Consider the following 48,561-nt stretch of genomic DNA (forward strand, 5'->3'; position numbering starts at 1 on the left):
TATTCTTTCTTTTGAATTAGGAAGTCTGCTAAATCCTCTTCTACTTTTGAAGAGTCTTCTTTCTTTTCAATTAGTTTTTGGATTTTTATAATCTGCGTTAAGCAGTCTATCTTTTCATTTTCATTTAAAACTTCAGAGTTAAACGACTCTTTGAAGTACTCTATAGCAGTTTTAAATTTACTTTCTGAATACAGCTGTTTTGCCGTTTTATATTTTTCCATAGTACATAGCCCTAAAGGTAAAAATCCTTTATTTTTAATGAGTTATATACCTATAATTTTACTTTATTTTTTCGTGAGAAAATTAGTCGAGTAATTATTTCCCCTAAAGCTTGAGTCCCTCAGGATCCTTAAATGGAGATTTTTATTGGTTTTAATTCCTTCAATAATTGTTTCGTCTAGAGCCCTTTCCATTCTAACCAAGCAAGCTTCTCGGTCTTGTCCATGAACAATAACTTTTGCCAACATGGAGTCGTAAAACGGAGGGACAACATAGCCTGAATAGATGAAATCATCGACTCTAATACCTATTCCGCCCGGTCTATGATAGTGGACTATTTCTCCCGGACATGGAGCTGAAGTTTCTGGATCCTCAGCATTAATTCTACATTCTATTGAATGGCCGTGGAAAACTATATCTTTTTGCTCAATTGTTAACTCAAGCCCCGAAGCAACCCTAATCTGCTGACTAATAAGATCAATACCCGTTCTTAGTTCTGATACAGGATGCTCAACTTGAATACGAGTATTCATTTCCATAAAGTAGAATTGTTCACTGTCTTGATCGTAGAGATATTCTACTGTTCCAACTGAATCATACTTTACATGTTTAGCTAAGTGGACTGCTGATTCACAAACTTCTTTTCTTTTTTCTTCTGTAATCACAGGGCATGGGGATTCTTCAATTACTTTTTGAAATCTTCTTTGAACAGTGCAATCCCTTTCACCGAGGTGAACGACATTACCATGCTTATCCGCCAAGATTTGAACTTCAACATGTCTTGGATTCGTAATAAATTTTTCAATAAACAAGGTGTCATCACCAAAACCAATCTTTGCTTCAGTTTTTAATCGTGAAATAGAAGGTAGAAGATCATCATGACTGTCTATTCGCTTCATTCCTCGTCCACCACCACCAGCAGATGCTTTGATAAGAACAGGGAATTTCATTTTATCTACTTCTTCAATAATTTCTTTATCACTTAGATCATTCACTCGAATAGGTTCTAAAACCGGAAGGCCGGCGGCCTTTGCAATTTCCTTAGAGAGAATTTTATCTCCCATACTTTTTATGCATTCTATTGAGGGACCTACAAACTCAACATTCCACTTTTTACACATTGCTGCAAAGTCAGCATTTTCAGATAAGAATCCAAAGCCGGGATGAATCGCTTCAGCACCAGTAATTTCCGCTGCAGACAGGATGGCCGGGATGTTTAAGTAACTTAAACCTGGTTTAGCAGGACCGATACAAACCGATTCATCTGCTAACTTTACGTGCAAGCTACTTTCATCAGCTGTCGAGTGAACACAAACTGTTTGAATACCCAGTTCTTTACAAGATCTAAGGATTCTAACGGCAATCTCACCACGGTTAGCAATTAAGATTTTTTTAAACATAAAAAGAGTAAATATTTAATTTTATATAAATATATTTTTACGTCTGAAAAAATCATCTAAACAATATTATTCAGATACACAATTTAGCGATGCATGTAATATGTCTAAAGATCTTGTAAATAATGGTTTAATTGAATACTTTGATTGGCATGATGTTAAGAGTTGGTATCCTAATGGACGAGATATTTCAGCAACCTCTCAAGTAATGTTGCATGTAACTGCTGCAGTTACATATCAAATTTTTGGTAGTAGTATGGAATTATATGATTTTACAATTTTATTTCCTGGTATAGTTGGTGCATTAACTGCCTTTGTAATTTTTGCACTTGTTAGAATTATAGGTGGAACAACTGCTGGACTAATTGCATCTTTACTTTTTGCAATATCTGTACCAATTATAATTAGAGGATCTATGGGATGGTTCAAATCTGAACCATTGGGATTATTTTATGGATTATTTGGATTATACTTATTTTTAAGTGGAATTAAATCTGATAATAAAAAAATTACAATACCTAAATTAATTGGAGGTGGAATACTAATGGCATTTGGTCTTGCATCTTGGGGAGGAATTCAATTTTTTATTATTCCTATTGGAATATTCATTTTTGCACTTCCTTTTCTTAGAAAAGATATTGGATTTTTAATTTGGAGTGTTCCTGTATTTGTTATTTCATTACTAATAACTACAGCAATTTTTGAGAGACCTGGAATGGGATTTGTATTGGGAATGGGTGGATTTTCTTTAATTATACCTACAATCTTTTTAATTATTTGTTCATTTATTCACAAATTCAATAATTCTAAAAATCAAACTCGAAATTATTTAATTTTGTTGGCAAGTATACTATTGATTAGTTCATCTGTATTGATAATTAATGTAGAAAATGATTTTTTACCCTCTCCAAGCTTTCGTTATCTAAATGCAATAAATCCATTTTTGACAACTACTAATCCATTAGTTGATTCAGTTTCTGAACATGCAACAACAACAATTCATGAGTCATTTTTTATGCATTCCATATTCATGATTTTTGCAGGCTTAGGAGCTTGGATAATTTTTAATAAACTAAAATCAGAATCATCTCAAATTTTTCCAAAACATTTGATAGCATTTTGGATAATTTTTAATAAACTAAAATCAGAATCATCTAAAGATTTTCCAAGAGATTTGATGGTATTTACACTAATTTTAGGCTTGACAGGAGTCTATGTTGGTTCTGCATTTGTTAGATTAGAATTATTTACATCAATATCTGTGATATTTTTATCTTCAATTGGTTTATCTATAATTACAAAAGAAATTTTTAACTACAAAAAACAATTACATTCAATTCAAAATAAGATCATTAAAGTTTCTTACGTGGGAGGAATTTTAATTCTAATGATTCTTCCACTGACATTTCCTGCATCAAACTGGGTTTCAATATTAGATGCACCCGCTACAATTCTAAATGGAGGAACTGGATATAAAGTAGTAACAAATGATTGGAAAGAATCTTTAGAGTGGATTAAACTAAACACTCCGTCTGACTCTATAATTTTATCTTGGTGGGATTATGGATATTGGATTACTACAATGTCTGAAAGAACTACTGTTGTAGATAATTCTACAATAGATTCAAAACAAATTCAGAAAGTTGCAAATATTCTTCTTAGTTCTCCTGATGATGCATGGAATATGCTTCAAGAAACAGGGAGTGATTATGTATTGATCTTTGTGGCTGGACAAAAATTTATGAGTTATGATGGCAATTTATTATATTTGATTGAAGGTGGAGGGGATGAGTCAAAAATATTCTGGTTTACAAAAATAGCTGGTGTACCAACTGAAAAATATCTTTATCTTGATGGAATTAGTGGCACTGATTATTTGTGGAATGAAACTCTATTAGGTAAAATGATTCCATTTTCTTTAATTGCATATTCAGGTCCAAATAATCAAATTATGCCAATATATGTTCCAGGATTTACAGGAATTTTTGTGGATAATATTAAATATTCTGAAAATAGTAATGATCCATTAAAATTAGTTTATGCCTCACCATCATTTACTGAACAAAAACCTGGTGTAATGACTGGTATTTTTATTTATGAAGTAAATAAAAATTATATTTCAATAGAAAATTTATCTAATTCAAAAATTAGTGAATAATTTTTAATTTTTAAATTTATCAAATAGTTGTTTTGGGTGATTAATCAAATCTATCCATGAATATTTTAAATTATTTTTACACTGTTCACAAATTTTTTTATTATAACGAATCTTGTGATTTGAAAAGAAACCTAATGAAAACATCAAACCGTTATACATTCCAAATTTTTTTGTTATAGTTAAACTTCGACCAATGCCATAAAATGAAGTATATCCTAAAGCTTTGTAAGAAAAACCCATATGATAAAATTTTTTACTATTATAATTAGTTCCAGTTGGTCTTTGAGTTTTTGTTAGGATTGGATATACTGAAGTTTTCATACCTTCTGATTGTATTTTAAATAATGCATAAGTTTCATAACCCCAATTTGGTTGATATTTCCATTCAATACAATCCATGGCCTTTTTTGTAAAAATTCTTCCTGAACCTCTAGGAGAAATTGTAATTTCATTTTCTATAATTCCTGATGCTAAATCAACATTGTCTGTTTTCATATTTTTAATTATTTCTTCCACATAATTTTCAGGTAAAACGTGATCTGCTCCTAAAATTACAAAATGAGAATTACTCCTATTAAAAAAATTCATACCAAATGAAAATACAATTCCTAATTTCCCATTAATTACCCAGTTTTTATGCTGATATGGAAAATTTACTACTTTTACACCCGTTGATATCGCAATTTTTTCTGTGTTATCTACTGAATTATCATTTACAACAATTACTGAATTAGGTTTGATAGTCTGATTGTTTATAGATTCTAATGTTTTTTTGATATTGTTTTCTTCATTCCTTGCAGGAATTAATACATCATAATTTATTACTTCCATTTTCCATTTTTTCTAATTCTTTAATCCATGCTTCTGTTTCTGGAGTTTTATTTGGTTGTGATTCTAACATTAATCGAATTGATTTGATTAAACTTGTCTGTTTGCTAAAATTCATGTTAAAATCAGTTGACTGTTGTTTATTACGGAAAATATTTCCAATTATCATTAGTATTGAAATTAAAATTATGGCAAAAATTGGAATGTACACATAGATTGGAATTACATCTTTTATTGTAGTTAACGAATATGAGATAATCAGAAAATTTATCATTGATAACACTGGGAAAATAACAGACTGACCTAATCTCATTTTATGATATAATTCTTTTATCATTTTTTCTACCAATATTCTATTCACAATTTATCAATAAAACTATTGTTTGAATAACGTGCCTATTTTCATTAATAATCCATTTTTTGAGCGAATTATTACATTTAGAAATTTTTTTGTAAATTATTTTAGGCAATTTTTTAATTGTTTATTTTTATTTTAATTAATTATTTTAAATATGGCAGATTTTTTTTTAATTTATGGTTGGAAATATCACTATTGATTCCTCATTAAGAACAGTTGAATGGAAAAATAACAAAGTAATAATGATTGAACAAACAAAACTTCCAAATGAATTGATATTTGTAGAATATGATGATTTTAACCAAGTTGCAAATGCTATCAAAACTTTGATAGTTAGAGGTGCACCTGCAATTGGAGTATCTGGAGCATTTGGATTGGGATTAGCTGCTTTACAAAGTAAAGCAACAACAAAAGAAGAATTATTATCCGATTTGGAAGAAGCAAGAAAAATTCTTTTTGCAACAAGACCAACTGCAGTGAATTTAGGTTGGGGATTAGAAAAAATTATGAATATTGCAAAAACTGGAGAAACTGCAGACCAAATTCGTGAGTTAGTTATTTCAACTGCTAAAAAAATGGCAGATGAAGACATTGAAATCAATAAATCCATGGGAAAAAATGGCTCTGCTTTATTTGATGATAATGATACTATAATGACTCATTGTAATGCAGGTGCTCTAGCTACTGTAGCATATGGAACTGCATTAGGTGTGATTCGTGCAACAAGAGAAAGCGGAAAAAATGTTAAAGTAATTGCAACTGAAACAAGACCGATTCAACAAGGTTCACGATTAACTGCATTTGAATTAAAACATGATGGATTTGATGTTAGTTTAGTTCCTGACACTGCCGTTGGTTATTCTATGGCAAATGGATTAGTTAACAAAGTTGTTGTAGGCGCTGATAGAATTGTTAAAACTGGCCATGTTTTTAATAAAATTGGAACATATCAAGTAGCAACAATGGCCAAACAACATGGAATTCCATTTTATGTTGCAGCACCATTATCTACAATTGATATGGAAACAAAAGCTGAAGATGTAATTATTGAAATGAGAAAAGGAAGTGAAGTTACAGGAATTGGTGAAAAAAAAACTGCTCCTGACGATATTGGTGTGATCAATCCTGCATTTGATATGACTCCACCTGAACTAATTGCAGGAATTATTACTGAAAAAGGTGTGGCTACAGCACCATTTGAAGAATCTCTTACAAAATTATTCCAAGCTAATTAATACAAAGTTTTTATTGTTTTTCTAATTTTAGTATAAAATATGAGTACTGTTTCCCCACAAGCAATTGAAGAATCTTTGAAACAATGTATGGATCCTGAAGTTCCTCTGAATATTGTAGAAATGGGATTAATTTATGGAATTGATGTTAAACAAAATAATGATGTTGATATTAAAATGACAATGACTACTCAAGGATGTCCATTACATGAGACTTTAGTTGCAGATGCAACTAGATTTGCTAAAAAAGTTCCAGGTGTAAATAATGTCAATATTGAAATTGTTTGGGAACCGGCCTGGACAATGGATAAAATGACTGAAGAAGGTAAACTGAAAATTAAAGAAATGGGTGCAAATGGACTAAACACTCCTGCTCCAATAAATTATGAAACTGCATTACCTCAAGGTGTTGGAAAATTAGTACAACAAGAAGATGGGTCTATGGTTTTAGCTAATGAACACGAACAAGGATTTATGGTAAATCAAGCAATTGTTGATTTTTGGAAATCATGTAATGGTCAACGTAAGGTAACTGATTTGGTAGAAGTATTTGCAAATCAAACAGGATTACAAAGAAATCAAGTTGAAAAAGAAGTGATGCAGTTGTTACAACAATTACGTGATGGTGGACTAATTGCAATTGCAGGTCAACCAGATCAACCAAATGTTGAATTTAAAAAATAATCTTTAGAAAATAGAATTAGAATTTGCGCCATCAAAGTTTATTGTAACTCCTGATAGATATTTGACATTGTTTTCAACTATTCCCTTTACAAAATTTCCAATCTCTTCTGGTTTTCCAAGTCTTTTCATAGGTAATGTTTTCTCAAACTCTTCTATATTTACAATCAATTCTTGCGTTCTATCTGTGTTAATTGGACCAGGTGCAATATTGATACAGCTAATATTTTTCTGAGCATATTCTTTGCTCAAAACTTTGAAAACTTCTGAAAATGCTGCTCTGTATGCTGATGATATAATCAGTTTTGAATTTGGTTCTTTAATTACACTTGAACTAATCAAAAATATGTATCCTTCATCATTTATTCTGATATTTTGTAATATGATACAAAATCCTAAAAATAATTGATTGTGATATTTATTCCAATCCTCTTCAGTAATGGTTGAAAATGGTTTTGGTTCTGGACCTCCTGTATTGAGAATTAAAATATCTGTTTCATTATTATTTTTTAAAAATTCTTTTACACTATCAAGATTTGATGTATCAATGTCTTTTTGAGAAGTTGCTAAAACATCTATATCAATTGCTTTTAAAGAATCTGAAATTGCTTTTCCAATTCCACGAGAACCACCTAAAACAATTGCTTTAGTCATACATTTACAAAAACTCAGTCATAATTAAATTTCATTATCCACTTAAATTAGAATTTTGAGGCTTTAGAAAAAGTTGGAGCATATTTTTCATCTTTATTTACAAATATTTTCAAATGTTTTTTACATAAATTTCTATTTTCTTTAAAACTAATTTTGACAGTTTGTATGGCTTTTTCTTTACATTCTGAAATACTACATTGCAATATTGAAAATTAATAGTATTTGTTAATAAAACTTTGAAATAATGTAATTACCTCACTAACTTTTTTATCGCTGTAATTTATTGCAAAATTATGAATGATGATGAAAAAGGAAAAGAATTTTTAAAATTAATAGATGAACAAAATACTTTACAATGGAATATTGTTGCTAAATTATCTTCATTAATTAAATCTGAATGGAATTCTCCAGAATTAAAAACTGAAGTTGAAAATCTGGTAAAAGATCATTATAAAATTACAAAGGATCTTAATAGTTTGGATGATAATAATAGTATCTTATAATGCAGAATCTACCATTAATGCAATAAATAATACTGCCAGGTAAGGACTGGAAAATTTAAACAATGTCCATGCAGCTTTTTCCATTGGTTTTACTGTAACCCAAATTGATAATCCCACCATTAGTGCTCCTGATGCAACTGCAGTCCACAAGTAAACATCACCTACCATATCTTCTCCATTTTCAGTTGTAATGAAAAATGGTGCAATAGAAAATAACACCATTACAACAGTTGATAATGCAATAGCTCTTGCAGATGTCTTTTCAGACTGTACTGCTGTTAGCATTGGAACATCTACTTTGTTGTAATCTTCTTTGAAATGTAGTGTTAAAGCCCAAATATGCATTGGAATCCAAATAAACACTAATCCTGCCATTGCAAGACCCATTGTCCATAAATCTGACATAGTTACTGCTACCCAACCAATCATTGGAGGTGAACCACCACATAATCCACCTAAAATAATATTTGTTCTAGAGTTTCGTTTTAGTACATATGAATAAACAACAACGTTGTTTACTAATCCAAATGCAATGAATACTGTTGCCCAAATTCCTTGTTCTATTGTTGTTGTAAATGAAATTGCAAATGCCAGAACTAGTGAAATTCCAGCTAATGCTAGTCCAAAATTTCTTGCTTTAACTGCTGGATAAATTCTCTTTGATGGAAGAGGTCTGTCTTTTGTTCTTTCCATTATTGCATCAATGTCTTTATCGTGATAATTTGTCAAAGTATTTGCTGCTGCAGAACCTGCTGCAACTGAAAACAACATTAATGCCCACGTTTCTATCGAAATTGGAATATTGTAAATATTTGATGCTGTTAATGCTGCACCAAATGCAGTAAATACAAGTAAATACCAAATTTTTGGTTTTGTTAATTCATAATAAACTGCGACTCTTGAACTAGTTGTCTGTTTTTGCAATATGCTACTCACCAGTATTTGATGGCATATATGGCATTGCTTTCGTTCGTGACTTCATCTCAATAAATGACTCTGATGATTGAATTCCTTCAACTTTACCAATTTTTTCTGAAACCATTTTGTGCATTTGATCCAATGATCTTGAATACATTGTTACTAAAATATCGAATCTGCCTGTAACTTCTGCAACTTCTCTTACTCCATCAATTTTGAATAATTGTTCAATTACATTATCTCTTTGTTTAGTATCAATGTTAATTCCAGTTAATGCTTTTACTTCATAACCTAACTCTGAATCGTTTACTTCTATAGTAAATCGCTCAATTAATTTTCTTTTAACTAATCTTTTGATTCTTGAATATACTACTGATGAATTCACATCTATTTTTTTTGATAATCGTGGAACTGAAATTGATGCATCATTAGATAATTCTGACAATATCTGTAAGTCCAAATCATCAACTTTTGTCGTCTAAAACACCTAAACCGATGTAGATTTCAGGTTCTTATAAAGTTATTATTGTAAAAATTACAATTAATTTCTAAATTTTACCTTTTTTGTATAACATTTCTGCTAAAAGAACAGCTCCTTTTGCTGAACCCATTTTCTTATTATGAGAAAATAGCATGTATTTCAAACCATTATCAAACAATTCTTCTTTTTCAACTCTTCCAATTGTTGTAGTCATTCCATCACCAACTGTTCTTTCCATTCTAGGTTGTGGTCTTGTTGGATCTTCATGAAATGCATAGTAATCTTTTGGAGCAGAAGGTAATCCTGCAACTGAGATGTCTTTGTTACTTTGATTGTAAGTTTCCTTTGCTTTAGAAGGATCAATTTCTTCTGTTGTCTCTACAAAAACTGATTCAGTATGACCATCAATTACGGGAACTCTAGTACAGGTACAACTAATTTTAATATCTGCATCTTGGATTTTACCATCAATTAGTTTTCCTAAAATTTTTCTTGTTTCTAATCTAACTTTCCCTTCTTCTTTTGGGATGTATGGTAATATGTTATCTGTAATTCCCATTGCAGAAACACCTGATTTTCCTCCACCTGAAATTGCTTGCATTGAAGTCATCATGACTTTTTTTGCACCATATTTCTCAAGTAATGGTTTTAGTGTAATTGCCAAACCTGTAGTTGTACAGTTTGGTAGTGGTGCCACAAATCCTTTCCAGTTACGGTTTTTCTTTTGAGTTTCAATCAATTCAGTTTGTTCATCATTTATTCCTGGAATGAGAATTGGAACATCATCTTCATATCTATAAGCAGAACTAGTTGAGACTACTGGTAATTCTGCTGCCATCTTAGTTTCAATATCTATTGCAGCCTGTGATTCTACTGCTGAAAATACTAAGTCTAATTGTGATGTATCAAGATCGTCAACTTTCTTTACAGTCATTGATTTGATATATTCTGGGATTTCGCCACCTACATCCCACATGATAATTCCTCCTTCATTTCTAATAGCATCAAGATATTTTTTACCTGCAGAGCGCTCAGAAGCTGCAATTTGAGTTACCTCAAACCATGGGTGATCATTCAATGATTGGACAAATTCTTGACCTACTGAACCTGTAACCCCAATAATTGCAACTTTTTTCTTCTCCATAATGAGAAATTAGATCTGTTTCAATTAATAATCGTTTTCAGAATTACCAAAACATACTAAATTAGCCAACTCCATTTTGAACTGTGATAATTAACACAAAATCATCTATTCGTAGACATTCTCCGGTAATTCATGGGGGAAAAATTCCTTTCAAAAACAGCGATCAGAATATTATTGATTTTAGCTCAAATATCACTCCTTTAGGAGTTCCTAGTTCTGTAAAATCAATAATCAAAAAAAATTTTGATAAAGTCCAATTTTATCCTGATCCAAGTTCTGAGAATGTAACTCTAAATTTAGAGAAATATACTCATTTACCAAAATCAAATATTATTGTTGGAAATGGTGCAATTGAAATTTTATACAATTTTTGCTATGCCTTTTTATCTAAAACCACTAAAGTGTTAATTCATATTCCGACATTTCAAGAATATGAGACTGCAGTAAAATTAAATGATTGTAAAATATCTTATTTTAAATCATTAAATCTCTCAACAGAAATGGATTCATTTCTGTCACAAATCCCAAAAAATGGATGTGTTTTTCTTTGTAATCCTAATAATCCAACTGGAGAATTATTGTCAAAAAAAGAATTGTTGTCAATAATTATCAAGGCAAAAAAATTAAAAACTTTAGTTTTCATTGATGAATGTTTTATTGAATTAGTACCTGATGGTGATGAATCTGTTATATCCTTTGTAAAAAAATATGACAATCTTTTCATTTTAAGATCTTTAACAAAATCCTTTGGTTTACCTGGAATACGAATTGGATATGCATGTGGTTCTAAAAAAATAATAAAAATTTTACAAAAAATCAAAATTCCATGGAGTGTAAACTCTATTGCACAAGACGCAGCAAATGAAGTAATTAAAAACAAATCTCATATCAAAAAATCTAATTTAATAATTAAGAAGGAATTAAAATTTTTGAACAAGAATGTTTCTTCAATTGATGGATTTGAATGTATTTCTTCTTCAACTAATTTTATTTTAATTAAAACAAAATATAATTCAACAAAACTACAAAAAAAATTATTAAAAAACAAAATTTTAATTCGTGATTGTAAAAATTTTAGAGGATTAAACAACCATTATTTTCGAATTGCTGTTAAATCTCATAAAGATAATGTCAAATTGGTATCTGCATTGGAGACAATAAAATGAAATCTTTGATGATTCAAGGAACCTCTTCAGGTTCTGGAAAAACAACATTAGTTGCTGCCTTATGTAGAATTTTTTCAGACAAAGGTTACAGTGTGGCTCCATTCAAGTCTCAAAATATGTCCAATTTTGGATATATTACACCTGATTTTGAAATTTCTCGTGCTCAAGCAATTCAGGCTTTTGGTGCAAGGTGTGAAATTATGCCAGATTTGAATCCTATTTTATTAAAACCAGTTGGGAACTATTCTAGTGTTGTTTATTTGAATGGTAAGCGATTTAAAAAAATGCATGCAAAAGAATACTATGAAAAATTTGTAAACACTGAAGGTATGAAATTGGCCTCAAAATCTTTGAAAACTTTACAAAAGAATTTTGATTTAGTAATTATGGAAGGTGCAGGTTCTCCTGCAGAAATTAATTTACAGAAATATGATATTGCAAATATGAAAATTGCAAAAAAAGCAAACGCAAATGTATTATTAGTTACGGATATTGATAAGGGGGGTTCATTTGCTAGTTTAGCTGGAACTATGGCTTTAATAGAAAAACATTATCAAAAATTAGTTAAAGGATTTATTTTTAATAAATTTCGTGGAGATATTGATGTTTTAAAGCCAGGATTCAAAAAATTAAAAAATCTTACAAATGTACCTGTGATTGGAACAATTCCATTAATTTCATTAAATTTACCTGAAGAGGATTCTCTTAATTCTAATCCTAAAGATATTGTTTGGAATAAAAAAAATATTAAAAAAATTGATAATGAATTAAACAAATTATCAAAAATTGTTAAATCAAATATGGATATTACATCAATTGAGAAAATGTTGCAATGATTATTGAGTCTATTACTGTAATTGGTTTTGCAATTTTAATTGATTTAATTTTTGGAGATCCAAAAAATCGTTATCATCCAACAGCTTGGATAGGAATATTCATTGCAAAATTTACAACTCTTACAAAAAATCAAAATCCAATACTTGAAAAAATTGGTGGTACAATAATGATAATCACTATCTCTAGTGTAGTTATTTTGTTATTATTTGGTCTAAATTTTGGAATCTCTTTGATTTCTATTGATTATATTTCATTAATTTTATCTGTAGTTGTGGGTGCATTATTACTTAAAACAACTATTGCAATTCGTGGAATGGAAAAACATGCAATTAGCGTACTTGATTCTTTAGAGAGTAATGATCTTGATTTGGCAAGAAATTATTTATCAATGATTGTCAAGCGAAATACTACAAAATTAGACAAAAATCACGTACTTTCAGGCGTGCTTGAAAGTATTAGTGAAAATACTGTTGATGGTATTACTGGACCAATGTTTTATTATGCATTTTTTGGTTTATTTGGTGCATTTGTATATCGAATCATCAATACAGCTGATTCAATGGTTGGATACAAAAATGAACTTTTTAAAAATTTAGGATGGTTTACAGCTAAATGTGATACAATCTTAAATTATATCCCATCTAGACTGACAGGATTAATGATGGTTCTTTCAGCAGCTATTTTACAAAATGATTGGAAAAATTCTTACAAAGTAATGATTCGTGATGGTAAAAAAACTGAAAGTCCTAATGCTGGATATCCAATGGCGGCATTAGCCGGAGCATTAGAAACAAAATTTGAAAAAATTAATCATTACAAATTAGGTGATGGAGAAATAATTCTTACAAAACAACATGTTACATCTGCAATTAAAATCATGAAATTAACATCAATTCTTTTCTTTGGAATTATTACTATCCCAATAATTATTATTTTATCTATGGTTGGATGGTGGCTTTATGTTTAAAGAAATTGGTTCTGTTTTTTCTTTTTTAACCATTTTACCATCATCAAATTCAACCTTAAATGAAACTGCAAAATACATGTATCTCTTTCCTGTTGTGGGAATAATACTTGGCATTTTAGTTGGTGGTTTTGGTTTTGGTTTATCATTTCTTTTGGATCCCCTATTGGTTAGTTTTCTTGTTGTTACATCAATTGCAATTTTGACAGGAATTCATCATGCTGATGGTTTAGCTGATTTTGCTGATGGTTTAATGGTAAAAGGAAATAAAGAAAAAAAACTTAATGCAATGAAAGATCTCTCTACTGGTTCTGCAGGAGTTGTAGCACTTGTGTTGTATCTTATTGGATTAGTTGTTACAATTTCACTAACTACTGGTTTTGATTTGTTTAAGGCAATTTTGATTAGTGAAATTTTAGCAAAATTTTCCATGGTTTTAATGGCAAGCCTGGGAAACTCTGCATCATTAGGCTCAAACTCATCATTTGTTCAGACTATGAAAGATAAAAGAAAATTAATGCTAGCATTTGTAATTATGATAATTCCTGTTGCTTTACTTGGTGAAACAACTGGTCTTGTAATGCTTGCAGTCACTTTTGTTGTTACAATGATCATTTTAGGAATATCTACGCGTAGTTTTGGTGGTATTACTGGAGACGTACTCGGTTCTACTAATGAAATAACTCGTTTAGCATCTTTGATGGTGTTTGTATCGTTATGATTGGTTTGATCATGGCTGGTGGTAAGGGTACAAGAATGAATTTAGATAATGAAAAATTATTACTTGAATATAAAAAACCTGTAATTTTTCATGTAGTTGATTCTTTAAAAGAGTCAAATTGTTTTTCAAAAATTTTAGCTTTGACTAGTTCGAATTCTCCAAAAACAAAAAAACTATTACAAGAAAATAATATTGATATTGTCAATACAAATGGAATTGGATATGCTGAAGACTTAACATCAGTGCTTCAATCTATTAATGATTCTGTATTAGTAACTTCAGGTGACTTGCCTCTTTTAGATAAAGAAATAATAAAAAAAATTGTTAACTGTTACAATCCTGAAAAAACTTGGACTAGCATTTTAGTAACTAACAAATTTTTAACTTCTCTTGGATTACAATCTGATTATTTTGTTACTTGTGATAACCAAAAATGTAATTACACTGGAATTTCCTTAATTAATGCAAATAAAATTAATTCATCTGAAAATTTGAATGAACACTATATCATTATAGATGATAAAAGAATTGCATTGAATCTAAACACAAAAGAAGATTATGAATTACTCGGCACTGCCTGAAACTTTACCGTTTATTTTTGCTTTTGAACCTGTTGGTTCTGAAATTGTATTACCGCATGAGTTACATGCAATATTTGTAGATGCATGAGAATATACTATTTGTAATTCACCACATTCATCACAATTAACTTTCTGAAACTTACTTGATGGTTTTGGAACTCCGATGTGATCTTTCTTCATGCTGCTACCAACTCAAATTTCTTAATTCTTACCCCTGTTTTATTGTATTTCTTTTTACAAACAGTACATGTCATAATAGGAGTAACTTTCTTAGTAACTTTGGCTGGTTTTGCGAGTTTTGGGAACTTTTGTCCACCATATCCTTGTTTACGTTCAGCGTGTCGACGTTCGCCTCTAGCAGAACCTCTTCTTTTTCCAGCCTTGTAAATGGAGATCTTTTGATCAGTATGTGTTTTACATTTTGCACAATACTTTCTGACCACCTTTGGAATGTTCATATCAACAAAACCTCTTCACCCGTAATTTAAGCATTGAACCTATAATAGTCATAAATTTTATCCAATATTATGAATTCAAGCCTATCTGTCTCAATCAACTCTCTAAATTCTGTAGCTATGGGTGAAAAGAAAGCAAATCTAGTTTTAAAAAATTGTAACTTATTGTCAGTATACACTCGAGAAATTATTCCAAATACTCAGATCGCAATAATTAATGATCGCATTGCATATGTTGGTCCAGATGCAACTCATGCTATAGGACCAAAAACCAAGATCATTGACATCAAAAATAAATTTGTCAGTCCTGGATTTGCAGATCCTCATTTACATATTGATCAATTTGTATTGCCTTCTGAATTTGCAAAACAAGCTCTTCTTTGTGGCGTAACTTCTCTTTTTTCAGATCCTATTGATATTGTAAGTGTAGCTGGCAACAAAGGTTTTCAAGAATTTCTTAAACTAGGAGAAAATTTACCTATTCGAATATTTCAAACAGTTCCAGGTGGACTACCTGTTGATGCAAAATTTAGTAATAGTAAATCATTAACTCCATCACAAGAAAAAACTGCAATTAAACACCCTCATGTACTTGGAATGGGAGAAGTTTTTTCATGGACTAAAGTAACTTCACGTGAACCAAAAACAATGAAATCACTTTCAACAATGTTGGAACATGATTGTATCATTAATGGACATACTGCAGGTGCAAGTGACAAAAAACTTAATGCGTATATTTCATCAGGAATTCTTTCTTGTCATGAACCAATTAATTTTGAACAAGTGTTAGAAAGACTACGATTAGGAATGTGGGTAATGATTAGAGAAGGTTCTATCCGTCGTGATCTAAAAGAAATTATTCCACATATTTTATCTCATGGAACATATCGTGATCGATTAATGTTTTGTTCTGATGGTCTTGATCCATTAGATATTTCTAAATTTGGTCACATTGATTATTGTATTAGAGAATCTATCAAACTTGGTTTAGATCCTATTGATGCAGTTACAATGGCATCAAAAAATAATTTTGATTATTATAATATGGGAAAAGACCTTGGGGGAATAGCTCCTGGAAAATTAGCTGATATTTTGGTTTTTGATAATCTAAAATCATTCAAACCAAAACATGTTTTTGTTGGAGGAAAATTAATTGTTTCCAACGGTTCTTTTGTATCTCGTATTAGAAAAAATATAATTTCTCCATGGATTAAAAATACTGTTAAACTAAAAAAATTCTCAAAAAATGACTTTCTAATTAAATCTAAAAAAGATAATGTTAAAGCAAATACTATTTTCATGTTAAATGAAATCATTACTAAATTAGGCGAAACAGAACTTAGTACTAAAGATGGTTATGTTTCTGCATCAATAGACAAAGATATTTGGAAAATTGCGGCATTTGACAGAATTCATGGTACAAATAAACACTCTGTAGGATTTCTTGAAAATTTTGGTGCTGAAATAGGTGCATTTGCTTCAACTTGGAGTTTTCATGAAAATGATTTGATTGTACTTGGTTCAAATGATTCTGATATGGCAATTGCATCAAATCATTTAATTAAAAATCAAGGTGGAATAGTTGTCGTTAAATCTGGAAAAATTCTTGCTTCACTGCCATTACAATTTGGAGGAATTGTTTCAACCGATTCTTTTGAGACTGTTTCATCTAATTTTGAACAGATCAATAATTCAATAGTGGATTTGGGTTGTAAATTTAAAAGACCACATTTAATGCCCTTGTTTTTGCCATTTTTAGCACTGCCTTCTGTAAGAATTCTTGCAGGTGGAATTGTAGATGTTAAAAAGCGATCTTACATATCGCCTATTAATTAGGCAATGTTAAAAAGGGGGATTTTGAGAATCGAAAATGAAACTAAATGGCATCAATTCAACAAGGACCAAATGGACCTGTATTAGTTCTTAAAGAAAGTGCATTACAACAAAAAGGCAAAGATGCACAACAAAACAACATTGCTGCAGCCAAACTCGTTGCAGAATTAGTGAAAAGTAGTCTTGGACCTCGTGGTCTTGATAAAATGTTAGTTGATTCCTTAGGTGACGTTACAATTACAAATGATGGTGCAACCATTCTAAAAGAAATCGATGTTCAACACCCAGCAGCCAAAATGATTGTTGAAATTTCAAAAACAGTTGATAATGAAGTAGGTGATGGAACAACTTCTTCTGTAGTTTTTGGTGGTGCATTATTAGCAAGAGCAGAAGATCTCTTGAAAAAAGATGTTCATTCTTCAACTATTATTGAAGGTTTTCAAGCAGCATCTGAAAAAGTTCTTGAAATTTATTCACAATTATCTCAAAAAGTAGAACCAGATGACAAAACATCACTTCTAAAAATTGCTTCAACAAGCATGCAATCAAAATTAATTTCTGAAGATAGTAGTAGCTTATCAAAAATTGTAGTTGATGCAATTCTTAGTATCGCAACCAAAAAAGGTGATGAATATTTTGTTGATCTTGAAAATATTAAAGTTGAAAAGAAACCAGGTGGTTCAATTGATGATACCCAAATAGTAAAGGGAATTGTTTTAGATAAAGAAATTGTTCATAGTGGAATGCCTACTAGAATTGATAATGCAAGTATTGCATTGATTAACTCTGCATTAGAAATTGAGAAAACTGAAATGAGTGCAGAAATTAGAATTACTGACCCAACTCAAATGCAAATGTTCTTAGAAGAAGAAAATAGAATGCTCAAAACTATGGTTGATAAATTACATGATGTTGGAGCAAATGTTCTGATTTGTCAAAAAGGAATTGATGATATCGCACAACATTATCTAGCAAAACATGGTATTATGGCAGTCAGACGAGTTAAAGAAAGTGATATGATTAAACTTTCAAAAGCTACTGATGGACGTGTAATTAGTAATTTAGATGATTTAACTGAAAAAGATCTTGGTTCAGCAGATTTGGCTCACCAAAAGAAAGTAGAATCTGATAAATGGGTCTTCATTGAGGGTTGCAAACATCCACAATCTGTAACTTTGCTAATTCGTGGGGGCACTCAAAGAGTAATAGATGAAGTTGACCGCTCTATTCATGATTCTCTAATGGTAGTAAAAGATGTAATTGAAAAACCCGAAATTGTTGCAGGTGGAGGAGCTCCTGAATCATTTGCAGCATCACAACTAAAAGATTGGGCTGATAATTTTGATGGAAGAGAACAACTTGCAATTAAAAAGTACGCTGAAGCTTTAGAAGTTATCCCATTAACAATTTCTGAGAATGCCGGAATGGATCCAATTGATACTATGGCCACTTTAAGATCAAAACAAAATCAAGGTCAAAAATGGACTGGTATTGACGCAAAAAATACTAAGATTGCTGATATGATGGCAATTAATGTTGTAGAACCAATTGCAGTTAAAGAACAAATTATCAAATCTGCAACTGAGGCAGCATGTATGATACTAAGAATTGATGATGTTATCGCTATATCTGGTGGTCCAGGCGGCGGAGGCGGCGGCATGCCTCCAATGGGATAAATTCAGTTAAAACTTAATCATACTACTAATCATAAATTATTGTTGAATAAAATTGGAATAGATTTAGGTGGTACTAAAACTGAAATTATTGTTTTAGATGAATCTCTAAATATTCTCCAAAGAAAAAGAGTTCCTACACCTCAAGATGATTATGAAAAAATTCTACAAAATATTGTTGATTTGGTAAATGATGCATCACAAGACATCTCTGATTTTTCTGTAGGTGTTTGTTGTCCTGGCGCAATTTCTAAAAACACTGGTCTGATCAAAAATAGTAACACTCAATGTTTGATTGGTAAATCTTTTAAAAAAGATCTTGAAAACAAATTGAAAAAAAATATTTCTCTTGAAAATGATGCAAATTGTTTTGCTTTATCTGAATCCAAAATGGGTGCTGGAATTGGATTTGATTTTGTTTTTGGTGTAATTTTAGGTACTGGTGTAGGTGGTGGAATTGTATTTCGTGATTCTCTTCATTGTGGAAGAACCAATATTGCAGGTGAATGGGGTCATCATACTTTACACCAAAATGGTAATTCTTGTTATTGTGGTAAATCTGGTTGTGTGGAGACATATTTGAGTGGCCCATCTTTGGAAAAACGTTGGAATCAATTGACTGGATTAACTCAATCTATGCCTGAAATAGTTAATAATTTGAATTCTGAAATTGGCAAATCTTGGAAAGATGAATTTTTAGAAAATTTTGGTTATGGTCTTGCAAATGTTATTGATATCTTAGATCCTGATGCAATTATTCTTGGTGGCGGTTTATCAAATATTGAGTTTTTGTATAATGAAGGAAAAAATTCTGTATATGCAAAAGTATTTTCGGATATTGTTGATACGCCTATTTTGAAAAATAAACTTGGTGATTCTTCAGGAGTATTTGGAGCTGCACTTTTAGATTAATTATTTTGGACATCCTTCCATTTTTGCAATAAAATAACCATTTGTCATAATTTCAATCTCTACATCTTCTGGAACTGATTCTGAATGACAAAATTTACATTCTTCGCTAGTTACTATGGCATCATTTTCATTAATTGATCTTAACCATTCCTTTGCAAAAGAAATTGCTTCTTCATTATTTTTTTTATCAGTTATTACATCAAAATGCATTGTATGACCATCATTTGCTTTTACATATGTGTCAAAAACATGAAAATCCATTTTTATCACTAATTGCTATGTAAATCTCTAATTTCAAGAATTTTATCTACAATTTGATTTACATCTACATCTAATTCTGTAGTGATCAAAATTAGTCCTGCTCCTCCAATTGGTATTGTAATTCTGTAAATTTTTTCATATTTTGCTAATGCAAAAATTGGTGTACCGATTTTATCGGCTGTTTTCTTCCTTGTTGACCAACGGTAAATTGCTTGTGATAATGATGTTTCAGTTTCTTCTCTTGATAAATGAGATTTTACACCTGGTCTGATTTTGTCATGTAATTCTCCATAATCATAAACTGCTGCATATCTGATATTCTGGCTCAACTCTAAAATTTCATCACAGATTTTATCGTAATTCATTCTTATCACTTATTGTGGCTCAATTGTTGCTGGTGGTTTACTTGAAATAGTATATGTTACCCAAGTAACATCTTCAATTTCATTAGTTATTCTATTACTCATTTTTTCTAAAACTCCATGTGGCAGTCTAGTCCAGTCAGCAGTCATTGCGTCAATAGAATCTACGACTCTAATCATAACAATGTTTCCATATTTTCTCTCGTCTCCAACTACTCCCACTGCTTTATCGTCTCCTACTGCTGCATATGCCTGCCAAACTTTTGTATAAAATCCAGCTTCCATTAATTCTTCTTCAACTATTTTACTTGCAATCTTTGAGATCTGTAATTTTGTCTGAGTAATTTCTCCCATTATTCTAACTGACAATCCCGGACCTGGAAATGGATGTCTCATGAAAAGTTTTTCAGGAACCCCTAAAATTTTTGCAATTTGTCTTACTTCGTCTTTATACAATTCTCTTAATGGTTCTAAAATTTCTAAATTTAACCAATCTGGTAATCCTCCCACATTGTGATGTGATTTTATTACATCTGCTGGACCTTTAGAAACTCCACTTTCTATTACATCTGGATATAGAGTTCCTTGTGCTAACCATTTGAATGGACCTTCTTTTTCAGCAAAATTTGTAAAAACATGAATAAATTCTTCGCCAACGATTTTTCTTTTTAATTCTGGATCCTCTACTCCTTTTAATTTTTCAAGGAATTGGTTTCCTGCATCAACTGATGTAAAATTCACTTTAAAATTATCTTTGAACATTTCTTCTACTTCTTTTTCTTCATTTAATCTCAACAAACCATTATCGACAAAAACACACTTGAGTCTATTTCCAATGGCTTTATCAATCAGTAGTGCTACAACTGTAGAATCTATTCCTCCACTAACACCACACAATACATTTCCTTCAATTTTGGAAATTTTTTCTACTGCTGAATCAATAAAACCTTCCATTGTCCATTCTTGTTTTGCCTTACAAACTTTTAGAACAAAATTCTTAAGAATTTCTGTACCTTGTTCTGTATGAACTACTTCTGGATGAAATTGAATTCCATACACTGATTTTTCATCTGATGCAATTGCTGCAGCTTTAGCTCCTTCTGTATGGCCAATTATTTTAAATCCTGATGGGATCTCTTCAGCTTCATCCCCATGACTCATCCATGCACGAACCGATTCACCAATTCCATTTAGTAAATCACTATCGTTATCTATTGTTAAAAGTGACGAACCGTATTCTTTATTGGCTCTTTTTACTTTACCTCCAAATTTATCTACAATTAATTGATGACCGTAACAAATTCCTAAAAGTGGTAAATCCATTTCAAAAATTTTATTTTCTGGTACTGGAGCTTCAGAACTATAAACACTTGATGGTCCTCCTGAAAAAATTATTCCTGTTGGATTATGTTTTTGAATTTCTTCATAACTAATATCAAATGGTACTAATTCTGCATAAACTGAAAATTCTCTAATCCTTCTACAAATTAAATGACTATACTGTGAACCAAAATCTAAAACTAAAATTTTATCCATGATATCACTTGCTAATATTTTCCAACATTCTAGTTAATGACCATCCTGCTGTATTGATTAATTCTGTCACTCTTTGTTTTTCTCTATAATTTTTAATAATAATTTCTCTAATGTCGCTTCCATTCTTATTAATTATGTAATCAATGACTGATTCTTTTTGGATTTTTCCATTTTCTGCTTCAACAAAATCTTTTTTCTTCATTTCTCCAATAATTCTATCTAAAAAGAATGATTTGAAAGGTGGTGTATCTGCATTAATCAAAATTTGTTCATCTAAAATTATTGAGACTTGTTCTGGTGTTACATATGCATTAGCAATGATTTTTCCATCATTTCCTCTTTTAATTGGAATTGAGTTCTCAACTGGTTTTGAAATTTCTCTTTCTTCTTTAGGCTCAATTTTTGTATCTAATTTAGATGCTTTAACAAAACTGGAATCTTTTAGAAATCCATCCAGTACCGTGATATTTTTTTCTAACATTTCTATTCCTTCCTGGTGTTTATCAACTTGTTTCATCAGATCCTCTCTTAGGGCAACTATTTCTTTTACTTGCTCTTCAGAAAATTTCATAATTTAATTAATCAGCAATGGGTATAAATGCATTCTAGGTAATTATGATATCCAGTTCTTTATATGATATTTTTTTAAACCCTTCAATTGATTTTGATGTGGTAAATAATTCTGATTTTGTGATCGTCGATAACCAAATTAAAAGATCTTTGCCTATTTTTAATTTTTTTAATTTTGTATCTCTGTCAGATTTTTTTGTATTGGAAAATTTTCCAATTCGTCTTCCAAAATCCATACCAAAAAGAATAATTCTTTTTGCTTCAAAATGACTTGCTAAAAATACTCCTCTATCCCCATCTGTAAATCCTCCAAAATTTTGAATTTTATTAAATGGTTCTGTTTGAGTTGTTCCAATACTATTTTTAATTTTTTTTACCATGTGTAATTTTTCAATATTATCTCCATGTGCATGTATGACAAAAATTGATTTCCTTTTGGATAATTTTTTAATTGCATCTTCATCTCCGTCTAAATCTGTTACAACTATGTCTGGAATAACTCCATTTTCTAAAAGTGGTTTTAATGAACTATCCGCTGCAATTTTAATAGATTTTTTCAATTTTTTCAATTTGGGTATTGCAAATGACAAAGATGGTCCAGAGCCTACTACAAAAACTGTTTTTCCTTGAATTAATTTTTTAATTTTTTGAGTATTATCGGTTTCTTTTAAAATAGTGTCTAGAATTATGGCTGATTCTTTATCTTTTTTTTCAGAATAATTCAATTCTTTTAAAATTGATTGATATCTTTTTTTCCAACCTGGAATCATCATATAACTCAAATTGTATGAGGTTTTGATAAACTATATGACAAAAATTGCAAATATTTCTGTTGGAGGGCGAAATCCTGTTCGGATAATGGGAATTTTGAATACTAGTCCTGAATCATTTTACAAAAAATCAATCAATACAACTCATATGAAAATTAAAAACACTGTAATTCAAATGGAAAATGATGGTGCAGATTTTATTGATGTAGGAGGAATGTCAACAGCACCTTATCTATCAACTACTGTTTCTGAAAAAGTTGAATCTAAGAGACTTCTTGATGCAATTAAAATTATTCAAAGTCATACTAATCTTCCAATATCTGTTGACACCTGTAGATCCAGTGTAGCTAAAACTGCATTAGAAAATGATGTTGAAATCATTAATGATATTTCTGGATTGAAATATGATGAAAACATGAAAGATGTAATTTCTAAATTTCATCCTTCATTAATTTTATGTGCATATGATTCAAAACCAATTTTGGGAAATCCAGTTAATTCAACAAAAAAACTTCTTAAAAATAGTTTAAAAATTGCAAAAGATTGTCATGTGTCAGATAAACAAATTGTATTGGATCCTGCAATAGGATTTTTTAGAAAAACTGGAAAAGGTAAATTTTTTACAAAAATCAAAACCAATTGGGTTGAAAGAGATCTATCTATCATTAAAAATCTTAATTCCTTAAAAATGAAATATCCTATTTTGATCTCAGTTTCCAATAAATCTCTAATCGGAAGTCTTTTACAAAAAGAAAATCCTTCTGATCGATTGTTTGGATCTATTACTGCTGAAGCAATTTCCGTTTTAAATGGAGCTAATATCATACGTACTCATAATGTTGGGGCTACTCGAGACGCAATTACAATTGCTACAAAATTATCAAAATAACGCAAAGGCTTATAATCAATTTTTAACTTTTGAAACAAGGTTTCATTGGAATTTAAAGAAGGATTAACATTTGACGACGTTCTTCTCGTACCCAAATATTCAGATATTACCAGTAGAACTCAAACTGATCTAACAACTCAATTATCTCGAAATATTTCTCTAAACATTCCGTTTGTGAGTGCAAATATGGATACAGTTACTGAATCATCTATGGCTGTAACTATTGCTCGTGCAGGTGGAATTGGAATTATTCACAGATTTTTAACAATTGAAGAGCAAGCAGATGAAGTTCTTAAAGTCAAACGATCTGGAAGCGTAATAATTGAAAACCCTTATTCCATTACTGAAGATAAAACAATTGAAGATGCATTAGATTATGCTGAAAATAAAGATATTTCTGGACTATTAGTTGTTGATGACAATTCAAAATTACTCGGAATTGTAACTGAAAGAGATTTACTTTTTGCAAATTCTAAAAACCTCATTCGAGACGTAATGACTAAAGATGTTGTTACTGCAAAATCTGGTGTATCTATTGATGATGCAAAAGAACTTTTACACAAACATAGAATTGAAAAATTACCTCTTGTAGATGAGTCTGGATTGGTAAAAGGTTTGATTACAAGTAAAGATATTACAAATAATGCTGATTATCCAAATGCATCAAAAGATGGTAAAGGTAGACCTCTTGTTGGAGCTGCAGTTGGAGTAAAAGGTGACTTTTTAGAACGAAGTGAATCTCTTTTAGAAGCAGGAGCTGATACGTTAGTTGTTGATATTGCCCATGGGCATAGTGAAAATGCAATTAGCACTGTAAAACATATCAAAAAAGCATTTCCTGATTGTGAATTAATTGCAGGAAATATTGCAACAGCTCAAGGGGCTGAAGATTTAATGAAAGCTGGAGTTGATGCCGTAAAGGTTGGTGTTGGTTCAGGCTCAATTTGTATTACTAGAGTAATTACTGGTTCAGGAGTTCCTCAATTAACTGCAGTTGTGGATTGTGCAAAAATAGGTCGTGATTATGGTATTCCTATTATTTCTGATGGTGGAACTAGAACTTCTGGTGATGCTACAAAAGCATTAGCAGCTGGTGCTTCAACTGTTATGGTAGGAAGCATGTTGGGTGGAACTGATGAATCACCTGGAACCGTCTTGACAAAGAATGGCAAGCGTTTCAAAGTGTATCGTGGAATGGCATCTCTTGCTGCATCAATAGGAAGAAAATCTAAAGAAACAGGATCAACATCATTTGATGATGATCTAAATGATTATGTTGCAGAAGGAGTTGAAGCTATGGTTCCGTACAAAGGTACTGTTGTAGATATTCTAAAACAGTTAACTGGTGGAGTTCGTTCTGGTTTGAGTTATTGTGGTGCACATACAATTCCTCAAATGCAAACAAATGCTGAATTTATTAAAATGTCTAGAGCTGGATTTGCAGAAAGTCAGCCTCATGATGTATCTTTGATGTAGTTAATTTTTTAAGCAGTACATAAGGTGATTTAATCATGCTTGCAAAAAGAACCATAATTGGTATGATTGTAGGCAGTTTAGTTATTGGATTAGGCGCTTATTCTTTAGTTAATACTTTGGGTCCTACAATTTCTATGAACGAAAATTTTGTAATTGCTTCAGGAGACAATGCTTCTTTTTCAATTCCTGCACCAAAAGATGCACCACAATATATGAAAATAGTTGGTGATGCTTTTGATCTTAAACTTACTAGTCCTGGTGATGGATTAACTATTCCAAACACTTCTTACAAAAAAGAATTAGTTTTAGATTGGACTCATGTTGAAGATGGTCAAACAATCATCTTTCTTCAAAATACCGGCGCTAGTGAATTAGAAATTGTTGCAAATACGAATCAAACTCCTGATCCATTTGGAATTACATTTGATTTTATGGTTATAACCTCTGGAGTAATCATTCTTGGATTTAGTTTAGGTTTTACCTTAAGAAAACCAAAAGGTTTCTAATCTATTTTTGCAGACGAATATGAGCCTAAAACTTTAATGAAAATTGTTTCCTTTTTTATTTGATCTAACATTTCTGAAATTTTGATATTTTTCTGATGACCTTCAAAATCTACATAGAAATTGTATTCCCACGAATTAGTTTTTGTTGGTCTTGATTCTATTTTTGTGAGATTCACTTTATTTTTATTAAAATTTTCAATTATTCTAAAAAGTGAACCAGGCTCATGTTTAATGGAAAAAATTATTGAAGTCTTATCATTTTCTGTTTCATGGGTCTCTTTTTTGGATAAAATTAAAAATCTAGTATAGTTATTTGGATTATTTGCAATATTTTCATTAATTATTGGCATGTTGGAAATTTTTGCTGCTTCTTTACTTGCTATACACGCACAATTTTTTTCTTTTAACTCTTTGATGATTTTTACACTGCCTGCTGTATCATAAGCAGGAATTGTTTTCATTTTGTATTTTTCAATAAATTTTCTACATTGACCTAAAGCTTGTGGATGTGAATACACTGTATCAATTTCTTCTAATTTACCAAAACCAATTAAACAATGTTCTATTTTGTGATATGTTTCTCCAGTAACATTTAGATCTGTTGAATATAATGAATCATAACTTTCTCCTACACTACCTTCTAATGAATTTTCTACAGGTAAAATTGAAAATTCTGAAATATCTTTAGATGTATTTTGTAAAATTTCAGAAAATGTTGGTAATGGAATTGTTTGAATATTATCATCGAAAAAAGATTTTGCAGCAGCTTCACTATATGCACCTCGTTCACCTTGGAACGATACAATAGTCATTTTTTTACTCTCTCAATTTTACGAAATTGCCTTTTCCAAAATTTGAAGAAAGTTTTCTTTCATCAATCCATCCACAATCTGTACATTTAATGGCATCTGAAGATTTTGTAACAACTTTACCTCCACATTTTCTACATTTTGTAAATATAATTCCTAATTCTGGTTCATTCATTACTGCATGAATTGTTCCATTTAGATGAGCAACAATCTTCAAAGCTGCAATATCATTAACTAGTGCTACATTTCTTATTCTCATATTTCGTGTACCACAAATACATTCTACTTTTGAAGTAGTTGGATTTCCATTAATGTAATCAATTGTTACTGCAATCATTGATGACATTACAGCTGCAACTGTTCCGATAATTACATCGCCAACATTTGGAACTGATAGAAGTTTTGGATGTTTAATGTCAACTATGCGTGTTTCTTTATCCATATTTCTTTCTCCTACTGTAGCTGCTCTTACCATATCTCCATCATCAAAAGTGTTATTTCCCGCCTCATATTCCTCAATTGATGCTATTTTATCACCAGGAAAAACTGCATTATCTGACATAATCTAATTTTTCTTTTTATGATTATAATTGTTTATGGTACAAATATTTTGAAAAATCATATATCAGTAAATATCACAAAATAATCATGCGTGCCCTAGTCTATGATGAATATACTGAGAATGATGATTTTTCTAAAATCTTAAAAATAAAAAATTTACCTGAACCTAAACCCCGATCTGATGAAGTAGTTTTCAAAGTAATGGCAGCAGGCTTGAACTATGATGATATTTGGGGGATGAGAGGAAAACCATTAGCAATACCATTGCCTCATATTTCAGGAACCGATGCATCTGGAATTGTAACAGCAATTGGTGATGATGTAAAAAATATCAAAGTTGGTGATAGAGTAGTTTCTCATGGAAATATGTCATGCAGAGTTTGTAAAAGATGTACTGATGGACGAGAATATGATTGTAAAAAAAGAGCAATTTGGGGATTTGAAACTGGACCACTTTGGGGTGGGTATTGTGAATACACTCATTTACCTGAAGTCAATGTACTAAAAATTCCAGAAGGTGTATCATATGATGAAGCAGCAGCTGCATCAATGACATTACTAACTTCATGGCATATGTTAGTTGGTAGAGCAAAAATTCACCCAGGACAACTAGTATTGATAATGGGTGGAAGTTCTGGTATTGGAACTTTTGGAATTCAAATTGCAAAATTATTTGGTTGTACTGTAATTGCAACTGCAAGTCCCGAGAAATTAGATAAATGTCTAGAACTTGGAGCAGATTATGCAGTTGATCATCGAAAAGACGATTGGCATAAGGAAGTTAGATCAATAGCAAAAAAAATACCAAAACCTTTTGGTGATGTTCCAGGTGTTGATGTAATTTTTGAACACATTGGTGGTAATCATTGGAATAAAGAATTAACTTTGTTAAATTATGGTGGCACAATAATTACAACAGGTGCAACGACTGGGTATATGGCAAAAACCGATTTGCGTCATATTTTCTTTAAAGGACTTAATATTTTAGGCTCAACTCAAGGGACTAGATCTGAATTAGAAGAGTGTTTTTATTGGATTTCAAAAGGTAAGATCAAATCAATAATTGATTCTGTTTATACTTTGGAAAATGCTGTTGAAGCTCATAATAAAATGTTAAATGGAAAAGGACTTTTTGGAAAAATTTTGATAAAACCAAATTCAGATTAATTATGACTAATCCAAAAATAAATTCATTTTTAGATGAGGGCAATAGATTATTTTTACAAAAAAAATTTCAACAAGCAATTACGTTTTATGATAAAATATTAGATGAAGATCCTAAAAATATAAGCTCATTAAATAATAAAGGATACGCACTAAGTAAACTCAAAGATTTTACTAGTGCAATGAAATGTTATAAAATTGCATTAGAAATATCTCCTGATGATTTATCAGTACTTGTAAACGTCATCTCTTCGCATAGAAAACAAGGTGATTTAACTGAAGCATTATCTTTATGTGATAAAATTTTAAAAAATAACCCAAATTATAATGTCGTTTTATATCATAAGGAACGTATTTTATTTTCTTTAAAAAAATTCAATGAATCAATAATATGCTGTGATAAAATCTTAAAAGATTATCCAAATAATGGGGACGTGCTTTTTGATAAAGCATCCAGTCTCTCAATGTTATCAAATTTTGATGATGCATTAGAAGTGCTTGAACACACCATTTGTCAAAATATAAAATATAAAATAAAAGCAAAAAAATCAAAATCTTTTGAAAATTTATCTAAAAATACTAGATTTCAAAACTTAATTTCTCAATTATAACCAATGTGGAATTTCTAGATATTCATCAATGCTTTCTTTTCGAAGAACTTTCAAAAGTGCGTTTGCTTGAGGTGTTGATAAAACTGGTTTATCAAATTGATTATCTGTTGAAATTCTGGGACATGCAACTTGGATAAATGCATCAATTCCTCTAAGATTGTTTAATCTTTCATTTGTAATATCCGTTAATGCAAATAATTGAACTTTTTTACCTTCTTTTTCCAATTCTTTTTTAAATTTTAATCCAAATACTTTTGATAATTGTCCTTCTTTTAGTCCGATAATTATTCCAAATGAATTTGCTTCTGCTGCTTTGAAAATGGCAAGTGTTGCTTTCTTTTTTAGAGAGCGTGCAAATTCTGTCACTTCTCTTACTTCATTAAAATACGGATCTAGGACAAAAGTTGGTAGATTAGTTGATAATGCAATACCTGCTGCATGAAAATTACTTTGACCTAAAAATACATAGGCATCTACTTCTTTTTTTAATTCTGTTGCTGGATAAAATTCACAGCCAAATACCTGACCGTCGTTTAACTGTCCTTTGCCTTTTCCAATTTTAACATTAATTCCATTATTCATTAAAATTTTTTCAACTTTATCCATTTGATGTAGGTGTTGACTATCTGTAACAAGTGAAATCAATTTACCTTTTAACAATTTTGTACATTTTTCTGCAACACTGTCAAATTCAACATCATCAAACGCATCAATTAAAACCAAATTTTTTTCTAATGATTCTGTATTGATTGTATGGCCTATATTGAATTGAATATCTGCTCCTAATATTTTAGAACCTGTATTATTTAGATCACAAGTTCCCCATGTTGTATCTGCTAGAACATATGCTGGAATGTCAAATTTTTCTGTAATTTTCATAGCCATATCTTGGACTTGTGGCAACATTCCATCTGGACCGTTTAATGAAACTGAAGCTGGTTTTTTTTCTTCTATTTCTTTGAATATTCTTTTTTCATCAATTATTATCAATTTAGCTTCGAATACTGTGCTATTAATTTAAATCAATTGTAATTTTCAACAACTAAAAATGTATGAATTGCTTAGATAAATTGTGAATAAAAAATCTGTTTTAAATATTGGATTTGACGATACTGACTCTCCCACTGGAATGTGCACCACTTTTCTAGCCTACAAAATTGTTGATTTACTACAAAAACAAGAAACAGAATTTCTTGATTTTCCAAAACTAATCCGATTTAATCCTAACATTCCTTGGAAAACTCGAGGAAATGGAGCTGTTTCCTTAAAAATTAAGACTAATCAGCCTTCAAAAATAAAAAATCAAATCAAAAATTTGGTTTCAAAATATTCTGATACTGAAAATGGTGCTAATCCTGGTTTGGTATTTTTTGAAAGTGATTTAATTCCTTCTGAATTTACAAAGTTTAGTAATTTAGCTTTGTGGCAATTGATTAACAGAAATAATGCTAAAAAATTTGTTAAAAAAAACAATCTTGACTTTTATTATGAAGGAAACGGTCAGGGTTTAATCGGTGCAATCAGTGCAATTGGATATGATTTTAATGATCATACTTTGGAATTATTGAGTTATAGAAAAAAAAGAAGATTTGGGAAAAAAAGAATAATCTCTACAGACAGTGTAAAAAAAATGCAAGAAGAGACTTTTCCATATACATTCAACAGTTTTGATACAAAAAGAGGGCGAGTTTTAATTACGCCTCATGGACCTGATCCAGTTTTTTATGGAGTACGAGGAGAAAATGTAGATTCGTTAGTTACTGCTACACAAATTCTACAAAGTGATGAAAAGTTAGATGGATACATGATTTTTAAATCAAATCAAGGCACTGGTGATCATCTAAAAAATGAATTAAATTCTGAAACTATGAAACCATATGCTTCTGGAACTTTAATTGGAACTGTTTCTAATATTCCAAAAATAACAAAAGGAGGACATGTCTTTTTTACAATTAATTCTAAAAATAACGAATTTTGGTGCGCTGTGTATAAAGAAACAGGAATGTCTACAATTGCTTCAAATCTCATAATTGGTGATAAAATTTCAGTGGGAGGAGGAGTAAGAAAAGCATCAAAGAATTTTCCAAGAATAATTAATCTTGAATTTATCAAAATTATCTCTCTTAAAAAAAATCTATCAAAAACTAATCCTATTTGTAAAAAATGTAAGAAAAAAATGAAGTCAAAAGGTCGTAATCAGGGATTTCAATGTATCAAATGTGGTGCAAAAAATCTGAAAAAAACATCTTTAGAAATTCCAAGACAAATCAAAAAACAACTGTATATTCCTAAAATTTCTGCTCATAGACACCTAACTAGACCTTTACAGAGAACTGGAAAAACCAACAAAACTACAATATTTGATGCCTCACAATCTTGGTTTTGTGTTTATGAAAAGTAGTTTATTGTTTGACTTTAAATCCGGCTCAATGATTAACCATTTTTGATCCTTTTAGATCAAAATATTTTCTTTTTTGAAAACTTTGTTATTTTGCACATATTTCATTTAAAATGACTGTTTTTCTTATTTTGTAAATATTTCATTAAATTACTTACTTATTTATTTTATTTCATTATTTTTGATATTTAATACAAATTATTGATTATTTTTTAGTTTTTTTTAAATTATATTTTTCTGACAAAATATTCTGATTAAAAATATATTTATATATTATAACAGATATATTTACGTGTGTTTCTAGTGGAGAATTATTAAAATGAACTTGGATGACATTAAAAAATTTGGAGATCAATTAGATAAAGAAAATGACATATTTGCAGATAAATCAGCTCTTGACACTCTATCTACTGAACCACCAAAAAGTCTCAAAGGTCGAGAATCTGAATCAAGAGAATTTATGACTCATCTGTATGGTTTTAAAAAAGGCAAAGTGCCACCTTTGATTTCTGTATATGGGCGAAGTGGTGCAGGAAAATCTGCCATTATAAAATATGTGTGTGCAAATCTTGATTTTGTAAAACCGCTTTATGTCAATTTACGTGAAACAAAAACTGTTTTTGGAGCTGCCCAACTAATGTTACTTAACATTTCAAATGAACATGTAAAAAATTCTCAAGGTATTACAGTTGTAATGCGCCAACTACGAGAAGCATTAAAAAAATATTTTAAATCAAATGATTTGTTTGTATTAATTTTAGATGAGTTTGATTCTATATTCCATGATACTCGTGGTAGTCCATCTGATTTGATTTACAAACTAGTTGAGATACAAAGTGAACTATTACGATTTAAAAAACAAATCTGTATTGTAACAATTTCTAATAATGTATTATCTGATTATGATTTAGATGATAGGGTACGTTCTCGAATTGGTAATTCTGAGGTATTTTTCAAACCCTATGGGGAAGGTGAAATTTTAGAAATAATTAAGACAAGGGCCCAAATTGCATTGAATCGTCGTGTGTCTAATGATGTTTTAGAGTACATTGCACGTCTTTGTACCTTGGAGCATGGTGATGCAAGAAGAGCAGTTGATTTGTTAAGAATATGTGCTGAACTTGCAGGAAAAGATGATTCTGTAATTAAGAAAAAACATGTTGATGAAGCTACCAAATCACTGCAAGTAGACCGTATTGCACTATTTCTACAAACAACATCCCTACATGTTAAACTAATTTTACTTGCTTTGGCAAAACGTACGTATGGAACTGATGAGGAATGGCATGCTACTGCCGTTCTTTTTGATCGTTATCGTGAACTTGTACCTTCTGGTATTCACCCTGTAGAGTATAGGCGTTTTTCACAAATTCTAGTAGAAATTGAAAACTATGGCTTTATTTTCTCTCGTACTGGTTCAGGTGGTCGTCGTGGATACCATACAAAATTCCGACTTGATGTATCCCCTACTATAGTTGGTGAAACTATTAACAAAGAATGGTGGGACAAAAATGCTGTTCAACAAAAGGCTGGAGTTTCTAATGTAAATAAAATAATTAATGACGCAAAACATTCTACTACAATGCCTGGTTTGTTACGTAAACTAAAAGAACATCAAGAAGGAAAATGGTAAACTATTTTTAAAATATTTATTATTACGTTGTTTTTTTATTTTGATTCTTGTTTTATGATTAGTTTTTCATGAAATCAATTTTGTTATAGAATAGATTACTTGGTTTATTTTTTTTGAATCAATTTTACCAACTTGTTTTACTGCTAAATCTTTTTGTAGTGTAAATATATTGCCAATTTTTATTCTACTTTTTTTTGGAATTCTACCTTCTTTCATATCTTTATTTTCTAATAAAATAGAATTATTTTTGTTATTCAAATTTGATGTAATTCCACAACAAATAAAATCATTTGAGCCTTTGTTGTATGAAATATTTGAAATAACCAATACTGGTCGTAGTTTTGGTTTGCTCAAATCTGTAAATGGAAACGGTATTAGTACTATTGTACCTCTATCAAACTTTATTCCAGATTTCATCTTCTTTATTATCCCAAAGTTTTTTTGCAGTTTTTTCAGAAAATTTTATCAAATCTGATTCCATCTCTTTTTCAAGATTTGTTGCTTTTTGAATCAAAAGTTTTTTGTTCTTTGTAGCAAGTATGAGATTGTCTCCTTTTTTGATTCCCAATGACTTGCGAATTTCACGTGGAATTGAAATTTGACCCTTTTCTGAAACTTTGATTGTTTTTAGTATTGCTTCACTCATATATTATGTAAGAAATTTCTTACTTTTAAAATTTAATCATTAATGTCTCATTTTGTGCCTAAATTCACTTTACATAGTTTCCAAATTATCCCATTTTGTGTAAAATGGAATCATTATTTCCTATACTGTCTCATCTTCCAAGAAATAGAATCAAACCATAAACCATGTTCAATTTATCAGACTAGGCAAAGATTATTGGTATGCAGATTCTCCCATTAATGATCAGCACAGTTGGGAAGGATACCTATGGGCAGGATATGGAAATGCTAGAGAAATTGCAAATTTAGAGATCCGAAAAATGTTAAAAGAGATCAAACTTCATGGAAAAGAATTGCACTTAGAAACTGTTGATAAGATGTCTTTTTATATTTCAGAGAGAATAAGATTACTATGAGCCCAGAAGATGAGAAAATCACAGATGAGTTAATTGAGAAATATTCTGATCTACTAGATGAATTAGCACATGACGATTAATCAAAACCTCTACCACACTCCTAGTTTAGCTCGCAAAACCCTATAGCCATTACTTTGATTATTACATCATACATTCCAAATAATCCTTGAATGCTTTGTTATTTGATTTTGTGAAATGGTATCCTCATTTCTATATGTATTATTTGAGAAATCCATAAAAATATCACATACTATACTACATACTATATTTTCATAAATAAAAAGATATTTATAATTTTATAGTATGTGACCATTTGTGGTCATAATAGTAAATGAAAGAGGATTTTATTATTTGAGGCACAACATACAAGGTAAAGAAAAAAGAAAATATCTGGGAAAAACAATTCCAAAAAATATAGATAAACTAAAAAGAGAATTTTTACAGAAATTTTATTCTGATGAATGGAGTCCAAAAATTAAAAGTATTTTTAAGAATTATCAAAAAGAACTAAAAACATTACCTGCATCAATTCAACTACAAAATTTTGAGAGTTTTGGAATAACTTTTACTTATAACACACAACGAATGGAAGGATCCACTTTGACACAAGATGATACTAGAGGACTTTTAATTCATGGCATCACACCAAACAAAAAATCTCAAATTGACACAATAGAGACTCAAAGGCATTATGATTTATTTATGAAATTGATTAATGCTAAAAAATTAAAAACGATAACACAAGATGTTGTATTGTCCTGGCATGGTGAAATTTTTGAACAAACAAAAATCGGTGAGGCAGGAAGTATAAGAGCATATAGAGTAGGAATTAAAGGAAATGATGAGATAGAATTTGCAACAGTTCCACAAATTAAACCAAAATTAAAAAAATTATTTAATTGGTTAAACAAGTATGATGGGAAAATATCTCCTGTGGAATTGGCATGTATGGTACATTATGAGTTTGTATCAATTCATCCATTTGGTGATGGAAATGGTAGAGTATCAAGATTGTTGATGAATTATATCTTATTCAAATATAATTATCCGTTAATGCTTATCAAAAATCTCGATAAAAAAGGTTATTTCAAATCCCTTGAAAAGTCTAGTATGAAAAATGATTCCATGTATTTTCTAAAATGGTTCATGAAATATTATATAAAGTCAAATAAAAAATACATGTAAATTCTCACTCATTAGAAATTTACATTATGTAATTTTTTATCATAACCATACCCAATAGGATAACTGTCAAAGGAATTGACAAATGCTTCTGACATACTCTTTTGGTGAGAATTTCTTGGAATCAATTTAGTCATTTTTCTCCTCTTTTTCTTGTAAATACTCTAAAATGGTGTTCTGAGTAGTGCACTTTTTGATGAAAATTCATTTTGCTTTGACTTCTCTTGGATGTCTCTGTGTATGTTCTACTAGTCCTTTCATCTCCAGTGCGTCAAGCAGATAGTATATCTTGCTCTGAGGAACTCCTGCATCTTTCCACAATCTTCTAGTTTTGGTCATGGCAAAGTACATCTAAGTGCTTGATACATACCAATTATGATATTTTTATAATATTGCGATCAAATGTTTTGTGTTAATAATACACTGCATGTCAACTAATAATACAACTCAAATGCTTTATGATGTGTATGTTTTAGTACGATGTGATTTTTCAAATCATACATTTACAAATTTTATTTGATGAATTTTTTATAATTGGTTTGATTGTTTTATTTACTATTTTGGCAATACTAATACCTGTAATTTTTTATCTTATCCAAAAACGTACAATTATTCAACTAGAATCTACCCTAAACCCTGATGATACATTTAACCAAAAGATAAAACCCGAATTAACTAGAATCTCTCAAAGAATTGATACAGTTCGTGAAAGTTTTCCACACTTGGCAATGATTACTGATTTAAAATATGATTTTGAGATTTTAAAATCAAATTTGGAAGAAAATCAATCAAATCTCAAACTAGAGACTGCAAGTCAAATAAAGGCAATAACTCACACCACTCAAACTCAAATAAAATCTGACGTTGCACAATTTGCAAAAAATCAAATCACTCAAAATACTATTCACAGAGAAGAATTTGAAGAATTACGCACAAAAATTGACAATTACTTGAGTGATGATAATAATTTGTCACACATCAACATTCTAAATGAAATATTTGATTCAAAAAAACCTAGAACTCTAATGTGGCAATGTGATCTACTGGATTTGTTAAAACATGGAATTGCCCCTGAAATTTCACAAGAATTATTACACTCAAAGGCAATCCCATCTAGTGCATACGTGCCATTTTTAAAAAAATTACACTCAAAAGATATCATTGTACCATCTAATGTAATATCATATCAATTAGATGAGAATTATTGGTGGATATACAATTACACAAAAAATCCAGGAGAGCTAAAATCCATTTTAGATTCATCAATAATTAAAGAAAAACAATATCAAGACTATGTGTGCAAAAATCTATCTCAAATTGAATCTGATCTATCTTTGTTGCAATCTGAATATTCCTTAAACAGTGGCTCAATTGATTTTCTATGCCTTGATGGAACAGGAAATAATGTGGGATTGGAATTAAAATATCCTAAAGCCTCTAAAAGAGATTGTAGACAATTAGATGGCTACAAAAAAGAGTACCTTAGAACTAGTGCATCACTGAATTTTCGTGGAATTTTAGTGTCTCCTGAAATTTCTGATGATGTAAAAAATGAACTAATACAATACGGATTGGAGTATTGTGAATTATCTATAGATTCTATCAATAAATGATTTCAAGTTTTTTTAAAAGTTAATTTTCTTGCAGAACTATTGAATTTTTATTATTTTATTTAACAAATTTTTCTTTTTTGGATGTTCAAACCCAATCTCGTTTTTGAATTTATCAAGATCTTTTCTTGAAATTACACGATACCAACTATTATCACAGTTAGGATTTGTAATTCTTGAAGGTACATTAATTGTATGCATTAGTTGTCTAGTTTGAACTAATCCTCCATTGTTCATACTTTTAACTCTCACAACAAAATTTGTTTTGTCTACTGTTCCTTTATCATCAAAAAATATTCAATCGAAATTTTTTAACTTTTTTTTGTAGATTTGATGATTTTTTTAATACACCAACTTGTGTATTCTTTCCGCCTAATTCTATGATTCTTAAATAAACTCTTTTTGATTTGAACACCATAACTGTGGTTTTTTCGTACTTTGATATGATAAATTTCTAAAATATCTGTTGAAAAATCTCTTAATAATTTCTCATTTGTATTACAATAACCTATTTGGCATCTTTTTCTGTCTTGATGATATTTTCTACCTTGAACAATTTGCAAGCAATTCTTTTCAATATGACTAATCCATACGAACATACATGTGCGGCTATTTTAGCTTCTTTTGGACTTATTACATTCATCATTCTTATTTAAAAAAGATAAAGATAGCGGGGAATAGATTTGAACTATTGAACTGCGGGTTATGAGCCCGCCGGGATGACCTGGCTTCCCCACCCCGCTGATCGATAAAAGATGATTTGCTGTATATACGCTTTGTCAAATTTTTAAAGTAATTAATAGGATTTTAGAAGATGATTTCCTGTGAACAAAAAAATCCAAATCGCTGCAATTAGTGGTGCTATTTTATTTTCAATATTTGTTTTAACTTCTCCAGATAATGAAACATCAATTCCATTACCAAAACCCAATTTGTATTCCGAAAATGACTCTGTAATGATTCTAGCTGAAAATCTTGATAAGCCACGCGCAATAGCTGTTTATGATAATAGAATTTTTGTAACTGAAAAAGATGGTGCAATTAGAGTAATTGAAAATGATCAATTATTAGAATCACCTTTAGCAACATTTCGTACACCTAATGTATTTGATGGAGGACTATTAGGTATTGCAGTACATCCAAATTTTTCTGATAATAATTTTCTCTATGTTTTTCTGACATATGAAGAAAATGGAAATTTGTGGAATAAAGTATTGAGAATTACTGAAGAAAATAACAAATTAAAAGATGTTGAAACAATTATCGATAAAATTCCTGGTTCTTCTTTCTATAATGGTGGCTTTCTAAAATTTGGACCTGATGGAAAATTATATGTTGGAACAGGTACCGTATCTGATGACTCCCATTTACCCCAAGATGTTAATTCTTTAGCAGGAAAAATTTTAAGATTAAATGATGATGGTACAATTCCAAGCGATAACCCATTTCCAAATTCACCCGTTTATTCACTAGGACATAGACATACACAAGGAATGACTTGGGATGATCAAAATAATTTGTATGTGGCAGAATTTGGACCTGAGAAAAATGATGAAATAAATTTAATTAAATCTGGAAAAAATTATGGATGGCCAGAACAACAATGTTCTGGAAGTGATGATTTTGAAAATGCAATATTGTGTTATGATCCCAGTATAGAGCCTGGAGGAATTTTATTTTATTCTGGAGACAAGATAAATTTTGAATCAAAATTCATTATGGCTTCTATGCGAGCCTCAAATCTTTATCAAGTTGATTTTGAAGAAGGATTAAGCTCCCAAAAATCAATTCTTAGTGGAAATGGAAGAATTCGTGATGTAGTTGCAGGCTCTGATGGTAGTATCTATGTTATTACTTCAAATACTGACGGGAAAGGTTTTCCAGATAGATTGGATGATAAATTATTGAGGATATTGAAATAAAATGGCTGATTCATCTATTTCCAAATTTTTTGAAAAATCTAGAAAAGACAGATTGGACATAATTGGAAATTTTGCAAATCTTTCTGAAGAGGAATTAAACACATTAGAAAACGTGAATGGTGGAATCTCTTTTGATAAAGCTGACAAAATGATTGAAAATGCAATTGGAACTTTTTCCTTACCTTTGGGTATTGCAACAAATTTTAAAATTAATAACAAAGACTATGTGGTTCCTATGGTAATTGAAGAGCCTTCTGTAATTGCAGCTGCATCAAAAGGTGCTAAAGTTGCACGAATCAAAGGAGGATTTGAAGTAACTGCAGATGAATCTTACAGTATTGGCCAAATCCAAATTTTAAACACAGATACAAATGTTGCAATTAAAAAAATCCATGAACAAACTAATGAAATTTTAGAATTAGCAAATTCAAAGAGTAATACCTTATCAAAAATGAATAAAGGAGCAAAAGAAATTACCTGTAAAGAAATTGATACGCCAGCTGGATCTATGTTGATTGTAGAATTATTAATTGACGTTGGAGATGCAATGGGTGCAAATGTAACAAATACAATGTGCGAAGCTGTATCGCCTCTTTTAGAAAAAATTACAGGAGGAAAAGCATTATTGAGAATTTTATCAAATTACTCCACTAGACGTATGGTAAAAGCAAAAGCCATTTTTGAAAAAGAATCTGTTGGAGGTGAGGCTGTTGTAGATAATATTATTTTGGCATTTGAATTTGCAGACAATGATGTCTATCGTGCAGTTACTCATAATAAAGGAATAATGAATGGAATTATTTCTGTTGCAAATGCTGTGGGTCAAGATAGTAGGGCAATTGAAGCTGCTGCAAACGCATATGCTGCAATTTCAGGAAAATATCGTTCATTAAGTAAATGGAGTAAAGATGATGATGGCAATTTAGTAGGAATTCTAGAAATTCCTTTATCTGTTGGAATTGTTGGAGGAATTGCAAATGTACATCCAGTAGCAAAAATATGTGCAAAAATACTCAATGTAGAATCTGCTCAAGAACTTGCATGTGTAATGACTGCAACAGGATTGGCACAAAATTACAGTGCAATTAGAGCACTTTCTACTGAAGGAATCCAAAAGGGACACATGAGATTACATGCACGAAATCTAGCAGCAGCAGCAGGTGCTACTCCTGATCAAATTGATCAAATTGTTGAAAAAATGGTTCAAGCTAATTCAATTTCACTTGATAAAGCTAAAGAATTGCTTCATCAAATTTAAACATCCTATTATATAGCTAAAAAGTGAAAACTAATGAAAATGTCTGATGTGAAATTTGCAATTCCTAAAGGAAGTTTGGAAGATGCTACATTCAAGCTTCTTGAAAAGTCTTGGACAAAAGTAAATAGAAAAAGTAGAACTTATCGTGTCTATCTAGATGATCCCACAATTATTATGAAAATGCTGCGTCCACAAGAAATCCCAACTTTGGTTTCTGAAGGGTTGTATGATGTTGGAATAACTGGAAAAGATTGGGTTGGTGAAACAAATTCTGATGTTGAACCTATTCTTGATTTAGAATATGGAAAAATAAGACTTGTAATTGCATTTCCCGATAAATACAGTTACAAAAACCTCGATTCTATGATTGCTGATTACGGCAAAAAGAAAAAAACACTAAGAATATCTTCTGAATATTTGACAACAGCTTCAAAATTTATCAAAAGTTTAAAATCATATCAAAAATATTATGGAAAAAAAGATCCACTAATTGTTACACCTTGGATGAGATTGGGAAATAACAAAGACGTTCAAATTCATTTATCATTTGGAGCAACTGAAGCAAAACCTCCAGAGGATGTAGATGCAATTATGGATGTAACTGAAACTGGAACAACTCTAAAACAAAATAAATTAAAAATTGTTGATGAGGTATTGACTTCTACTGCACATTTGATAATTAACAAAAAATCATTAAAAGATCCAAAAAAACGCGAAAAGATTTTTGATATTATTACATTAATGAGAGGTGCAGTAAATGGAAGAAAATATTTGCACATCTATCTTAATGTTGAAGAAAAAAATCTGAAAAAGCTTTTATCCCAAATGCCTTCTCTAAAGAGACCTACTATTAGTCCTCTTAGTGAAGACGGTTGGTTTGGAGTAAATACTGTAATTAAAAAAGAAGAATTTCACAAACTTGTTCCTAAACTAAGAAAAATTGCTCAGGGACTAGTTGTACATGAACCTCGTCAAATATTAGAACTCGAAGAAATAAAACGCGACGAAGAAAATTGATGAAAATCCATAAAGTGACAAATGTTGAACAATTTGTTGCAAAAATCGTTCCTAAACAGGCTCAAAAAAATAAAGCAATAGTTGAAACTATAATAAAAAATGTTCAGAAAAACGGTGACTCCTCAGTAAAAAAATATGAAAAAAAATTCACCGGAGCTACTATTTCTAATCTAAAAGTTTCAAAGGCTGAAATTAAAAACGCATATTCAAAAGTAACAAAAAATGAAATCACTGCAATAAAACTATCAAAAACTAGAGTTCAGAAAACTGAATCTATTGTAAAAAATATTTTCAAAGACAAAAAAATTAATCAAGATGGAATTCAAATATTAAAAAAATTTATTCCAATTCAAAGTACTGGTTGCTATATTCCCGGTGGACTTGCAAGATATCCAAGCTCTGTAATTATGTCTGTTATTCCTGCAAAAGTTGCTGGAGTTAAAAGAATTGTAGTTGTATCTCCTCCAAATTCTAATGGAAAAATTGATCCACTAACAATTGTTGCTGCAGATATTTGTGGTGCTACTGAAATCTATAAGACAGGTGGAGTACAGGCAATTGCTGCATTATCTTTTGGTACTAAATCAATTTCTAAAGTCGATAAGATTGTTGGACCTGGAGGTGCATTTGTTACATTAGCAAAATCATCTGTTAGTGAAAACACTGGAATTGATATGCTTGCAGGTCCTACTGAACTAGGAATTATTGCAGATAATTCAGCTAATCCTGAATACATAGCACTTGACTTGATCTCGCAAGCAGAACATAGTAGTGACACTTTTTGTTATTTAATTACAAATTCTGATAAAACTGCAAAACTTGTTAATCATAAAATTTCAAAATTATTGCCAACTATTCAACGACAAGATTTAGTAAAATCTAGTTTATCTAAAAATGGATTTATTGCAGTCTGTAAAAATAATTCTGACATGATAAATTTAATAAATAATCTGGCTCCTGAACACCTACAAATCATGACTAAAAATGCAAAATCCCTTTCTTCAAAAATCACTTCTTCTGGATTAGTTTTACTAGGTGATTATTCGCCTTCTTCTGCTAGTGATTATTTACTAGGTTCAAATCACATACTTCCTACAAATGGATTTGGAAAAATTCGTGGTTCACTATCTGTAATTGATTTTATTAAAATTAATACCGAAGTAATTGCATCAAAGACCTCATTATCAAAAATTTCAAAACATCTTGACACATTAACTTCTGCTGAAGGATTACCTAATCATTATCAGGCTGTAAGAGGTAGATTGTGATGAAGAAAAACTGGTTTGATTCTAAAGTAAAAGAATTTTCTTCTATTGGTGGATATCAAAAACCAGAATTAAATGAAAACTCTCTAAAACTTGATTCAAATGAAAATTATGTGTTATCAAAACAATTTCAAAATGATATTGTATCAGGCGCTAGAAAAAATTCTGATGTAAGAGAATACCCTCTTGGTGGAGTGGAGAAATTAATTCAAATGATTTCCAAGTTTGTAAAAGTACCTTCATCTATGATTGGGATTGGAAATGGTTCTGACCAAATTTTAGATTTAATTTTATCAAATTTTGCATCAAAACAAACTAAGGTTCTTACATCAAATCCAACTTTTGGTTTTTTTGAACAACGATGTAAATTATATTCAATTCCACTAATCAGAATTCCGTTTTCTGATGATATGAAATTAGATATTGATCAATTTCTTAAAGAATCAAAAAATGCTGATATCTTATATCTGGATTCTCCAAATAATCCCACAGGTTTTCAATTTTCTAAGACAGAGATAAAAAAATTAATCAGATCCTTTGAAGGTTTGATAATTATTGATGAAGCATATGGTGAATTTTCTGATTATTCCCTTTCTAGTTTAGTCAAAACCCAAAATAATTTAATCGTGGTTAGAACACTGTCAAAATCTTTTGGAATGGCAGGACTTCGTTTAGGTTATTTTGTTGCAAACAAAAAATTTACTGATGCGTTTTTGAATGTTTTACAATATCCGTATCCGCTCAGTACAATAACAATTGAATCTGGAATTTTAGCCTTAGAAAAAGTAAATTTGATGGAAAATGCAGTAAAAATCATCAAAACTGAGAGGCAAAGAATAATTGAAACATTGCAAAAATTTGATGCTTTTGAAGTCTTTGATTCCAAGGCTAATTTTGTACTATTTGATGCACATAGTTCCTATAAGCGAGTATATTCGGCATTATCTGAACAAGGAATTTCTATTAGAAAACTGGGTAAAATAGGAAATCATGATGGATGTCTTAGAGTTACAATTGGAACAAAAGAAATGAATTCAAAATTCTTGTTGGCTATTCGTGATTATTTGGGATGACTTTAACACAAAAATCAAAAGGCATCTATGTTGATGATTCATTTGATTCTACTACGTTTGATAGTATAGTTTTTGATTGTGATGGAGTATTAGTTGATATTACAAATTCTTATGATCAAACAATAGTTAAAACAACAAAATATGTTTTAGAAACTTTAGCAAAAATCAATGACTCAATTAAAATAGATTTTAAAATTATTGATGGTTTTAAATCAACTGGAGGTTTTAATGATGAAGTTGATTTGACTTATGCTGCAATTCTTTCAATTGTTGCTGCAAAAAAATTAAACAAAGATCAAACTGAATTCATTAACCTGGTAATAAAAAATTCTGATTCAACAGGTATCAAATCTGTTGAAAATTTCTTAAAAAATCAAACTGACATATCTGAAATAATTAAACAATTGTCTTATCCTGGTTCACATAAGGACAATATTTTATATCAAATATTTGATCAATTATTTTATGGACCAGAACTATATTCAAAATTATTTAATACTAAATCAAAATTTTCTGAACCAGGTTTAATTGAAAATGATATTGTAATTTTTAATAATCATTTATCTGATAAATTGGAAAATAAATTTCACAAAAAAATTTCTATGGTCACTGGACGAGGTAAAGAATCCGTTAAATATTCGTTAAAAAATTTGCTTGATAAATTTGATCTAAAAAATTCAATGTTTTTAGAAGATGAACCAAGAGATCTTGCCAAACCTAATCCTCAATCCCTTGTGACCTCTATTACTGGGATGAACAGTACATCTTGTTTGTATGTGGGTGACTCTATGGAGGATTTTATTATGGCTAAAAAAGCGACAATTCTGGGCAATAAGACAACTTTTTGTGGAATAATTGGAACTAGTAAAAATCCTGAGGAAAAATTACAATTATTTGAGCAAAATGAGGCTATTCTTGTCATTGACTCCATTGATTTACTACCAAAGGTATTAAATTTAGAATAAATCTATCAGATAATCTGTGAAAAATATGGCTCAAAGAAAAGCATCAGTTAATCGAAGTACAAAAGAAACTACTATTTCTGTATCTGTAAATCTTGATGGACAAGGAAAAACTAGTATCAAAACTGGAATTAATTTTGTTGATCACTTGATAACATCATTTGGAAAACACGGTATGATGGATCTTAAAGTAAATGCAAAATCTAATGATGGTATTGAACACCACTTAATTGAAGATACTGCAATTACAATTGGTCAGGCAATTGATAAGGCATTAGGTTCTAGAAAAGGAATTACTAGGTTTAGCTATGCTTCTGTTCCTATGGATGAATCTTTAGCTGAAGCATCTATTGATCTTGTAAAACGACCTTTTTCAAAATTGACTCTATCAATTAAACGAAGTAAAATTGAAAATGTATCTAAAGAAGACTTGGAACACTTTTTCCAATCACTGCTTCAAAATTTGAATAGCTGTATTCACCTTACTGTAAAGTATGGAGATAATGATCACCACAAAGTTGAATCTGCAATCAAATCTTTGGCTGTAGCATTTAGATCTGCATCATCCTTTGATAAAAAACAAAAAGGAATTCCAAGTACAAAAGGTTCAATGTGATGGTAAATTTAGCAATCTTTGATTATGGCGCTGGAAATATTTTCAGCCTAAAAAATAGTCTAGAACAAGCTGGTGCATCAGTTGATGTGATCACTTCTTTTGATAAACCAAATGTTTATTCAGGATTGTTGTTACCTGGTGTTGGAAATTTTGATCCTGCAATAAAGAGCATTAATGAAAATTCAAAAACTAAATTTCATGATTATGTAAAAGAGGATACTCCTGTTTTAGGCATATGTTTAGGTATGGAAATGTTTTTTGAAAAAAGTGAAGAAGGGATTGAAAAAGGATTTAATGTAATTGATGGTGAAATAGTCGTTTTACCCTCTACAATGAAAGTTCCTCACATGGGATGGAATAATTTAGAGATTAAAAAATCTGGAACTATTTTAGAAGGTGTTGATGATGGTTCATGGGTTTATTTTGTTCACTCTTATCGTGCAAAGCCTAAATTTGATGATGTAATAACTGCTGAATCTGATTATGGTGTTAAAGTTCCAGCAGTTGTTGAAAAAAATAATTTCTTTGGAACTCAATTTCATCCTGAAAAATCAGGAGATGTTGGAAAAATAATGATACAAAATTTTCTAAATGTGTGTAAAAAATGAAAGTTATTCCAGCTATTGATTTAATGAATGGGCAAGTTGTTAGACTCTACAAAGGTGATCCAAATCAAAAAACCGTTTACAGTGATGATCCTATATCTATTGCTAAACAATGGGAAGATGCTGGTGCAGACTTGATTCATTTAGTTGATTTAGATGCTACTTTGGGACTGGGAACAAATTTTGAATTGATTAAAAAAATTGTTTCTTCAGTATCAATTCCAGTAGAAATAGCAGGTGGCTTGCGTTCTGAATCATTAATTCTTGAAGCTTTAGAGATTGTTAATAGAGTTGTAATTGGAACTTTAGCGTTTAAGGAGCCTGAATTATTACAAAATTTACTTACCAAACTAGGACCTGAAAAAATTGTAATCTCAGTTGATCACAAAGATGGTATTATTGTTACACATGGATGGCAAAGTAATACTGATATTTCATTAATTGATTCTATGAAGGAATTTTTACACGTTGGCTTTACAGAATTTCTTTTAACTAATGTTAATCGTGATGGTACTTTGGAGGGTCCTGATCTGGAATTTCTAGAAGAGGCATGCAGTTTAGAAAAGGCAAATGTGATTGCAAGTGGTGGAATTTCAAACATTGATGATATTCCTAAAGTAAAACAAAAAAATGCCTGGGGTGTAATTTTGGGAAAAGCACTATACGAAAATAAAATTAGTATCAAGGAGACAAAGAAATTATCATGACATTAACTAAGAGAATTATTCCATGTTTGGATGTAAAAAATGGTAGAGTCGTTAAAGGCCTAAATTTTGAATCCATAAAAGATGCTGGAGATCCTGTGGAATTAGCTGCTAAATATAGTAATGAGGGTGCAGATGAATTAGTATTTCTTGATATTACAGCTTCTAATGAACAACGAGAAACAATAAAGGAATTGGTACGAAAGGTTGCTTCTGTGATTAATATTCCATTTACTGTGGGTGGTGGTGTAAAATCAGTTGATGATGCACGAAATATTTTACTTAATGGTGCAGACAAAGTTGGAATTAACACTGGTGCAATAAATAATCCTACAGTAATTACAGAATTGGCAGATCTCTTTGGCAGACAATGTGTAGTTGTCGCAATTGATGCTAAACGAAACTATTTGACAAAACCTGGTGTTACTCTGTTTGATGAAGGTAATGGAAAATTTTGGTTTGAGGTGTTTATTTTTGGTGGCAAAAAGGGAACTGGACTTGATGCCATTTCATGGGCAAAAAAAGCAGATTCTTTGGGAGCAGGTGAAATTTTACTTACTAGCATTGATGCTGATGGAACTAAAAATGGATATGACATCACCTTGACAAAAGCAGTAGTTGATTCAGTTTCTATTCCAGTAATTGCTTCAGGTGGTTGTGGTGAGTCATCTCACATGGTAGATATCTTTGAAAAGTCAGATGTAGATGCAGCTCTTGCAGCTACTATTTTTCATTACAATACACATGGCGTAAACGGTGTGAAAAAAGATTTAAGGGAAAAATTCATTTCTGTAAGATTGTAATTTTAAAAATCTAATACTGTAAAATATTATATCATAGTACACCTTAGTATATTGTATTATGAGCACAATGAAAATTTCACATGAAACAAAACAACAGATTAGTAATTTTAGAAATTATCCAAAAGAGCCATTGGAACAAGTGGTAAAACGAATGATAGAAACATACGAGGATGATCTGATTTTGACTGATGATGATGTTAAAGGAATTCAAAAAAGCTTAGATGATCTTAAAGAGGGTAGAGTATATCATCATGAACAAATTAAAAAAGAACTTGGATTGTAAATGTGGGAAATAATTTGGACTGCTGAGGCAAGAAAAAATATCAAAAAAATTGACAAAAAAAATCAAAAAAGAATTTTATTGTTACTTGATGAATGTATGGAAGATCCAATGACTAGAACGTCTCAATTGACAAACAGTTCCTATAGACGATTAAAGGTAGGTGATTATAGAGTAATAATGAATTTAATAAAAAATAAAATGATCATTAACATAATTCGTGTGAGACATAGAAAAAATTCTTATAAATTTTAAATCTTGTAAAAATAGAGTATACTTTTAATCTTAATGTATTTTTAATCAAACAAAATACTTCATCGCAGCTGTTATAATACATATCCTCAAAATACATTTTATGAACAAATCTATTGATGAAATTGATTTTGAAAAAAGTGGTGGAATTGTACCTGTAATTGTTCAAGATGCAAATACAAAAGATGTTTTAACCCTTGCTTATTCAAATAAGGAATCCTTAGAACTTGCAAAAAAAACTGGCAAATCATGGTTTTGGAGTCGTTCAAGAAATAAGCTCTGGATGAAAGGTGAAGAATCTGGTAACACTCAAGAAATTAAAGAAATTTTAGTTGATTGTGATTTTGATGCAATAATCTATCTAGTTGAACCGTCAGGTCCAGCTTGTCACACTGGTGAAAAGATTTGTTTTCATCATGAATTAAAATAATTTAGCAGACTGGTTCAAATGTTCTTTCATCCCATGAAGCAGTTTGATTAACTATTTCAAAACTCATATCTGAATACTCTGTCCCAACAAATTGTACATTCCATGTACCTGTAAGTTCATTTACTGTACATATTTTTTTCAATTCTGAAAGTTTTGGTTCAAAATACAAATTAAATTTTTCTTTTGATTGTCCATCAAATTTCATTGAAATATACTTTGTCCAACCATCACCATTTTCCATAGGTCGGAAAAATATCATTTCTCCTTTTTCATCTTGAGGC

At 30.4% G+C, this 48,561-nt stretch carries 58 protein-coding genes, 1 tRNA gene and 1 pseudogene; 34 read left to right on the forward strand and 26 right to left on the reverse strand.

The features are described from left to right. Both AW732_RS04400 and accC read right to left on the reverse strand, forming a co-directional pair. Positions 1-221, reverse strand: a 221-nt coding sequence (locus tag AW732_RS04400; RefSeq protein WP_156416066.1) for a hypothetical protein, incomplete at its 3' end; no start/stop codon positions are given. Between the two features lie 63 nt (positions 222-284). After that, positions 285-1,619: an acetyl-CoA carboxylase biotin carboxylase subunit gene (gene accC / locus AW732_RS04405; RefSeq protein WP_067959093.1), complete on the reverse strand. Its 1,335-nt coding sequence runs from the start codon at positions 1,617-1,619 to the stop codon at positions 285-287. A 100-nt stretch (positions 1,620-1,719) separates the two neighbouring features. Here accC and AW732_RS04410 point away from each other — a divergent pair, with 100 nt between their 5' ends. Then, positions 1,720-3,774 (forward strand): STT3 domain-containing protein, encoded by a 2,055-nt coding sequence (locus AW732_RS04410; RefSeq protein ID WP_067959096.1) that lies wholly within the window; start codon positions 1,720-1,722, stop codon positions 3,772-3,774. A 3-nt stretch (positions 3,775-3,777) separates the two neighbouring features. Here AW732_RS04410 and AW732_RS04415 read toward each other — a convergent pair whose 3' ends face one another. Together AW732_RS04415 and AW732_RS04420 are read right to left on the reverse strand one after the other, a co-directional pair. Beyond that, complete coding sequence (locus tag AW732_RS04415) at positions 3,778-4,605, reverse strand: glycosyltransferase family 2 protein (protein ID WP_067959098.1); 828 nt, start codon at positions 4,603-4,605, stop codon at positions 3,778-3,780. Then, positions 4,586-4,951, reverse strand: a complete 366-nt coding sequence (locus AW732_RS04420) for a hypothetical protein (RefSeq protein ID WP_067959101.1) — start codon at positions 4,949-4,951, stop codon at positions 4,586-4,588. Before AW732_RS04420 ends, AW732_RS04415 begins: the two co-directional genes overlap by 20 nt. Positions 4,952-5,136: 185 nt before the next feature. Here AW732_RS04420 and mtnA point away from each other — a divergent pair, with 185 nt between their 5' ends. Together mtnA and AW732_RS04430 are read left to right on the forward strand one after the other, a co-directional pair. Continuing rightward, positions 5,137-6,195, forward strand: coding sequence for an S-methyl-5-thioribose-1-phosphate isomerase (gene mtnA / locus AW732_RS04425; RefSeq protein WP_067959104.1), 1,059 nt, complete (start codon positions 5,137-5,139; stop codon positions 6,193-6,195). Between the two features lie 39 nt (positions 6,196-6,234). Next, positions 6,235-6,876 (forward strand): PqqD family peptide modification chaperone, encoded by a 642-nt coding sequence (locus AW732_RS04430; protein WP_067959106.1) that lies wholly within the window; start codon positions 6,235-6,237, stop codon positions 6,874-6,876. Between the two features lie 3 nt (positions 6,877-6,879). Here AW732_RS04430 and AW732_RS04435 read toward each other — a convergent pair whose 3' ends face one another. Both AW732_RS04435 and AW732_RS08730 read right to left on the reverse strand, forming a co-directional pair. Beyond that, a complete protein-coding gene (locus AW732_RS04435; RefSeq protein WP_067959109.1) occupies positions 6,880-7,527 on the reverse strand; it encodes an SDR family oxidoreductase in 648 nt (215 codons plus the stop codon). 47 nt (positions 7,528-7,574) lie between these two features. Then, positions 7,575-7,730, reverse strand: coding sequence for a hypothetical protein (locus AW732_RS08730; protein ID WP_172790394.1), 156 nt, complete (start codon positions 7,728-7,730; stop codon positions 7,575-7,577). A 90-nt stretch (positions 7,731-7,820) separates the two neighbouring features. On the opposite strand from AW732_RS08730, the gene AW732_RS04440 reads away from it, so the two are divergent. Beyond that, positions 7,821-8,030 carry a hypothetical protein gene (locus tag AW732_RS04440; protein WP_067959112.1) on the forward strand — a complete coding sequence of 70 codons (210 nt, stop codon included), beginning with the start codon at positions 7,821-7,823 and terminating at the stop codon, positions 8,028-8,030. Here AW732_RS04440 and cyoE read toward each other — a convergent pair. From cyoE to asd, 3 genes are all read right to left on the reverse strand, one after another. Further along, the gene (gene cyoE, locus AW732_RS04445) at positions 8,025-8,954 is read right to left on the reverse strand and encodes a heme o synthase (RefSeq protein ID WP_067959115.1); all 930 of its coding nucleotides are present in this window, start codon (positions 8,952-8,954) and stop codon (positions 8,025-8,027) included. The two genes, AW732_RS04440 and cyoE, sit on opposite strands and share 6 nt — an antisense overlap. A gap of 4 nt (positions 8,955-8,958) precedes the next feature. Then, entirely contained in the window at positions 8,959-9,393 is a 435-nt protein-coding gene (locus AW732_RS04450; RefSeq protein ID WP_253805565.1) for an Lrp/AsnC family transcriptional regulator, read from the reverse strand. Between the two features lie 103 nt (positions 9,394-9,496). After that, positions 9,497-10,573: an aspartate-semialdehyde dehydrogenase gene (asd, locus tag AW732_RS04455; protein ID WP_067959118.1), complete on the reverse strand. Its 1,077-nt coding sequence runs from the start codon at positions 10,571-10,573 to the stop codon at positions 9,497-9,499. Positions 10,574-10,656: 83 nt separating this feature from the next. On the opposite strand from asd, the gene AW732_RS04460 reads away from it, so the two are divergent. From AW732_RS04460 to AW732_RS04480, 5 genes are read left to right on the forward strand one after another with little or no spacing between them, the layout of a single operon-like run. Beyond that, positions 10,657-11,739 (forward strand): histidinol-phosphate transaminase, encoded by a 1,083-nt coding sequence (locus AW732_RS04460; protein WP_067959122.1) that lies wholly within the window; start codon positions 10,657-10,659, stop codon positions 11,737-11,739. After that, on the forward strand, positions 11,736-12,575 hold the full coding sequence (locus AW732_RS04465) for a cobyric acid synthase (protein WP_067959125.1): 840 nt from the start codon (positions 11,736-11,738) through the stop codon (positions 12,573-12,575). The genes AW732_RS04460 and AW732_RS04465 overlap by 4 nt, the downstream gene beginning before the upstream one ends. Then, positions 12,572-13,543, forward strand: coding sequence for a cobalamin biosynthesis protein (locus AW732_RS04470; protein WP_067959128.1), 972 nt, complete (start codon positions 12,572-12,574; stop codon positions 13,541-13,543). The genes AW732_RS04465 and AW732_RS04470 overlap by 4 nt, the downstream gene beginning before the upstream one ends. Continuing rightward, on the forward strand, positions 13,536-14,261 hold the full coding sequence (cobS, locus tag AW732_RS04475; RefSeq protein ID WP_067959131.1) for an adenosylcobinamide-GDP ribazoletransferase: 726 nt from the start codon (positions 13,536-13,538) through the stop codon (positions 14,259-14,261). The genes AW732_RS04470 and cobS overlap by 8 nt, the downstream gene beginning before the upstream one ends. Next, positions 14,258-14,842 (forward strand): NTP transferase domain-containing protein, encoded by a 585-nt coding sequence (locus tag AW732_RS04480; RefSeq protein ID WP_067959134.1) that lies wholly within the window; start codon positions 14,258-14,260, stop codon positions 14,840-14,842. Before cobS ends, AW732_RS04480 begins: the two co-directional genes overlap by 4 nt. On the opposite strand, the gene AW732_RS04485 is transcribed toward AW732_RS04480, so the two are convergent. Both AW732_RS04485 and AW732_RS04490 read right to left on the reverse strand, forming a co-directional pair. Beyond that, on the reverse strand, positions 14,825-15,022 hold the full coding sequence (locus AW732_RS04485) for a 30S ribosomal protein S27e (RefSeq protein WP_067959137.1): 198 nt from the start codon (positions 15,020-15,022) through the stop codon (positions 14,825-14,827). The genes AW732_RS04480 and AW732_RS04485 overlap by 18 nt on opposite strands. Continuing rightward, entirely contained in the window at positions 15,019-15,300 is a 282-nt protein-coding gene (locus AW732_RS04490; protein ID WP_067959140.1) for a 50S ribosomal protein L44e, read from the reverse strand. Before AW732_RS04490 ends, AW732_RS04485 begins: the two co-directional genes overlap by 4 nt. 117 nt (positions 15,301-15,417) lie before the next feature. Here AW732_RS04490 and AW732_RS04495 point away from each other — a divergent pair, with 117 nt between their 5' ends. From AW732_RS04495 to AW732_RS04505, 3 genes are read left to right on the forward strand one after another with little or no spacing between them, the layout of a single operon-like run. Further along, the gene (locus AW732_RS04495) at positions 15,418-17,133 is read left to right on the forward strand and encodes an adenine deaminase C-terminal domain-containing protein (protein WP_067959143.1); all 1,716 of its coding nucleotides are present in this window, start codon (positions 15,418-15,420) and stop codon (positions 17,131-17,133) included. Between the two features lie 44 nt (positions 17,134-17,177). Then, positions 17,178-18,806 (forward strand): thermosome subunit beta, encoded by a 1,629-nt coding sequence (thsB, locus tag AW732_RS04500; RefSeq protein ID WP_067959146.1) that lies wholly within the window; start codon positions 17,178-17,180, stop codon positions 18,804-18,806. A gap of 39 nt (positions 18,807-18,845) precedes the next feature. After that, positions 18,846-19,715 carry an ROK family protein gene (locus tag AW732_RS04505; protein ID WP_067959148.1) on the forward strand — a complete coding sequence of 290 codons (870 nt, stop codon included), beginning with the start codon at positions 18,846-18,848 and terminating at the stop codon, positions 19,713-19,715. Here the strand turns inward: AW732_RS04505 and AW732_RS04510 are convergent, their stop codons facing one another. Genes AW732_RS04510 through AW732_RS04530 form a run of 5 tightly spaced genes read right to left on the reverse strand, consistent with a single transcriptional unit; the run spans position 19,716 to position 23,217 of the window. Beyond that, entirely contained in the window at positions 19,716-19,976 is a 261-nt protein-coding gene (locus AW732_RS04510) for a DUF2024 family protein (RefSeq protein ID WP_067959152.1), read from the reverse strand. A gap of 8 nt (positions 19,977-19,984) precedes the next feature. Then, positions 19,985-20,341: a hypothetical protein gene (locus tag AW732_RS04515; protein ID WP_253805566.1), complete on the reverse strand. Its 357-nt coding sequence runs from the start codon at positions 20,339-20,341 to the stop codon at positions 19,985-19,987. 9 nt (positions 20,342-20,350) lie between these two features. Further along, on the reverse strand, positions 20,351-21,874 hold the full coding sequence (gene guaA / locus AW732_RS04520; RefSeq protein WP_067959159.1) for a glutamine-hydrolyzing GMP synthase: 1,524 nt from the start codon (positions 21,872-21,874) through the stop codon (positions 20,351-20,353). 4 nt (positions 21,875-21,878) lie between these two features. Next, positions 21,879-22,445 carry a hypothetical protein gene (locus tag AW732_RS04525; RefSeq protein WP_067959162.1) on the reverse strand — a complete coding sequence of 189 codons (567 nt, stop codon included), beginning with the start codon at positions 22,443-22,445 and terminating at the stop codon, positions 21,879-21,881. 34 nt (positions 22,446-22,479) lie between these two features. Then, positions 22,480-23,217: a 6-hydroxymethylpterin diphosphokinase MptE-like protein gene (locus AW732_RS04530; RefSeq protein ID WP_067959167.1), complete on the reverse strand. Its 738-nt coding sequence runs from the start codon at positions 23,215-23,217 to the stop codon at positions 22,480-22,482. A gap of 34 nt (positions 23,218-23,251) precedes the next feature. Here AW732_RS04530 and folP point away from each other — a divergent pair, with 34 nt between their 5' ends. Genes folP through AW732_RS04545 form a run of 3 tightly spaced genes read left to right on the forward strand, consistent with a single transcriptional unit; the run spans position 23,252 to position 26,085 of the window. Next, on the forward strand, positions 23,252-24,103 hold the full coding sequence (folP, locus tag AW732_RS04535) for a dihydropteroate synthase (protein ID WP_067959169.1): 852 nt from the start codon (positions 23,252-23,254) through the stop codon (positions 24,101-24,103). Between the two features lie 45 nt (positions 24,104-24,148). Further along, positions 24,149-25,579 (forward strand): IMP dehydrogenase, encoded by a 1,431-nt coding sequence (guaB, locus tag AW732_RS04540; RefSeq protein ID WP_067959172.1) that lies wholly within the window; start codon positions 24,149-24,151, stop codon positions 25,577-25,579. Between the two features lie 35 nt (positions 25,580-25,614). Beyond that, positions 25,615-26,085 carry a hypothetical protein gene (locus tag AW732_RS04545; RefSeq protein WP_067959175.1) on the forward strand — a complete coding sequence of 157 codons (471 nt, stop codon included), beginning with the start codon at positions 25,615-25,617 and terminating at the stop codon, positions 26,083-26,085. Here AW732_RS04545 and pheA read toward each other — a convergent pair. Both pheA and AW732_RS04555 read right to left on the reverse strand, forming a co-directional pair. Then, entirely contained in the window at positions 26,082-26,897 is an 816-nt protein-coding gene (gene pheA, locus AW732_RS04550) for a prephenate dehydratase (protein WP_067959177.1), read from the reverse strand. The two genes, AW732_RS04545 and pheA, sit on opposite strands and share 4 nt — an antisense overlap. A gap of 4 nt (positions 26,898-26,901) precedes the next feature. Next, the gene (locus tag AW732_RS04555) at positions 26,902-27,456 is read right to left on the reverse strand and encodes an exosome complex RNA-binding protein Csl4 (protein WP_067959180.1); all 555 of its coding nucleotides are present in this window, start codon (positions 27,454-27,456) and stop codon (positions 26,902-26,904) included. 86 nt (positions 27,457-27,542) lie between these two features. On the opposite strand from AW732_RS04555, the gene AW732_RS04560 reads away from it, so the two are divergent. Next, positions 27,543-28,622, forward strand: coding sequence for a zinc-binding dehydrogenase (locus AW732_RS04560; RefSeq protein ID WP_067959183.1), 1,080 nt, complete (start codon positions 27,543-27,545; stop codon positions 28,620-28,622). A 2-nt stretch (positions 28,623-28,624) separates the two neighbouring features. Next, on the forward strand, positions 28,625-29,230 hold the full coding sequence (locus tag AW732_RS04565) for a tetratricopeptide repeat protein (protein ID WP_067959185.1): 606 nt from the start codon (positions 28,625-28,627) through the stop codon (positions 29,228-29,230). On the opposite strand, the gene dph2 is transcribed toward AW732_RS04565, so the two are convergent. Beyond that, positions 29,225-30,220, reverse strand: a complete 996-nt coding sequence (gene dph2, locus AW732_RS04570) for a diphthamide biosynthesis enzyme Dph2 (protein WP_067959188.1) — start codon at positions 30,218-30,220, stop codon at positions 29,225-29,227. The two genes, AW732_RS04565 and dph2, sit on opposite strands and share 6 nt — an antisense overlap. 82 nt (positions 30,221-30,302) lie before the next feature. Between dph2 and AW732_RS04575 the strand changes: the two genes are divergently transcribed. Together AW732_RS04575 and AW732_RS04580 are read left to right on the forward strand one after the other, a co-directional pair. Next, positions 30,303-31,631: a tRNA(Ile)(2)-agmatinylcytidine synthase gene (locus tag AW732_RS04575; RefSeq protein WP_067959190.1), complete on the forward strand. Its 1,329-nt coding sequence runs from the start codon at positions 30,303-30,305 to the stop codon at positions 31,629-31,631. 316 nt (positions 31,632-31,947) lie between these two features. Continuing rightward, positions 31,948-33,261: an AAA family ATPase gene (locus AW732_RS04580; protein WP_067959193.1), complete on the forward strand. Its 1,314-nt coding sequence runs from the start codon at positions 31,948-31,950 to the stop codon at positions 33,259-33,261. A 66-nt stretch (positions 33,262-33,327) separates the two neighbouring features. Here AW732_RS04580 and AW732_RS04585 read toward each other — a convergent pair whose 3' ends face one another. Together AW732_RS04585 and AW732_RS04590 are read right to left on the reverse strand one after the other, a co-directional pair. Continuing rightward, positions 33,328-33,678: a type II toxin-antitoxin system PemK/MazF family toxin gene (locus tag AW732_RS04585; protein ID WP_067959197.1), complete on the reverse strand. Its 351-nt coding sequence runs from the start codon at positions 33,676-33,678 to the stop codon at positions 33,328-33,330. Continuing rightward, positions 33,656-33,907: an AbrB/MazE/SpoVT family DNA-binding domain-containing protein gene (locus tag AW732_RS04590; protein ID WP_067959200.1), complete on the reverse strand. Its 252-nt coding sequence runs from the start codon at positions 33,905-33,907 to the stop codon at positions 33,656-33,658. The genes AW732_RS04585 and AW732_RS04590 overlap by 23 nt, the downstream gene beginning before the upstream one ends. Positions 33,908-34,616: 709 nt before the next feature. On the opposite strand from AW732_RS04590, the gene AW732_RS04595 reads away from it, so the two are divergent. Further along, a complete protein-coding gene (locus tag AW732_RS04595; protein WP_156416067.1) occupies positions 34,617-35,486 on the forward strand; it encodes a Fic family protein in 870 nt (289 codons plus the stop codon). 11 nt (positions 35,487-35,497) lie between these two features. Here AW732_RS04595 and AW732_RS08990 read toward each other — a convergent pair whose 3' ends face one another. Beyond that, positions 35,498-35,620, reverse strand: coding sequence for a hypothetical protein (locus AW732_RS08990; protein ID WP_256381642.1), 123 nt, complete (start codon positions 35,618-35,620; stop codon positions 35,498-35,500). Between the two features lie 67 nt (positions 35,621-35,687). Next, positions 35,688-35,822, reverse strand: coding sequence for a helix-turn-helix domain-containing protein (locus tag AW732_RS08420; protein WP_172790396.1), 135 nt, complete (start codon positions 35,820-35,822; stop codon positions 35,688-35,690). 221 nt (positions 35,823-36,043) lie between these two features. Here AW732_RS08420 and AW732_RS04600 point away from each other — a divergent pair, with 221 nt between their 5' ends. Continuing rightward, on the forward strand, positions 36,044-37,096 hold the full coding sequence (locus AW732_RS04600; protein WP_156416068.1) for an endonuclease NucS domain-containing protein: 1,053 nt from the start codon (positions 36,044-36,046) through the stop codon (positions 37,094-37,096). Between the two features lie 36 nt (positions 37,097-37,132). Here the strand turns inward: AW732_RS04600 and AW732_RS04605 are convergent, their stop codons facing one another. Continuing rightward, positions 37,133-37,390, reverse strand: a complete 258-nt coding sequence (locus AW732_RS04605) for an LAGLIDADG family homing endonuclease (protein WP_348625415.1) — start codon at positions 37,388-37,390, stop codon at positions 37,133-37,135. A gap of 371 nt (positions 37,391-37,761) precedes the next feature. Next, a tRNA-Met gene (locus AW732_RS04610) sits at positions 37,762-37,836 on the reverse strand. A gap of 81 nt (positions 37,837-37,917) precedes the next feature. Here AW732_RS04610 and AW732_RS04615 point away from each other — a divergent pair. The 13 genes from AW732_RS04615 (at position 37,918) to hisI (ending at position 48,280) form a co-directional block, all read left to right on the forward strand. Beyond that, positions 37,918-39,015 carry a PQQ-dependent sugar dehydrogenase gene (locus AW732_RS04615; protein ID WP_067959211.1) on the forward strand — a complete coding sequence of 366 codons (1,098 nt, stop codon included), beginning with the start codon at positions 37,918-37,920 and terminating at the stop codon, positions 39,013-39,015. Position 39,016: 1 nt separating this feature from the next. Continuing rightward, the gene (locus AW732_RS04620) at positions 39,017-40,273 is read left to right on the forward strand and encodes a hydroxymethylglutaryl-CoA reductase, degradative (protein WP_067959214.1); all 1,257 of its coding nucleotides are present in this window, start codon (positions 39,017-39,019) and stop codon (positions 40,271-40,273) included. 39 nt (positions 40,274-40,312) lie between these two features. Next, positions 40,313-41,290 carry an ATP phosphoribosyltransferase gene (gene hisG / locus AW732_RS04625; protein WP_067959247.1) on the forward strand — a complete coding sequence of 326 codons (978 nt, stop codon included), beginning with the start codon at positions 40,313-40,315 and terminating at the stop codon, positions 41,288-41,290. After that, positions 41,290-42,558 (forward strand): histidinol dehydrogenase, encoded by a 1,269-nt coding sequence (gene hisD / locus AW732_RS04630; protein ID WP_067959217.1) that lies wholly within the window; start codon positions 41,290-41,292, stop codon positions 42,556-42,558. The genes hisG and hisD overlap by 1 nt, the downstream gene beginning before the upstream one ends. Next, the gene (hisC, locus tag AW732_RS04635; protein WP_067959218.1) at positions 42,558-43,628 is read left to right on the forward strand and encodes a histidinol-phosphate transaminase; all 1,071 of its coding nucleotides are present in this window, start codon (positions 42,558-42,560) and stop codon (positions 43,626-43,628) included. Before hisD ends, hisC begins: the two co-directional genes overlap by 1 nt. Further along, entirely contained in the window at positions 43,625-44,593 is a 969-nt protein-coding gene (locus tag AW732_RS04640) for an HAD-IA family hydrolase (RefSeq protein ID WP_067959222.1), read from the forward strand. Before hisC ends, AW732_RS04640 begins: the two co-directional genes overlap by 4 nt. A gap of 25 nt (positions 44,594-44,618) precedes the next feature. Next, a complete protein-coding gene (locus tag AW732_RS04645; RefSeq protein WP_067959225.1) occupies positions 44,619-45,206 on the forward strand; it encodes an imidazoleglycerol-phosphate dehydratase in 588 nt (195 codons plus the stop codon). After that, positions 45,206-45,814, forward strand: a complete 609-nt coding sequence (gene hisH, locus AW732_RS04650; RefSeq protein ID WP_067959228.1) for an imidazole glycerol phosphate synthase subunit HisH — start codon at positions 45,206-45,208, stop codon at positions 45,812-45,814. The genes AW732_RS04645 and hisH overlap by 1 nt, the downstream gene beginning before the upstream one ends. Further along, complete coding sequence (hisA, locus tag AW732_RS04655; protein WP_067959231.1) at positions 45,811-46,518, forward strand: 1-(5-phosphoribosyl)-5-[(5-phosphoribosylamino)methylideneamino]imidazole-4-carboxamide isomerase; 708 nt, start codon at positions 45,811-45,813, stop codon at positions 46,516-46,518. Before hisH ends, hisA begins: the two co-directional genes overlap by 4 nt. Further along, positions 46,515-47,318: an imidazole glycerol phosphate synthase subunit HisF gene (hisF, locus tag AW732_RS04660; protein ID WP_067959233.1), complete on the forward strand. Its 804-nt coding sequence runs from the start codon at positions 46,515-46,517 to the stop codon at positions 47,316-47,318. Before hisA ends, hisF begins: the two co-directional genes overlap by 4 nt. A 58-nt stretch (positions 47,319-47,376) precedes the next feature. Continuing rightward, positions 47,377-47,601 (forward strand): hypothetical protein, encoded by a 225-nt coding sequence (locus AW732_RS04665; RefSeq protein WP_067959236.1) that lies wholly within the window; start codon positions 47,377-47,379, stop codon positions 47,599-47,601. After that, positions 47,602-47,853 (forward strand): type II toxin-antitoxin system RelE/ParE family toxin, encoded by a 252-nt coding sequence (locus AW732_RS04670; protein WP_067959239.1) that lies wholly within the window; start codon positions 47,602-47,604, stop codon positions 47,851-47,853. A gap of 100 nt (positions 47,854-47,953) precedes the next feature. Then, on the forward strand, positions 47,954-48,280 hold the full coding sequence (gene hisI, locus AW732_RS04675; RefSeq protein ID WP_067959242.1) for a phosphoribosyl-AMP cyclohydrolase: 327 nt from the start codon (positions 47,954-47,956) through the stop codon (positions 48,278-48,280). 1 nt (position 48,281) lies between these two features. Here the strand turns inward: hisI and AW732_RS08735 are convergent. Beyond that, positions 48,282-48,561, reverse strand: a pseudogene (locus AW732_RS08735) (hypothetical protein); the annotation flags it as partial.

The organism is Nitrosopumilus sp. Nsub (genome assembly GCF_001541925.1).
In the GTDB taxonomy this organism is placed as follows: Archaea; Thermoproteota; Nitrososphaeria; order Nitrososphaerales; family Nitrosopumilaceae; genus Nitrosopumilus.

Coding starts and splice junctions, on each gene's coding strand:
- accC (WP_067959093.1), bottom strand. CDS start 1,619: ATGTTTAAAAAAATCTTAATTGCTAACCGTGGTGAGATTGCCGTTAGA.
- AW732_RS04410 (WP_067959096.1), top strand. CDS start 1,720: ATGTCTAAAGATCTTGTAAATAATGGTTTAATTGAATACTTTGATTGG.
- AW732_RS04415 (WP_067959098.1), bottom strand. CDS start 4,605: ATGGAAGTAATAAATTATGATGTATTAATTCCTGCAAGGAATGAAGAA.
- mtnA (WP_067959104.1), top strand. CDS start 5,137: ATGGTTGGAAATATCACTATTGATTCCTCATTAAGAACAGTTGAATGG.
- AW732_RS04430 (WP_067959106.1), top strand. CDS start 6,235: ATGAGTACTGTTTCCCCACAAGCAATTGAAGAATCTTTGAAACAATGT.
- AW732_RS04435 (WP_067959109.1), bottom strand. CDS start 7,527: ATGACTAAAGCAATTGTTTTAGGTGGTTCTCGTGGAATTGGAAAAGCA.
- AW732_RS04440 (WP_067959112.1), top strand. CDS start 7,821: ATGAATGATGATGAAAAAGGAAAAGAATTTTTAAAATTAATAGATGAA.
- asd (WP_067959118.1), bottom strand. CDS start 10,573: ATGGAGAAGAAAAAAGTTGCAATTATTGGGGTTACAGGTTCAGTAGGT.
- AW732_RS04465 (WP_067959125.1), top strand. CDS start 11,736: ATGAAATCTTTGATGATTCAAGGAACCTCTTCAGGTTCTGGAAAAACA.
- AW732_RS04470 (WP_067959128.1), top strand. CDS start 12,572: ATGATTATTGAGTCTATTACTGTAATTGGTTTTGCAATTTTAATTGAT.
- cobS (WP_067959131.1), top strand. CDS start 13,536: ATGTTTAAAGAAATTGGTTCTGTTTTTTCTTTTTTAACCATTTTACCA.
- AW732_RS04480 (WP_067959134.1), top strand. CDS start 14,258: ATGATTGGTTTGATCATGGCTGGTGGTAAGGGTACAAGAATGAATTTA.
- AW732_RS04485 (WP_067959137.1), bottom strand. CDS start 15,022: ATGAAGAAAGATCACATCGGAGTTCCAAAACCATCAAGTAAGTTTCAG.
- AW732_RS04490 (WP_067959140.1), bottom strand. CDS start 15,300: ATGAACATTCCAAAGGTGGTCAGAAAGTATTGTGCAAAATGTAAAACA.
- AW732_RS04495 (WP_067959143.1), top strand. CDS start 15,418: ATGGGTGAAAAGAAAGCAAATCTAGTTTTAAAAAATTGTAACTTATTG.
- thsB (WP_067959146.1), top strand. CDS start 17,178: ATGGCATCAATTCAACAAGGACCAAATGGACCTGTATTAGTTCTTAAA.
- AW732_RS04510 (WP_067959152.1), bottom strand. CDS start 19,976: ATGGATTTTCATGTTTTTGACACATATGTAAAAGCAAATGATGGTCAT.
- AW732_RS04515 (WP_253805566.1), bottom strand. CDS start 20,341: ATGAATTACGATAAAATCTGTGATGAAATTTTAGAGTTGAGCCAGAAT.
- guaA (WP_067959159.1), bottom strand. CDS start 21,874: ATGGATAAAATTTTAGTTTTAGATTTTGGTTCACAGTATAGTCATTTA.
- AW732_RS04525 (WP_067959162.1), bottom strand. CDS start 22,445: ATGAAATTTTCTGAAGAGCAAGTAAAAGAAATAGTTGCCCTAAGAGAG.
- AW732_RS04530 (WP_067959167.1), bottom strand. CDS start 23,217: ATGATGATTCCAGGTTGGAAAAAAAGATATCAATCAATTTTAAAAGAA.
- folP (WP_067959169.1), top strand. CDS start 23,252: ATGACAAAAATTGCAAATATTTCTGTTGGAGGGCGAAATCCTGTTCGG.
- AW732_RS04545 (WP_067959175.1), top strand. CDS start 25,615: ATGCTTGCAAAAAGAACCATAATTGGTATGATTGTAGGCAGTTTAGTT.
- pheA (WP_067959177.1), bottom strand. CDS start 26,897: ATGACTATTGTATCGTTCCAAGGTGAACGAGGTGCATATAGTGAAGCT.
- AW732_RS04555 (WP_067959180.1), bottom strand. CDS start 27,456: ATGTCAGATAATGCAGTTTTTCCTGGTGATAAAATAGCATCAATTGAG.
- AW732_RS04560 (WP_067959183.1), top strand. CDS start 27,543: ATGCGTGCCCTAGTCTATGATGAATATACTGAGAATGATGATTTTTCT.
- AW732_RS04565 (WP_067959185.1), top strand. CDS start 28,625: ATGACTAATCCAAAAATAAATTCATTTTTAGATGAGGGCAATAGATTA.
- AW732_RS04580 (WP_067959193.1), top strand. CDS start 31,948: ATGAACTTGGATGACATTAAAAAATTTGGAGATCAATTAGATAAAGAA.
- AW732_RS04585 (WP_067959197.1), bottom strand. CDS start 33,678: ATGAAATCTGGAATAAAGTTTGATAGAGGTACAATAGTACTAATACCG.
- AW732_RS04590 (WP_067959200.1), bottom strand. CDS start 33,907: ATGAGTGAAGCAATACTAAAAACAATCAAAGTTTCAGAAAAGGGTCAA.
- AW732_RS08990 (WP_256381642.1), bottom strand. CDS start 35,620: ATGACTAAATTGATTCCAAGAAATTCTCACCAAAAGAGTATGTCAGAA.
- AW732_RS08420 (WP_172790396.1), bottom strand. CDS start 35,822: ATGACCAAAACTAGAAGATTGTGGAAAGATGCAGGAGTTCCTCAGAGC.
- AW732_RS04620 (WP_067959214.1), top strand. CDS start 39,017: ATGGCTGATTCATCTATTTCCAAATTTTTTGAAAAATCTAGAAAAGAC.
- hisG (WP_067959247.1), top strand. CDS start 40,313: ATGTCTGATGTGAAATTTGCAATTCCTAAAGGAAGTTTGGAAGATGCT.
- hisD (WP_067959217.1), top strand. CDS start 41,290: ATGAAAATCCATAAAGTGACAAATGTTGAACAATTTGTTGCAAAAATC.
- hisC (WP_067959218.1), top strand. CDS start 42,558: ATGAAGAAAAACTGGTTTGATTCTAAAGTAAAAGAATTTTCTTCTATT.
- AW732_RS04640 (WP_067959222.1), top strand. CDS start 43,625: ATGACTTTAACACAAAAATCAAAAGGCATCTATGTTGATGATTCATTT.
- AW732_RS04645 (WP_067959225.1), top strand. CDS start 44,619: ATGGCTCAAAGAAAAGCATCAGTTAATCGAAGTACAAAAGAAACTACT.
- hisH (WP_067959228.1), top strand. CDS start 45,206: ATGGTAAATTTAGCAATCTTTGATTATGGCGCTGGAAATATTTTCAGC.
- hisA (WP_067959231.1), top strand. CDS start 45,811: ATGAAAGTTATTCCAGCTATTGATTTAATGAATGGGCAAGTTGTTAGA.
- hisF (WP_067959233.1), top strand. CDS start 46,515: ATGACATTAACTAAGAGAATTATTCCATGTTTGGATGTAAAAAATGGT.
- AW732_RS04665 (WP_067959236.1), top strand. CDS start 47,377: ATGAGCACAATGAAAATTTCACATGAAACAAAACAACAGATTAGTAAT.
- AW732_RS04670 (WP_067959239.1), top strand. CDS start 47,602: ATGTGGGAAATAATTTGGACTGCTGAGGCAAGAAAAAATATCAAAAAA.
- hisI (WP_067959242.1), top strand. CDS start 47,954: ATGAACAAATCTATTGATGAAATTGATTTTGAAAAAAGTGGTGGAATT.